General features: G+C 71.0%; 61 protein-coding genes (2 of these 61 cut by a window edge). 29 read left to right on the forward strand and 32 right to left on the reverse strand.

What is annotated here, in order from left to right; genetic code table 11:
* Positions 1-100 carry the start of an alpha/beta fold hydrolase gene (locus ABZ441_RS05215; protein WP_358968588.1) on the reverse strand. The gene continues 647 nt to the left of window position 1, outside the view, so the window shows 100 of its 747 coding nt (coding positions 1-100); the start codon lies at positions 98-100; its stop codon lies off the left edge, out of view.
* Positions 101-332: 232 nt separating this feature from the next.
* On the opposite strand from ABZ441_RS05215, the gene ABZ441_RS05220 reads away from it, so the two are divergent.
* Positions 333-1118 (forward strand): hypothetical protein, encoded by a 786-nt coding sequence (locus ABZ441_RS05220; RefSeq protein WP_358968591.1) that lies wholly within the window; start codon positions 333-335, stop codon positions 1116-1118.
* A gap of 63 nt (positions 1119-1181) precedes the next feature.
* On the opposite strand, the gene ABZ441_RS05225 is transcribed toward ABZ441_RS05220, so the two are convergent.
* Positions 1182-1544, reverse strand: a complete 363-nt coding sequence (locus ABZ441_RS05225; protein WP_358968594.1) for a helix-turn-helix transcriptional regulator — start codon at positions 1542-1544, stop codon at positions 1182-1184.
* A 141-nt stretch (positions 1545-1685) separates the two neighbouring features.
* Positions 1686-2594 carry an NAD(P)-binding domain-containing protein gene (locus tag ABZ441_RS05230; protein WP_358968597.1) on the reverse strand — a complete coding sequence of 303 codons (909 nt, stop codon included), beginning with the start codon at positions 2592-2594 and terminating at the stop codon, positions 1686-1688.
* 83 nt (positions 2595-2677) lie between these two features.
* Between ABZ441_RS05230 and ABZ441_RS05235 the strand changes: the two genes are divergently transcribed.
* Positions 2678-3061: a helix-turn-helix domain-containing protein gene (locus ABZ441_RS05235; RefSeq protein WP_358968600.1), complete on the forward strand. Its 384-nt coding sequence runs from the start codon at positions 2678-2680 to the stop codon at positions 3059-3061.
* 122 nt (positions 3062-3183) lie between these two features.
* Here the strand turns inward: ABZ441_RS05235 and ABZ441_RS05240 are convergent, their stop codons facing one another.
* The 7 genes from ABZ441_RS05240 to ABZ441_RS05270 form a co-directional block, all read right to left on the reverse strand.
* Positions 3184-3444: a type II toxin-antitoxin system RelE/ParE family toxin gene (locus ABZ441_RS05240; RefSeq protein ID WP_358968602.1), complete on the reverse strand. Its 261-nt coding sequence runs from the start codon at positions 3442-3444 to the stop codon at positions 3184-3186.
* Positions 3441-3701, reverse strand: coding sequence for a type II toxin-antitoxin system Phd/YefM family antitoxin (locus ABZ441_RS05245; protein ID WP_358968604.1), 261 nt, complete (start codon positions 3699-3701; stop codon positions 3441-3443). Before ABZ441_RS05245 ends, ABZ441_RS05240 begins: the two co-directional genes overlap by 4 nt.
* A 98-nt stretch (positions 3702-3799) precedes the next feature.
* Complete coding sequence (gene gdhA / locus ABZ441_RS05250; protein ID WP_358968606.1) at positions 3800-5179, reverse strand: NADP-specific glutamate dehydrogenase; 1380 nt, start codon at positions 5177-5179, stop codon at positions 3800-3802.
* A 295-nt stretch (positions 5180-5474) separates the two neighbouring features.
* On the reverse strand, positions 5475-6158 hold the full coding sequence (locus tag ABZ441_RS05255; RefSeq protein WP_358968608.1) for an ABC transporter ATP-binding protein: 684 nt from the start codon (positions 6156-6158) through the stop codon (positions 5475-5477).
* Between the two features lie 48 nt (positions 6159-6206).
* The gene (locus tag ABZ441_RS05260) at positions 6207-7673 is read right to left on the reverse strand and encodes an ABC transporter permease (RefSeq protein ID WP_358968610.1); all 1467 of its coding nucleotides are present in this window, start codon (positions 7671-7673) and stop codon (positions 6207-6209) included.
* Between the two features lie 149 nt (positions 7674-7822).
* Complete coding sequence (locus tag ABZ441_RS05265; protein ID WP_358968611.1) at positions 7823-9094, reverse strand: Ig-like domain-containing protein; 1272 nt, start codon at positions 9092-9094, stop codon at positions 7823-7825.
* Positions 9095-9275: 181 nt separating this feature from the next.
* Positions 9276-9677 carry a hypothetical protein gene (locus ABZ441_RS05270; RefSeq protein WP_205018522.1) on the reverse strand — a complete coding sequence of 134 codons (402 nt, stop codon included), beginning with the start codon at positions 9675-9677 and terminating at the stop codon, positions 9276-9278.
* 108 nt (positions 9678-9785) lie between these two features.
* Here ABZ441_RS05270 and ABZ441_RS05275 point away from each other — a divergent pair, with 108 nt between their 5' ends.
* Positions 9786-10106 (forward strand): hypothetical protein, encoded by a 321-nt coding sequence (locus ABZ441_RS05275; RefSeq protein ID WP_358968614.1) that lies wholly within the window; start codon positions 9786-9788, stop codon positions 10104-10106.
* A gap of 61 nt (positions 10107-10167) precedes the next feature.
* On the opposite strand, the gene hutH is transcribed toward ABZ441_RS05275, so the two are convergent.
* The 5 genes from hutH to ABZ441_RS05300 form a co-directional block, all read right to left on the reverse strand.
* Complete coding sequence (gene hutH / locus ABZ441_RS05280; RefSeq protein ID WP_358968616.1) at positions 10168-11718, reverse strand: histidine ammonia-lyase; 1551 nt, start codon at positions 11716-11718, stop codon at positions 10168-10170.
* Positions 11719-11773: 55 nt separating this feature from the next.
* Positions 11774-12940: a GGDEF domain-containing protein gene (locus ABZ441_RS05285; protein ID WP_358968618.1), complete on the reverse strand. Its 1167-nt coding sequence runs from the start codon at positions 12938-12940 to the stop codon at positions 11774-11776.
* 73 nt (positions 12941-13013) lie between these two features.
* A complete protein-coding gene (locus ABZ441_RS05290) occupies positions 13014-13826 on the reverse strand; it encodes an enoyl-CoA hydratase-related protein (RefSeq protein WP_205018518.1) in 813 nt (270 codons plus the stop codon).
* Positions 13827-13897: 71 nt separating this feature from the next.
* Positions 13898-15088 (reverse strand): adenylate/guanylate cyclase domain-containing protein, encoded by a 1191-nt coding sequence (locus ABZ441_RS05295; protein WP_358968621.1) that lies wholly within the window; start codon positions 15086-15088, stop codon positions 13898-13900.
* Positions 15089-15251: 163 nt separating this feature from the next.
* Complete coding sequence (locus tag ABZ441_RS05300) at positions 15252-16121, reverse strand: biotin--[acetyl-CoA-carboxylase] ligase (RefSeq protein ID WP_358968623.1); 870 nt, start codon at positions 16119-16121, stop codon at positions 15252-15254.
* A 174-nt stretch (positions 16122-16295) separates the two neighbouring features.
* On the opposite strand from ABZ441_RS05300, the gene ABZ441_RS05305 reads away from it, so the two are divergent.
* The 4 genes from ABZ441_RS05305 to ABZ441_RS05320 all read left to right on the forward strand — a co-directional run bounded on the left by ABZ441_RS05305 (position 16296) and on the right by ABZ441_RS05320 (position 18931).
* The gene (locus tag ABZ441_RS05305) at positions 16296-17876 is read left to right on the forward strand and encodes an acyl-CoA carboxylase subunit beta (RefSeq protein WP_358968625.1); all 1581 of its coding nucleotides are present in this window, start codon (positions 16296-16298) and stop codon (positions 17874-17876) included.
* Between the two features lie 15 nt (positions 17877-17891).
* Entirely contained in the window at positions 17892-18098 is a 207-nt protein-coding gene (locus ABZ441_RS05310; RefSeq protein ID WP_031092852.1) for an acyl-CoA carboxylase epsilon subunit, read from the forward strand.
* Positions 18099-18170: 72 nt separating this feature from the next.
* A complete protein-coding gene (locus ABZ441_RS05315; RefSeq protein ID WP_275588306.1) occupies positions 18171-18299 on the forward strand; it encodes a hypothetical protein in 129 nt (42 codons plus the stop codon).
* A 20-nt stretch (positions 18300-18319) separates the two neighbouring features.
* Entirely contained in the window at positions 18320-18931 is a 612-nt protein-coding gene (locus ABZ441_RS05320; protein ID WP_358968629.1) for a nucleoside triphosphate pyrophosphatase, read from the forward strand.
* Between the two features lie 25 nt (positions 18932-18956).
* Here the strand turns inward: ABZ441_RS05320 and ABZ441_RS05325 are convergent, their stop codons facing one another.
* Entirely contained in the window at positions 18957-19397 is a 441-nt protein-coding gene (locus ABZ441_RS05325; protein ID WP_358968631.1) for a hypothetical protein, read from the reverse strand.
* A 366-nt stretch (positions 19398-19763) separates the two neighbouring features.
* Between ABZ441_RS05325 and ABZ441_RS05330 the strand changes: the two genes are divergently transcribed.
* Positions 19764-21518: a biotin carboxylase N-terminal domain-containing protein gene (locus ABZ441_RS05330; RefSeq protein WP_358968633.1), complete on the forward strand. Its 1755-nt coding sequence runs from the start codon at positions 19764-19766 to the stop codon at positions 21516-21518.
* A 91-nt stretch (positions 21519-21609) separates the two neighbouring features.
* Complete coding sequence (locus tag ABZ441_RS05335) at positions 21610-22233, forward strand: helix-turn-helix domain-containing protein (RefSeq protein ID WP_358968635.1); 624 nt, start codon at positions 21610-21612, stop codon at positions 22231-22233.
* 231 nt (positions 22234-22464) lie between these two features.
* On the opposite strand, the gene ABZ441_RS05340 is transcribed toward ABZ441_RS05335, so the two are convergent.
* Both ABZ441_RS05340 and ABZ441_RS05345 read right to left on the reverse strand, forming a co-directional pair.
* Complete coding sequence (locus ABZ441_RS05340; RefSeq protein ID WP_358968637.1) at positions 22465-23433, reverse strand: DeoR/GlpR family DNA-binding transcription regulator; 969 nt, start codon at positions 23431-23433, stop codon at positions 22465-22467.
* Between the two features lie 121 nt (positions 23434-23554).
* Positions 23555-24994: an NAD(P)H-quinone dehydrogenase gene (locus ABZ441_RS05345; RefSeq protein ID WP_358968639.1), complete on the reverse strand. Its 1440-nt coding sequence runs from the start codon at positions 24992-24994 to the stop codon at positions 23555-23557.
* Between the two features lie 252 nt (positions 24995-25246).
* Between ABZ441_RS05345 and ABZ441_RS05350 the strand changes: the two genes are divergently transcribed.
* From ABZ441_RS05350 to ABZ441_RS05360, 3 genes are all read left to right on the forward strand, one after another.
* The gene (locus ABZ441_RS05350) at positions 25247-25684 is read left to right on the forward strand and encodes a gamma-glutamylcyclotransferase (protein WP_031096722.1); all 438 of its coding nucleotides are present in this window, start codon (positions 25247-25249) and stop codon (positions 25682-25684) included.
* A gap of 103 nt (positions 25685-25787) precedes the next feature.
* Positions 25788-26612 carry a purine-nucleoside phosphorylase gene (locus tag ABZ441_RS05355; RefSeq protein WP_358968641.1) on the forward strand — a complete coding sequence of 275 codons (825 nt, stop codon included), beginning with the start codon at positions 25788-25790 and terminating at the stop codon, positions 26610-26612.
* A gap of 158 nt (positions 26613-26770) precedes the next feature.
* Complete coding sequence (locus ABZ441_RS05360) at positions 26771-28414, forward strand: phospho-sugar mutase (protein WP_358968643.1); 1644 nt, start codon at positions 26771-26773, stop codon at positions 28412-28414.
* Positions 28415-28560: 146 nt separating this feature from the next.
* Here ABZ441_RS05360 and ABZ441_RS05365 read toward each other — a convergent pair whose 3' ends face one another.
* The 3 genes from ABZ441_RS05365 to ABZ441_RS05375 form a co-directional block, all read right to left on the reverse strand.
* The gene (locus tag ABZ441_RS05365) at positions 28561-29130 is read right to left on the reverse strand and encodes an SMI1/KNR4 family protein (RefSeq protein ID WP_358968645.1); all 570 of its coding nucleotides are present in this window, start codon (positions 29128-29130) and stop codon (positions 28561-28563) included.
* A gap of 234 nt (positions 29131-29364) precedes the next feature.
* Positions 29365-29691: a hypothetical protein gene (locus tag ABZ441_RS05370; RefSeq protein ID WP_358968647.1), complete on the reverse strand. Its 327-nt coding sequence runs from the start codon at positions 29689-29691 to the stop codon at positions 29365-29367.
* Positions 29691-30335 carry a PH domain-containing protein gene (locus ABZ441_RS05375; protein ID WP_358968648.1) on the reverse strand — a complete coding sequence of 215 codons (645 nt, stop codon included), beginning with the start codon at positions 30333-30335 and terminating at the stop codon, positions 29691-29693. Before ABZ441_RS05375 ends, ABZ441_RS05370 begins: the two co-directional genes overlap by 1 nt.
* Before the next feature lie 125 nt (positions 30336-30460).
* Between ABZ441_RS05375 and deoC the strand changes: the two genes are divergently transcribed.
* From deoC to ABZ441_RS05390, 3 genes are read left to right on the forward strand one after another with little or no spacing between them, the layout of a single operon-like run.
* On the forward strand, positions 30461-31447 hold the full coding sequence (gene deoC / locus ABZ441_RS05380; protein WP_358968651.1) for a deoxyribose-phosphate aldolase: 987 nt from the start codon (positions 30461-30463) through the stop codon (positions 31445-31447).
* Between the two features lie 6 nt (positions 31448-31453).
* Complete coding sequence (locus ABZ441_RS05385) at positions 31454-32890, forward strand: aldehyde dehydrogenase family protein (RefSeq protein WP_358968654.1); 1437 nt, start codon at positions 31454-31456, stop codon at positions 32888-32890.
* Entirely contained in the window at positions 32883-33779 is an 897-nt protein-coding gene (locus tag ABZ441_RS05390; RefSeq protein WP_358968657.1) for an aldehyde dehydrogenase family protein, read from the forward strand. The genes ABZ441_RS05385 and ABZ441_RS05390 overlap by 8 nt, the downstream gene beginning before the upstream one ends.
* Positions 33780-33845: 66 nt before the next feature.
* Here the strand turns inward: ABZ441_RS05390 and ABZ441_RS05395 are convergent, their stop codons facing one another.
* Positions 33846-34271, reverse strand: coding sequence for a hypothetical protein (locus tag ABZ441_RS05395; RefSeq protein WP_358968659.1), 426 nt, complete (start codon positions 34269-34271; stop codon positions 33846-33848).
* Positions 34272-34334: 63 nt separating this feature from the next.
* On the opposite strand from ABZ441_RS05395, the gene ABZ441_RS05400 reads away from it, so the two are divergent.
* Positions 34335-35039, forward strand: coding sequence for a uridine kinase (locus ABZ441_RS05400; protein WP_358968662.1), 705 nt, complete (start codon positions 34335-34337; stop codon positions 35037-35039).
* Here the strand turns inward: ABZ441_RS05400 and ABZ441_RS05405 are convergent.
* The gene (locus tag ABZ441_RS05405) at positions 35036-35884 is read right to left on the reverse strand and encodes a helix-turn-helix transcriptional regulator (protein ID WP_358968665.1); all 849 of its coding nucleotides are present in this window, start codon (positions 35882-35884) and stop codon (positions 35036-35038) included. The two genes, ABZ441_RS05400 and ABZ441_RS05405, sit on opposite strands and share 4 nt — an antisense overlap.
* A gap of 101 nt (positions 35885-35985) precedes the next feature.
* On the opposite strand from ABZ441_RS05405, the gene ABZ441_RS05410 reads away from it, so the two are divergent.
* Positions 35986-36750 carry an SDR family NAD(P)-dependent oxidoreductase gene (locus ABZ441_RS05410; protein WP_358968667.1) on the forward strand — a complete coding sequence of 255 codons (765 nt, stop codon included), beginning with the start codon at positions 35986-35988 and terminating at the stop codon, positions 36748-36750.
* A 157-nt stretch (positions 36751-36907) separates the two neighbouring features.
* Here the strand turns inward: ABZ441_RS05410 and ABZ441_RS05415 are convergent, their stop codons facing one another.
* The gene (locus tag ABZ441_RS05415) at positions 36908-37654 is read right to left on the reverse strand and encodes a SigE family RNA polymerase sigma factor (protein WP_358968670.1); all 747 of its coding nucleotides are present in this window, start codon (positions 37652-37654) and stop codon (positions 36908-36910) included.
* A 216-nt stretch (positions 37655-37870) separates the two neighbouring features.
* Between ABZ441_RS05415 and afsQ1 the strand changes: the two genes are divergently transcribed.
* The 5 genes from afsQ1 to ABZ441_RS05440 all read left to right on the forward strand — a co-directional run bounded on the left by afsQ1 (position 37871) and on the right by ABZ441_RS05440 (position 41662).
* Complete coding sequence (afsQ1, locus tag ABZ441_RS05420; RefSeq protein ID WP_205018753.1) at positions 37871-38548, forward strand: two-component system response regulator AfsQ1; 678 nt, start codon at positions 37871-37873, stop codon at positions 38546-38548.
* Complete coding sequence (locus ABZ441_RS05425) at positions 38545-40077, forward strand: HAMP domain-containing sensor histidine kinase (RefSeq protein WP_358968673.1); 1533 nt, start codon at positions 38545-38547, stop codon at positions 40075-40077. Before afsQ1 ends, ABZ441_RS05425 begins: the two co-directional genes overlap by 4 nt.
* Positions 40074-40721, forward strand: a complete 648-nt coding sequence (locus ABZ441_RS05430) for a hypothetical protein (RefSeq protein WP_358968676.1) — start codon at positions 40074-40076, stop codon at positions 40719-40721. Before ABZ441_RS05425 ends, ABZ441_RS05430 begins: the two co-directional genes overlap by 4 nt.
* A 70-nt stretch (positions 40722-40791) precedes the next feature.
* Positions 40792-41367 carry a VanZ family protein gene (locus ABZ441_RS05435; protein ID WP_358968679.1) on the forward strand — a complete coding sequence of 192 codons (576 nt, stop codon included), beginning with the start codon at positions 40792-40794 and terminating at the stop codon, positions 41365-41367.
* Positions 41368-41458: 91 nt separating this feature from the next.
* Complete coding sequence (locus ABZ441_RS05440; protein ID WP_358968682.1) at positions 41459-41662, forward strand: PspC domain-containing protein; 204 nt, start codon at positions 41459-41461, stop codon at positions 41660-41662.
* Between the two features lie 77 nt (positions 41663-41739).
* On the opposite strand, the gene ABZ441_RS05445 is transcribed toward ABZ441_RS05440, so the two are convergent.
* Complete coding sequence (locus ABZ441_RS05445; protein WP_358968684.1) at positions 41740-42048, reverse strand: hypothetical protein; 309 nt, start codon at positions 42046-42048, stop codon at positions 41740-41742.
* A 135-nt stretch (positions 42049-42183) separates the two neighbouring features.
* Positions 42184-43338, reverse strand: coding sequence for an adenosine deaminase (locus ABZ441_RS05450; RefSeq protein WP_358968686.1), 1155 nt, complete (start codon positions 43336-43338; stop codon positions 42184-42186).
* 103 nt (positions 43339-43441) lie between these two features.
* On the opposite strand from ABZ441_RS05450, the gene ABZ441_RS05455 reads away from it, so the two are divergent.
* A complete protein-coding gene (locus ABZ441_RS05455; RefSeq protein ID WP_358968689.1) occupies positions 43442-44200 on the forward strand; it encodes an alpha/beta hydrolase in 759 nt (252 codons plus the stop codon).
* A gap of 16 nt (positions 44201-44216) precedes the next feature.
* On the opposite strand, the gene ABZ441_RS05460 is transcribed toward ABZ441_RS05455, so the two are convergent.
* Complete coding sequence (locus tag ABZ441_RS05460; RefSeq protein WP_358968692.1) at positions 44217-45170, reverse strand: LysR family transcriptional regulator; 954 nt, start codon at positions 45168-45170, stop codon at positions 44217-44219.
* A gap of 62 nt (positions 45171-45232) precedes the next feature.
* On the opposite strand from ABZ441_RS05460, the gene ABZ441_RS05465 reads away from it, so the two are divergent.
* The 4 genes from ABZ441_RS05465 to ABZ441_RS05480 all read left to right on the forward strand — a co-directional run bounded on the left by ABZ441_RS05465 (position 45233) and on the right by ABZ441_RS05480 (position 48747).
* Complete coding sequence (locus tag ABZ441_RS05465) at positions 45233-46540, forward strand: MFS transporter (protein ID WP_358968695.1); 1308 nt, start codon at positions 45233-45235, stop codon at positions 46538-46540.
* Positions 46541-46629: 89 nt separating this feature from the next.
* Entirely contained in the window at positions 46630-47346 is a 717-nt protein-coding gene (locus ABZ441_RS05470; protein WP_358968698.1) for a L,D-transpeptidase, read from the forward strand.
* A gap of 97 nt (positions 47347-47443) precedes the next feature.
* Positions 47444-48433, forward strand: a complete 990-nt coding sequence (locus ABZ441_RS05475) for a sigma-70 family RNA polymerase sigma factor (RefSeq protein WP_358968700.1) — start codon at positions 47444-47446, stop codon at positions 48431-48433.
* Positions 48430-48747, forward strand: coding sequence for a hypothetical protein (locus tag ABZ441_RS05480; protein ID WP_358968702.1), 318 nt, complete (start codon positions 48430-48432; stop codon positions 48745-48747). The genes ABZ441_RS05475 and ABZ441_RS05480 overlap by 4 nt, the downstream gene beginning before the upstream one ends.
* A gap of 24 nt (positions 48748-48771) precedes the next feature.
* On the opposite strand, the gene ABZ441_RS05485 is transcribed toward ABZ441_RS05480, so the two are convergent.
* Positions 48772-49116, reverse strand: coding sequence for an STAS domain-containing protein (locus tag ABZ441_RS05485; protein ID WP_358968705.1), 345 nt, complete (start codon positions 49114-49116; stop codon positions 48772-48774).
* A gap of 61 nt (positions 49117-49177) precedes the next feature.
* On the opposite strand from ABZ441_RS05485, the gene ABZ441_RS05490 reads away from it, so the two are divergent.
* On the forward strand, positions 49178-49450 hold the full coding sequence (locus tag ABZ441_RS05490) for a hypothetical protein (RefSeq protein WP_358968708.1): 273 nt from the start codon (positions 49178-49180) through the stop codon (positions 49448-49450).
* Positions 49447-49839, forward strand: a complete 393-nt coding sequence (locus ABZ441_RS05495; protein WP_358968710.1) for a PIN domain-containing protein — start codon at positions 49447-49449, stop codon at positions 49837-49839. The genes ABZ441_RS05490 and ABZ441_RS05495 overlap by 4 nt, the downstream gene beginning before the upstream one ends.
* A gap of 31 nt (positions 49840-49870) precedes the next feature.
* Here ABZ441_RS05495 and ABZ441_RS05500 read toward each other — a convergent pair whose 3' ends face one another.
* The 4 genes from ABZ441_RS05500 to ABZ441_RS05515 all read right to left on the reverse strand — a co-directional run.
* Complete coding sequence (locus tag ABZ441_RS05500; protein ID WP_358968713.1) at positions 49871-51148, reverse strand: thymidine phosphorylase; 1278 nt, start codon at positions 51146-51148, stop codon at positions 49871-49873.
* A 138-nt stretch (positions 51149-51286) separates the two neighbouring features.
* Positions 51287-51688 carry a cytidine deaminase gene (locus ABZ441_RS05505; RefSeq protein WP_358968716.1) on the reverse strand — a complete coding sequence of 134 codons (402 nt, stop codon included), beginning with the start codon at positions 51686-51688 and terminating at the stop codon, positions 51287-51289.
* Positions 51685-52974 (reverse strand): ABC transporter permease, encoded by a 1290-nt coding sequence (locus ABZ441_RS05510; RefSeq protein WP_358968719.1) that lies wholly within the window; start codon positions 52972-52974, stop codon positions 51685-51687. Before ABZ441_RS05510 ends, ABZ441_RS05505 begins: the two co-directional genes overlap by 4 nt.
* Positions 52971-53400: the 3' portion of an ABC transporter permease gene (locus tag ABZ441_RS05515; protein WP_205018483.1), read on the reverse strand. The gene runs 686 nt beyond the window's last position; the window shows 430 of its 1116 coding nt (coding positions 687-1116); its start codon lies off the right edge, out of view; it ends in the stop codon at positions 52971-52973. The genes ABZ441_RS05510 and ABZ441_RS05515 overlap by 4 nt, the downstream gene beginning before the upstream one ends.

Consider the following 53400-nt stretch of genomic DNA (forward strand, 5'->3'; position numbering starts at 1 on the left):
CCGGGGCCGCGCCCGCCGTCGACGCCGGGGAGAACAGGGCGAACGCGACGGTGACGGCGGCGAGGGCGCCGAGAAGCCGGCGGGGTGAACGACGACGCATGGAGCGCTCCTGACGGGGATGCGGGGGTGCGGGTGCCTGACCCGACAAGGTTCGGGCCGTGGGGCGCGGGTGCCATCGGCGAATTCACCGGCGTTCGCGGGCCCTTCGAGTACGTCGGACGGTCGGCGCGGTTTCTTGAGGACGCACGGAGGGACGGGCGGAACCGGAGGTCTCCCTGATCGCTACTCTGTTCCCCCGCCCGGCTGCGGGCGGGGGAAACCAGGGGTGGGACATGCGCAGAGGAATCGCCGCTCTGGCGGTCGTGGGTGCCGTGGGCACCGCGGTCGTCGCGGCACCGGCCGCACACGCGGAGGGCCGGGGTGACATCCGGGTCGTGAAGACCGTCGTGAACGCGGGCGGCAGTGTGATCGTGGGCGTCAAGAACGTGAAGCGGTTCCCGATCGTCATGACGATCAAGGACAACTCGGGGGTGAAGGGCGTGGCGCACGTGTCCGCCTTCAACGCGACGAACGGCCACGGGCCGGTGTCGTACCTCGGCACGTCGTGCAGGAAGAGCAGCTCGACGACGTCCGTGTGCACGGCGACGATGGAGTTCGACCCGTCGTGGATCGACTCCTACGGCAGCGGCAACGAGGGCTGGGACGCCAATTCGGTGGCCGGGACCTGGCAGGTCAACGCCACGGTGCAGGCCAACGACGAGGACTACTGGATCTCCGACCGCATCGCCACGTTCAGGATGAAGCGCGCCGCGACGCTGACGACGGACGCGGCACCGGAGCCGGTGAAGAGGGGCGGCACACTCACCGTCACCGGCAAGCTGTCCCGGGCCAACTGGACAGATCTCAAGTACCACGCGTTCACCAAGCAGGTGGTGAAACTGCAGTACAAGAAGCCCGGCGGTTCGTACCACACGGTCAAGACGGCGACCACGGACAGCAAGGGCCATCTCCGGACGACCGTGAAGGCGTCCGCGTCGGGCAGCTGGCGCTGGGCGTTCCTGGGGACGGCGACGACCATGAAGGTCGTCTCGACCGGTGACGCGGTCACGGTGAAGTAGCCCGTCCGGAGCGGACGGCCGGTGGGCCGGGCTCCGGCCCGCCGGTCGCGCACGGACGTGGGATCAGGCGGCCAGCCGGACCGCTCCCCTCGGCATCCGGGCCGAGGACGTACGGGAGGGCCCGCTCCGCCGGGTGAGCTCGCCCTGGGCCAGGGAGAGCACGTCGGCCAGTCCCAGCCCGAGCGAACGGGCGGCCGCCGCCAGCACCTCGGACGACGCCTCCTTGCGCCCGCGTTCGATCTCGGAGAGATACGGGACGGAGATGCGCGCGGCTTCCGCCACGTCCTTGAGCGTCCGCCGCTGGCCGGCGCGTTCGCGGCGCAGGACGTCACCCACGACGTCCCGCCAGAGGGGCTCCCTGTCCGTCGCCGCGGGAACGGGGCGCAGGGGGATCACGCGGGCACGGTCCGGTGTGTCGCTGCTCATCGTCCGAGCCTAGGAGCGGTGCGCCCGGCGCGGGAGAGGTTCGCCCTCCGCGCCGGGCGTATCTGCTGTCGGCAGAACGGTCTTTCCCCCGCGGGACCCGAGGTCACGGGACCCGAGGTCACGGTCCCGTACCGCGTCCGGTCAGCACGGTGCCCGGATGCCGTCGATGATCCGCGTCCAGTTGTCGCCGCCGTGTCCGTCCTCGATCGCGCGCCGGTAGTGGGCCTGCACCGCCCGTGGGAGCGCGAGGTCCAGCCCGAGCGAGGTGCTGGCCTCGACGATGTGGTCGGACGTCGCCCCCATCATGGTGACCGTGCTGAGGTCGCCGGGATGTTCTCCGGCGTCCAGCGCGGCGCCGGGGCTCTCCTCGCCCGCCCGCAGGATGTCGCCGGTCGAATCGGCCATGGAGAGCAGTTCGGGGAGCGCCTCCTCGGCCTTCATCCCGGCGGCGCCCAGCATGGCGGTGGCGTGCATCAGGCCGGACAAGGTGGTCAGGAACACGGCGAGTTGGGCTTGGTACATCAGCTGGGCGAGGCCCGGGTCCTCGCCCAGGTATCTGGGTGTGCCGAGCAGCGCGAGGGTGTCCCTGCGGGCCCGCATCACCACTTCGGGGCCGCTGTAGTAGACGTGGGCGGCCTCGGTGCCGACCATGGGCGCGGGGACCATGACGCCTCCGGTGAGGAAGGCGGCGCCGTGGCCCGCCGCCCAGGCCGCCGCCTCGCGTGTGCGCTCGGGGGTGTCGGAGCTCAGGTTGACGAGGGTCCGCCCGGCGAGCGACGCGGTGGCGCCTTCGAGGACGTCGTACATCGCCGGGTAGTCGGTGAGGCTGAGGAGCACGAGGTCGCTCGCTCCCACCGCCTCCGCGGGTGTCGCCGCGAGTGCCGCCCCGTCTCCGACAACTCCGTCCGCCCGGCCGGCGGTGCGGTTCCAGACGGTGACCGGGTGGCCTGCGGTGAGGAGCGTGCGGGTCATCGCCCGGCCCATCGGGCCGAGTCCGATCACGGTGACGCCGCTGTTCTGTCCGGTGGTGAGGTTCTGTTGTCCGTTCACCCCTCCATGCTCGGCGTGCGTCACTATTCTCGGAAGTACCCACTATTTACTGCGGTACTTACCTTTGAGTAAGGGGACGACGGATGGCCAAGGCTCCGAGAAGCGGGCCCTACATCTGTGGCATCGACGCCGCGCTCGACGTGGTGAGCGGCAAGTGGAAGGGACTGATCCTCTGGGAACTCGACGCCCATGGGGTACGCCGCTTCGGTGAGCTGCGCCGCGGTCTTCCGGGAGTGAGCGAGAAGATGCTCACGCAGCACCTCCGTGAGATGGAGGAGGACGGCCTCGTGCACCGGAAGGTGTACGCCGAAGTGCCGCCGCGCGTGGAGTACTCCCTCACCGAGCACGGCCACACCCTCAACCAGGCCCTCGGGCCGCTCGGCGTCTGGGGGTCCGAGCGGACGCGTCGGGAGGGGCTGGAGGCCGTCGACACCGTACGGGCCGACAAGGCTCCGGCGTCCGCGTGACGTCCCTGAGCGGCGCGCCTGACGAGGCGCCGACGAGCGGGGAGGCCGGACGATGACGACCGGTGCCGTGGGGCTGTTCGCCGCTCCCCGTGCGAGGGCGCGCGGGAACCGCCCGCGAGCCGTCAGAGCCTGCGGTACACGTCGCTCCGTTGGACGACGAGGACGACCAGAACCTCGTCCCGCACCTCGTACACCACCCGGTAGTCTCCCGCACGCACCCGGTACAGACCGTCATGCACTGTCAGCCTCTTCACGTCCGCGTCCTCACGCCACGGGTCGTCTCCGAGGGGCGTGATGGCCGTCAGAATACGGAGGGCGTCCTGCCGGTCGATGGAACGGAGCTGGCGCTGTGCGTGAGCGGTGAAACGAAAGGCGTACTTCACGCGGCCGGGGCCCCGCCCTCGAACAGGTCCGCGAGAAGTTCAGCCATGCCGACGGTCGGTTCCTGTCGGTGCGCCTCGGCCTCACGTGCAGCCATCTCGTCCGCTGCGGCATCCAGCGCGTCGAGTACCTCTATGGGCACGAGTGCGGCCACCCGCCTGCCGTTGCGGGTCACGACCGTGGTCTGCCCGGCCTCGGCCCTGTCGATGACCTCGGCCAGGTGAGTGCGGACCTCGCGTACGGTCACGGTGTCAGCCATGAAAAAAGTGTACACAGCTTTGCGTACACATACCTCCCCCGGCGGGCCTCCGCGCGACCCCGGGGCCCGGTACCGTCCCGGGCCCCGTTGCGGCAGGGTCAGATCAGGCCCTGGGCCAGCATGGCCTCCGCGACGATCTCGAAGCCCGCGATGTTGGCGCCGACCACGTAGTTGCCCGGGCTGCCGTACTTCTCGGCCGTCGTGTGGCAGGAGTCGTGGATGTGGCGCATGATCTGCGCGAGGCGCTCCTCCGTGTGGGCGAAGGTCCACGAGTCGCGGGACGCGTTCTGCTGCATCTCCAGGGCGCTGGTGGCCACTCCGCCCGCGTTGGCCGCCTTGCCGGGGGCGAAGGCGACGCCCGCCTTCTGGAAGACGTGGACGGCCTCGGGGGTGGTGGGCATGTTGGCGCCCTCGGCGACAGCCTTGACCCCGTTGCGCACGAGGGCGAGCGCGTCGGCCTCGTGGAGTTCGTTCTGGGTGGCGCAGGGCAGGGCGACGTCCACGGGGACGCTCCAGACGCCGGTGCCCTCGACGTACTTCACGTGCTCGCCGCGCCGCTCGGCGTACTCGGAGATCCGGCCGCGGCCCGTCTCCTTGATCTCCTTGAGCAGGTCGAGGTCGATGCCCTTCTCGTCGACGACGTAGCCGCCCGAGTCGGAGCAGGTCACGACGGTCGCGCCGAGCTGCTGGGCCTTCTCGATGGCGTAGATGGCCACGTTGCCGGAACCGGACACCGAGATGCGCTGGCCGTCCAGGGACTCCCCGCGGACGCGCAGCATCTCGGCGGTGAACAGGACGCAGCCGTAGCCGGTCGCCTCGGTGCGGGCCTGTGCGCCTCCCCAGCCGAGGCCCTTTCCGGTGAGCACTCCGGACTCGTAGCGGTTGGTGATCCGCTTGTACTGGCCGAAGAGGTAGCCAATCTCCCGGCCGCCGACGCCGATGTCACCGGCGGGCACGTCGGTGTACTCGCCCAGGTGGCGGTGGAGTTCCGTCATGAACGACTGGCAGAACCGCATGACCTCGGCGTCGGACCGTCCCTTGGGGTCGAAGTCCGCGCCGCCCTTTCCGCCGCCGATCGGCATGCCGGTGAGGGCGTTCTTGAAGATCTGCTCGAAGCCGAGGAACTTCACGATGCCGAGGTTGACGGAGGGGTGGAAGCGCAGTCCGCCCTTGTACGGGCCGAGTGAGCTGGAGAACTCGACGCGGAAGCCGCGGTTGACGTGGATGTCGCCGGAGTCGTCCGCCCACGGCACCCGGAAGATGAGCTGACGCTCGGGCTCACAGACGCGCTCGATGATGCGGGCGTCGACGAACTCCGGGCGCTGTGCCAGCACGGGGCCCAGGGTTTCGAGGACCTCGCGCACCGCCTGGTGAAACTCGCCCTCGCCCTGGTTGCGCCGCAGGATCTCCGCGTAGAGCGGCTCGATGACGCGGTTCTCGGCGTTGTGCGGGGTGAGGGAGTCGGAACTGGCCGGCATCTGATCAAGACCTTCCGTGGGGTGGGCTCGTGTGCTCCGGCGCTCCCTGTCCCCGGAGCCGCCACCGGCCCGTGGGGGCCGTCGCACCCGGCAAGTCTCGCAGCGCGGCACGGCCCCACCCGGGCGACATCCACATAGTGGCCACGGTTGTTCACCCCCGGCACGGGTCCTTCAGGCCTGTACACCCGCTCCCGGGCAGGGCGGAGGGTCCGCGGGGCACAGGTGTCACGGAGCCGTACGCGTGGCGAACCTCACAGCCGGAGGAGGACGGCTGTGAGGTTCACGCGGCCCGGGTTCAGGCCGCCGCGTTCTCCGTCACGGTGACTTTGCCCTTGCGGATGGTCGCCACCCTGGGCGCCTTGCGGGCCAGGGAGCTGTCGTGGGTGACCATCACGAAGGTCAGCCCGTGCTCCTTCCACAGCCCGTCGAGCAGGTCCATGATCTCGTCGCGCATGGACTCGTCGAGGTTGCCGGTCGGTTCGTCGGCGAGCAGCACCTTCGGCCGCTTCACCAGCGCGCGGGCGATCGCGACGCGCTGCTGCTGGCCGCCGGACATCTCGCTCGGCAGGTGGGTGGGACGGTCGCCGAGGCCCACCGACTCCAGGGCTTCGGCGGCACGCTCGCGGCGGGTCCTCGCACCGAGGCCGAGGGGGACCAGCGCGGTCTCCACGTTCTCCTGGGCGGTGAGCGTCGGAATCAGGTTGAAGCTCTGGAAGACGAAGCCGATGGACTCGGCCCGGACCTTGGTGAGCCGGGACTCGGGAAGCCTGGCCAGGTCGACGCCGTCGAGCTCGATGGTGCCGGAGGTGGGCCGGTCGAGCCCGCCGAGCATCTGCAGCAGCGTGGACTTGCCCCCGCCGGTCGGTCCCTGGATGACGAGTCTGCCGCCGTCCTCGATGGTCAGATCGACGCCGGCGAGCGCGTCGACGGGATTCTTGCCGCGCATGTAGCGCTTGGTGACGCCCTTGAGCTGGTACACGTGTGGACTCCTGCTGCTACGTACGGGAAGGGGTGGGGCGGGGCGGTGTCACGCGACGCGGCGCAGCGCGTCGGCCGGCCGCAGCCGGGAGGCCCGCCAGCCGCCGAAGGCTCCCGCGACGAGGCCGCCGGCCACCGCGAGGGCGACGGCGACGAGGATCGTGGTGAGGGAGACCGGTGCGGTCAGCGCGATGCCGAGGGTCTTGGACGCGGTCTGCCGGCCGGAACCGCCGCCGCCCATCGGGCCGCCGCCCATGCCGCCGCCTCCGCCGCCCGTGGAGCCGAGCTGGGCGGTGAGGGTGGGGCTGACGGCGGTCACGCCGTAGGCACCGGCGAGCCCGACGGCGATACCGAGGACGCCGCCCATCAGGCCGTTGACGAGGGCTTCGCCGATGACCTGCCGGGTGACGCGTCCGCTCTTCCAGCCGAGGGCCTTGAGGGTGCCGAACTCCCGCACGCGACGGCTGACCGCGGAGGAGGTCAGCAGGCCCGCGACGAGGAACGCGGCGACGAGGACGGCGATCGAGAGCCACTTGCCGACGCTGGAGGCCAGGTCGGAGGCGGTGGAGAGGGAACCGGACACCGTGTCGGCGAGGTCGGCGGAGGTGGTGACCGTCGTACCGGAGACGTTCTTCTGGATGGCGGCCTTGACGGTGTCGATCTGCTGGGAGTCGGCGGCCTGGACGTAGACCGTGGTGACCGTGTCCTCGGCGTCGGCGACGGTCTGCGCCTGCTTCAGCGGGATGTAGACGTTGGCGGCCGCGTCACCGCTGTCCGCCGTGGAGACGCCCACGATCTTGTACCCGGTGCCGGAGACGGTGACGGTCTCGCCGACCGCGAGCTCCTTCTCCTTGGCGTAGGCGGAGTCCACCACCGCGACCTCGGCATCGGTCTCCGTGGACTTGAAGGTACGGCCCTTGGTGATCTTGGAAGAGGTCAGCGGGCCGAGGCCCTGCCGGGTGACGTCGGTGCCGTACACGGTGAAGGAGTTGACATCGAAGGAGGCGCCACCACCCTCGACCCGGCCCTGCGGCTGGCCTCCGCCGCCCTGGCCGCCGCCGGGGCCGCCCTGGCTCTGTCCCGGGCTCTCGTCCTGCTTGAACTCGCCGCGCTTGAACTGGCCGTCGACCTTCATGACCGTCAGGCTCAGCCCGCCGACGGCGTCCGCGACACCGTCCTGCTCGCCCACCTCGTCGACGGTGGCCGCCGCCAGTGTCTGGAAGCCCTGGACCATGACCCGGTCCGTGCTCTGGGTCGCGTCGTCGTCCTCGGCGTCGAACTCGAACCGGGGACGCTCGGTGCCTCCGGAGCCCTGGGCGGCCGCGGCCTTGGTCACCGTCATGTCCGTGCCCAGGCCGTACAGCGATTCCAGGACCTCGTCCTGGGCCTTGCTCATGCCGGCGGAGACGGAGCTGACGATGATGACCAGCGCGATGCCGAGGGCGAGCCCCGAGGCGACGACGAGCGCCGCCTTTCTGCGGCGGCGCAGCTCGCGCCGGAGGTAGGTGAAGAACATGGCGCGAAGATATGGAGCGGGCGTGATGAGGAGTTAAGTCTCCGATGAGAGCGGGATGAGAACCCTGGCGGCGCGCCTACGCCGAAGGCGGCGGCACCCGGAGGAATCCGGGTGCCGCCGCCTTCGGAGGGGAAAGGGCGCGGTCGGGATCAGGCGGCGGTGTCCGCCGTCCACTCCGACCAGCTCATGTTCCAGCCGTTGAGGCCGTTGTCGGGGGCGATGGTCTTGTCCGGGGAGTTCTTGACGACGACCACGTCGCCGAGCAAGGAGTTGTTGTACAGCCAGGCGGCCGGCGTGTTGGCGTCGTCCGCGCCCTTCGTGTCGGACAGGCCGACACAGCCGTGGCTGGTGTTCGCGCTGCCGAAGATCGACTTGGCGCCCCAGTAGTTGCCGTGGATGAAGGTGCCCGACGTGGACAGCCGCATGGCGTGCGGCACGTCCTTGATGTCGTACTCGCCCTTGCCGTCGTCGTCCGTGAAGCCGACCGTCGAGCCGTCCATGCGGGTCTCCTTGAACTTCTCGGAGATCACCATCTGGCCGTTGTACGTCGGGTTCTCGGAGGAACCGGCGGAGATCGGGATGGTCTTGACCGTCTTGCCGTCACGGGTGACGGTCATCGTGTGCGCCTTGGCGTCCACGGTCGAGACCTGGTTGCGGCCGACCTTGAAGGTGACCGTCTTCTGCTGCACGCCGACGACGCCGTCGGCGCCCTCGACACCGTCCAGGGCCAGCTTCAGCGTGACGGTGGAGCCGCCCTGCCAGTAGTCCTCGGGGCGCAGGTCGAGGCGCTGGTTGTTGAACCAGTGGCCGACGACTTCCTGGCCGCTGCTCGACGTCACCTTGATGCCGTCCTGGACGGCCTTCTTGTTGCTGATCGCCTTGTTGAAGTTGATCGAGACCGGCATGCCGACGCCGACGGTGGAACCGTCCTCGGGCGTGAAGTTGCCGATGAAGCTGTTCTCGGGCGAGACCGTGGTGAAGGAGCTGTTGGCGTGCGCCTCGCGGTCCTTGGAGTCGGACGCCGTGGCGCTGATCTTGTACGTCGTCGAGCGCTCGAGCTGGCCGCCGGGCTTCCAGCTGGAGCCGTCGGCCGCGAGGGTGCCCTCGACGGCGTCGCCTTCCGCCGTGGTCATGGTGACCTCGGTCAGCTTGCCCTTGGCGACGGTGACCATCGCGGCGTTGTTGATGCTCGCGTTGGTCGCCCCGTTCTTCGGCGCGATCGTTATCTGAGCCTCGGAGGTGTCCTTCGCGGCCGCCTCGTCCACCTGCGACTGTGACGTCTTCGAGCTGTCGGCGCTCGCACCTGGTGCGCTGCCGCCGTCGTCGCTGCACGCCGAAAGCACCATTACGCCGCCGAGCAGTGCGGACGCGGCCATGAGGCCCTTGCGCCGCTTGCTGTCCGTCATCACACGCTTCTCCATCGTTGCCGATTCCCCAAGATCCCCGGACAGGGTCGCCCGACGGCGGTTCCCCGTCAATGTTCCAAGAACACCGCGACCGGGTCTTCCGTTCCACATCTGCCGGAGATGTGGGGAACACCACTCATCGACGCACCCGGGACCGCGGCGGTTCCCACCGTCTTCGAGACGTGACCCGCGGGCGTCAGCGTTGCGTGTTCCCGCCGCCTTCTTCGTCGTCCGTCTCATTGTCCTCGATCCCGTAGTAGGCCTCGTCCCCGTCGTCTCCGGCGGCCCAGTCCTCGGCGTCGGGGTCGTAGTCGACCGTCTCGCTGCTCCATGAGGCCTGGGCGAGCTCGACCCCGGGCACCTGGCTGACCAGATCGAACGGGTCGATCAGTGAGGCGAGGGCTTCCGCTCCGTCTTCCCTGACGGCCTCCTCGGCATGCGTGCGTTCCTCGGCGGACTCGTCGGCGGAGGAGCCGGATGTGGTGAAGTCGGCGGCGATGCTCTCCAGCGCCGTTCCGGTCAGGGCGTCCGCGTCGGTGATCTGCAGCACCATCTCCACGCGAAGCCGAACAAATGAGGGTGTCTCCGAAGTGCTCATACGCCGGAGCGTAAGGCCCCCTGGACCTGTGGCTTTCCTCCGACCCGCTCCCATGCTTAGCATCGGCCCACAGAGCTGAACGATGGTTGTCGCAAGGGGATCGATTCTGTGTCCATGGCTCGTCGCACGCTGCTGACCACGACAGCGGCAGGCACTCTGCTCTGCGCCCTCTGGTTCGTCCCGTCCGCCAACGCGAACGACGAAACAGGAGCGCCGGGGGGATCCACCGAATCGTCCGCCGCTTCCTCCGCCGAGGCCGGAGGGGCCTTTGGCACGGGGGAGTCCGCCTCCGAGGAGAGGCTCGCCGACACCGGGGCGGGCGTCGACACGACTCCCTACCTCGTCGGCGGCACGGCCTCCCTGTTCGTCGGCGCGGGCTTCGTCGCGTACTCCGTGCGCCGGGGCGGCACGCGGGTCAGCGGGATCTGAGGTACGCCGGGAGCCGCCGCAGCCCTCACCGGTGCGGCGGCTCCGCGGACGCGTAACGCGCTCAGGCCAGCGGGCCGGTGACCGGCTCCACCGCCTCGACCAGCTTCCCCTCCCGTACGAAGGTGTCGGTGGCGGCCAGGTCCGGGGCGAGGAAGCGGTCGGGGCCCGGCCCCTGGACCCCGGCGGCCCGCAGGGCGCGGATGACGGCCTGCGCGGCGGGCCCGGGGGTCAGCCCCTCGGCCTCGCGCAGTTCGACGGCCCGCGTGGCGGCGTACAGCTCGACGGCCACGATCCGCGCGAGTCCGGAGACGGCGGTGCGGAGTTTCCGCGCGGCCGACCAGCCCATGGAGACGTGGTCCTCCTGCATGCCGGAGGAGGGGATCGAGTCGACGGACGCCGGGACCGCGAGCCGCTTCAGCTCGCTGACCAGGGCGGCCTGCGTGTACTGGGCGATCATGAGTCCGGAGTCGACGCCGGCGTCGTCGGCGAGGAACGGCGGCAGGCCGTGCGAGCGGTTCTTGTCCAACAGCCGGTCCGTGCGGCGCTCGGTGATCGACCCGAGGTCGGCGGCGGCGATCGCCAGGAAGTCGAGGACGTAGGCGACGGGCGCGCCGTGGAAGTTGCCGTTGGACTCCACGCGGCCGTCGGACAGCACGACCGGGTTGTCGACGGCGGAGGCCAGCTCACGGTCGGCGACGAGCCGGCCGTGCGCGAGGGTGTCGCGTCCGGCGCCGTTGACCTGGGGGGCGCAGCGCACGGAGTAGGCGTCCTGGACCCGGGGGGCGGCGTCCTGATGGTGGCCGGTGAGGCCGGACCCGGCGAGGACCCGCAGCATGTTGTCGGCGGAGACGCCCTGGCCGGGGTGCGGGCGGATGGCGTGCAGTTCCGGGGCGAGGACACGGTCCGTGCCCAGGAGCGCCTCCAGGGACAGCGCGGCGGTGACGTCCGCCGCGGTGTAGAGGTTCCCCAGGTCCGCGAGGGCCATCACGAGCATGCCCAGCATCCCGTCGGTGCCGTTGAGGAGGGCGAGGCCCTCCTTCTCGCGCAGTTCGACGGGGGTGATGCCGTGCGCCGCGAGGAGTTCGCCGGCCGGCCGTACGGTGCCGTCGGGGCCCTCCGCCGTGCCCTCGCCCATCAGGGTCAGGGCGCAGTGCGAGAGCGGGGCGAGGTCGCCGGAGCAGCCGAGCGAACCGTATTCGTGCACGACGGGGGTGATGCCCGCGTTGAGTACGTCGGCCATGGTCTGCGCGACCTCGGGGCGTACGCCGGTGTGGCCGGAGGCGAGCGTCTTCAGCCGCAGGAACATCAGCGCGCGGACGACCTCACGCTCGACGTGCGGGCCCATGCCGGCCGCGTGCGAGCGGACGATGTTGCGCTGCAGCTGCGCCCGGAGGTCCGGGCTGATGTGACGGCCGGCCAGGGCGCCGAAGCCGGTGGAGACGCCGTAGACCGGCTCGGGCTTGGCCGCGAGAGCGTCGACGACCTCGCGTGCGGCGGAGAGCGCCTCGACCGCTGCCGCGGAGAGCTCGACCCGGGCGCCCCGACGGGCCACGGCGATGACGTCCTCGGCGGTCGTACCCGACGTCCCCACCACGACTGTATGCATATCCATATTCAGAAGCCTACGGACTGAAAGCCGCCATGTCACCAGTCGCGCGGCCGCCCCCTCACCGATCGCCACCGGGGTGATTGCCCCGCAGCCTGCGGCGGTCGTGCGGGGACCTGGGCGGGGAGTCGGCCAGCCGGATCACGTCCCCGTCGCGCCCCGCGACCACCGGCCTGCGGGAGTGCGCGGCCTTCGCCTGGTACTGGGCGGCGTCCGCCAGCCGGAAGATCCGGCGTGCGGACCGGACCGGGCCGATGTCGTCACCCGTGGACGCGACCCCGCAGGCGACCCCGTCGCCGAACTCCAGGGCGACGGCCCGTACGCAGAGCTCCTCCGACACCCGCACCACGTCGTCCGCCTCCGGGCCGACGGCCAGCAGGCAGAACTCGTCCCCGCCCAGGCGGGCGCACAGCGCGCCGGGGAGCATCGCACCGCAGAGGGAGAGCACGGAGCCGAAACGTTCCAGCAGCCGGTCGCCGACCGCGTGGCCGTGCGTGTCGTTGACCGCTTTGAGGCCGTTCAGATCGCAGACGACCAGGCTGACCACCGCACCCTCGGCGCGATGCCGCTCCAAGGCGCCGTCGAGGTGGAGGTCGACGGCCCTGCGGTTGGCGAGTCCGGTCAGCGGGTCGGTGAAGGCCAGCTTGCGGACCTCCTCGAGCCGTTCGGTCTGCGCGATGCCCGCCGCGACGACGGCGGCCAGCACGGTCGCGAAGTCCGCGTCGTCCCGGTCGAAGACCGGCACCCCCGCCGGTCGGGCCACGTACAGCTCCCCCCAGGCCCGCCCGTGCAGGACGATCGGAGCCACCACGCAGCAGCCACGTCCGCGCCGGCGCAGCGCCGCCACCCGCTGGTGGCAGTAGGGCCGGGCGCCCCGGGCCGGCGCACCGGCGCCCGGAGCGCCGTCGGCGGTCTCCACCCAGGCGTCCGGCTCACCGCCGCCCGCCCAGCGCTCGTGCAGGAACTCGGTGATCTCCGGGAACTGGTGCACCGGGTAGGCCTCGCTCTCGGGGTACTCGTCCTCCCCCTCGGCCCTCTCCCCCGCGTTCACCAGCACCCGCAGCCTGCCCTGCTCCCGCTCCCACACGGAGAGGGCGGCGAAGCTGCCGCCCAGCGCCTCGCACGCCCCCGCCGCGGCGGCATGCCAGGACTCGCGCGGGGTGTAGGCCGCCGCCATCGTCTGCGCCAGCGCGACCACGGCGCGCAGCCGCGCATCATCACAGCCCATCGCCCCACCTTAAGGACTTTTGGGTTGATTTGATCAGTTGACGGCGCTGATGATCTTCAGATCGCCCCCCGGCTCACTCGCCGGGCCAGTCGGGCTTCCGCTTCTCGTTGAACGCGGCGACACCCTCGGCGCGGTCCCCGGAGAAGGCCACGGACCGCCAGGCGGCGTCCTCCACCTCGAGCCCCGCCCGCAGATCCAGCCCCTGCCCCAGCCGCAGGGCCCGCTTGGCGGCCCGGAGACCCACCGGGGAGTTCGCCGCGATCCTGCCGGCGAGGGCCAGCGCCTCCTCCCGGTCCCGGCCCGCCTCGACCAGTTCGTCGACCAGGCCCAGCTCGCGCGCCTCGGCCGCCTCCAGCCGCCGTGCGGTGAAGACCAGCTCGGCGGCGCGCGCCGCGCCGACCCGGCGGGGCAGAAGCTGCGTACCGCCGCCGCCCGGGATGACCCCGACGGACACCTCGGGCAGGCCCACCACGGCCGTACGGTCGGCCACGATCACGTCGCAGGCCAGCGCGAGCTCGAAGCCGCCGCCGAGGGCGAAGCCGTGCACGGCTGCGATCACCGGCATCGGCAGCTCCAGGACGCCGGTGTACGCGGCCCGTGCGGTGGGCCGCTGCCGCACGAGCTCGGCGTCGGTGAAGGAGTTCCGCTCCTTGAGGTCCGCCCCCACGCAGAAAGCCCGCTCATGGCTGGAGGTGAGCACGGTGGCGCGCACCCCCTGGTCGGCGGCGAGCGCGGCACAGGCGTCCGCGACGGCGCGCGCCATCGCGGTGCTCACCGCGTTCATGGCCTTCGGCCGGTCGAGCACCAGCTCGGCGACGTGGTCCTGCCCCTCGTGCCGCCGTACGACGACGAACTCCCCGAACCTCTGCTCGGACGTGACACCCATGACTGCACCCCTCCGGTTAACGAGCGTTACCGGGATCCTAGGGGTGTCCGCCCGGCCCGTCCCGCGTCCGCTCAGGAGGCCGGCTTGCCCCGCCGGGCCAGCAGCCACGGTTCGACGACGCCCAGCCCCCGCACCGGCCGCTGCCACATCGGCTGCAGTCCGAAGCGGTACGTCGGCAGCGGTGGCTCCTCGTCGGGGCGGCGGCCCGCCTTCTCCGCCAGCCGGGCCCGCTCGGCGACAGCCGCGGTCTCCTCGGCCTCGGATGCGGGAGCGTCGCCGTTCCTGATCAGCTCGGCGGCGAACGCGCCGTCCACCAGTACGGCGTCCTTCGGCGCTATCGACGTGAGGCGGCTGGCCAGATTGACCGTCGTGCCGAACACGTCGCCCATGCGCGTGGTGACCGTGCCGAAGGCCATGCCCACGCGCAGGGCGGGCATCGTCGTGTCCTGGGCCATCGCCTCGACCAGCCGGAGCGCGATCTCACCGGCCGTCCCCGCGTCGTCCGCGGCGAAGAGGACCTCGTCGCCCAGCGTCTTGATGAGGCGCCCGCCGTGCGCGGCGACCAGGTCCGCCGACGTCGTCTCGAAGGCCTCGACGAGCTCGCCGAGCTCCTCCTCCTCCAGCCGCCGGGTCAGCCGGGTGAAGCCGACGAGGTCCGCGAAGCCCACGGCGAGCCGCCGGTCGACCATCTCCTCGTCGTCCGCCGCCTGCACGACACGGCCGGTGGCGGCCGCGAGCTGGCGCCGCCACACGTAGACCAGGAATTCCTGCAACTCGGGCAGGAGCAGCTCGACCAGCGGATACGTGACCTCGGTGCGGGTCATGCCAGGCTCGGGGGGCTCCGTCAGCCCCTCCAGGAAGGAGTCGATCTGCCACTCGGCGAGTCGTGCGGTGGTCTGTCCGGTCGACCGGGCCACCTGGATCGCCATCGGCTCGCTGAGCAGCCCTGCCTCCACGAGACCCGCGAGTCGGCGCAGTGCCAGGACGTCGGCCTCGGTGAGCGCCTTGGCCTGGCCGATGTCGGCGAAGCCCATGGCCCGCCAGAACCGGGACGCCAGGTCCATGGAGACCCCGGCGGTCCTGGCCGCCTGGAACGGCGTGTAGCGGCGGTCGGCCCCCAGGATCAGGGCTTCCAGCCGGATGGCGAGGGGATCGTCCGTCGGTTCGGCCGTGTGGTCGACCTCGTGATGCGGTGTCGAGTGGACGGACGGTCCCGACGAGGGCTCCGCGCCGTCGTCGGAGTTCGTGTCGTCGACGGTCACCGGCCGCCTCCTGCCCGTTCCCTGCGCACTGCCCTGCCGATCTGTCGCTGGATCGCCTCAACGATACGGCAGGTGTGCCCTGGCTCACGTCCCCGGTGGCGCGGTTCTCGCCGATCCGGCGCCCTCCACCCGCGTGACATCACCCGTATGCCGGGACGCGTCATCAGGTGAGCCCTCCCTCCTCCCCGCGCAGGTGAACGATGTCGCCGGCCGACACGGGCTCCTGGAGCCCGTCGCCCGTGGACAGCACCAGCCGTCCGTCGCCGTCGATCGCGACGGCCTCGCCGACGAGGGACCGGTCGCCGGGGAGTTCGGCCCGCACCGTCCGGTCGAGCGTGGCGCAGCCCGCCGCGTAGGCCGCCTGGAGCCCGCTCGCGGCGGCGTCGCCGTTCGCCTCGCGCCACCGCCCGTACCACTGCTCCAGTGAACGCAGGACGGCCCTGAGCAAGGTCTCACGGTCGGTGGAGGCGGCTCCGGCGAGCGCCAGCGAGCCCGCGTGCGGGGCGGGCAGCTCGGCCGTGCGCAGCGACACGTTGAGGCCGATGCCGATGACGACGCCCTCCCCGGCGCGCTCGGCGAGGATGCCGCCGGTCTTGCGTTCCGTCCCGCCGATCGTCACGAGCAGGTCGTTGGGCCATTTCAGTGCCATGTCGACGCCGGCCGACTGTGCGAGGCCGGTGGCGGCCGCCACACCGGTCAGCAGCGGCAGCCATCCCCAACGCTCGGCGGGTACGCCGCCGGGGGTCAGGTAGACGGAGAGGAAGATGCCCGAGCGGGGCGGAGCCGTCCAGCTCCGGTCGAGCCGTCCGCGGCCCGCGGTCTGCTCCTCGGCGACCAGCACCGTGCCCTCCGCCAGGCCGCCGCCGGCGGCCCGTGCCGCGAGGTCGGAGTTGGTGGAACCGGTCGCGTCCACGACGTCGAGCGAGGTCCACAGACCGTCGGGCCTCAGCAGCCCGCGGCGCAGCGCGGCGACGTTCAGGGGCGGCCTGTCGAGGTCCGACCAACGGTTGTGCGGCGCATCGGGAGGTGTCATGCAACCCACATTAGGTGTGGCCAACGACGCACTGCCGAACCGTATCCGCGCCGATACGCTACGGGTCAGTAGCCAACACAAGCCGGCGAGCAGGTAGCCGTCGAGCACACATGGGTCCAGCACCTCACTGGATGTACCAGCCGTCCCCGTGACCAGGCAGGGAGCCGCCACCCGATGTCCGAGCCGCAGAGCGACATCCACACCACCGCGGGCAAGATCGCGGACCTGCAGCGCCGTATCGAAGAGGCCACACACGCAGGTTCCGCCCGTGCCGTCGAAAAGCAGCACGCGAAGGGCAAGTTGACCGCCCGTGAGCGGGTCGAGCTCCTGCTCGACGAAGGGTCGTTCGTAGAGCTCGACGAGTTCGCACGGCACCGGTCCACCAATTTCGGCATCGAGAAGAACCGCCCCTACGGGGACGGCGTCGTCACCGGTTACGGCACGGTCGACGGCCGTCCCGTCTGCGTCTACTCGCAGGACTTCACGATCTTCGGAGGCTCGCTCGGCGAGGTCTACGGCGAGAAGATCGTCAAGGTCATGGACTTCGCGATGAAGACCGGCTGCCCGGTCATCGGCATCAACGACGGGGGCGGCGCGCGCATCCAGGAGGGTGTGGCCGCACTCGGGCTGTTCGCCGAGATCTTCCGCCGCAACGTGCACGCGTCGGGTGTCGTCCCGCAGATCTCCCTGATCGTCGGGCCGTGCGCCGGCGGCGCGGTCTACTCCCCCGCGATCACCGACTTCACGGTCATGGTGGACCAGACCTCGCACATGTTCATCACCGGGCCGGACGTCATCAAGACGGTCACCGGTGAGGACGTCGGCTTCGAGGACCTGGGCGGCGCCCGCACGCACAACACCACGTCAGGCGTGGCGCACCACATGGCGGGTGACGAGAAGGACGCCATCGAGTACGTCAAGTCGCTGCTGTCCTACCTCCCGTCGAACAACCTCTCCGAGGCGCCGGCCTTCCCGGAGGAGGCCGACCTGGAGACCACGGACCAGGACCGCGAACTCGACACCCTCATCCCGGACTCGGCGAACCAGCCGTACGACATGCACACCGCGATCGAGCACGTGCTCGACGACGACGAGTTCCTGGAGACGCAGGCACTGTTCGCGCCGAACATCATCACCGGTTTCGGGCGCGTGGAGGGCTTTCCGGTCGGCATCGTCGCCAACCAGCCGATGCAGTTCGCCGGGTGTCTGGACATCGACGCGAGCGAGAAGGCGGCACGCTTCGTCCGCACGTGCGACGCGTTCAACGTGCCGGTCCTCACCTTCGTCGACGTGCCCGGCTTCCTGCCCGGTGTCGACCAGGAGTACGGCGGCATCATCCGCCGCGGCGCCAAGCTGATCTACGCGTACGCGGAGGCGACCGTCCCGCTGATCACCGTGATCACGCGCAAGGCGTTCGGCGGCGCGTACGACGTCATGGGGTCCAAGCACCTGGGCGCCGACCTGAACCTGGCCTGGCCGACCGCGCAGATCGCGGTGATGGGCGCGCAGGGCGCGGTGAACATCCTGCACCGGCGCACGATCGCCGCGGCCGAGGACCAGGACGCCACCCGCGCCGGGCTGATGGCCGACTACGAGGACGCCCTGCTGAACCCGTACGTCGCGGCCGAGCGCGGTTACGTCGACGCGGTGATCATGCCCTCCGACACCCGGGCGCACCTCGTGAAGGGCCTGCGCCAGCTGCGGACGAAGCGCGAGTCGCTGCCGCCGAAGAAGCACGGCAACATCCCCCTCTAACCACCGGGAGCCACCATGATCAAGGTCGTACGGGGCAATCCGACCCCAGAGGAGCTCGCCGCGGCCCTCGCCGTGGTCCGGGCGCGCGCGGCGGCGGTGGCCGCGGAGCCGTCAGGTGCTCCGCTGCCGCCCGAGCAGTGGTCGGACCCGGGCCGGATCGCCCGCCGGGGCGCTCTGCGGCCAGGTCCCCGCTCGTGGGCGCGGACGTACTGGCCGTCCTGAGGGAGGCCCCCGTGCGGCGCTTGAGTACGCGTACTCAGGCGCCGCAGCCGTCTCCGGAGCACCATCGGAACCATGCTGTGGTCCGATCCTGAGAACAAGCCGCCGAAGGAACTGCGCGACGCCCAGGACATGCTCCGCCGCGCGGGGCTGGTGCTGGCACTGGCCATGGTCGTGGCGATGTTCGTCCTGGGCACCCGTTGAGGTCACCGGCCGCGCCTACGATGGCGGGTATGACTGATCAGCGCCGTCTCGTGCTCGCCTCCGCGTCCCCCGCCCGTCTCGGTCTCCTGCGCCAGGCCGGTTTCGCCCCCGAGGTGATCGTGAGCGGTGTGGACGAGCACGCGCTCACCGCTCCGACCCCGGGGGAGCTGGCGCTCGTCCTGGCCGAGGCGAAGGCCGCCGCGGTGGCGGCCCGCCCCGAGGCCGCGGGCGCACTGGTCATCGGCTGCGACTCCGTGCTGGAGCTGGACGGCGAGGCGCTCGGCAAGCCCGCCGACAGCGAGGAGGCCATCGCCCGCTGGAAGTCCATGCGCGGCCGGCCGGGCATCCTGCAGACGGGGCACAGCGTCATCGACACCGCCACGGGCCGTACGGCGTCGGCGACCGAGTCCACCGTCGTCAGGTTCGGCGAGCCGACGGACGCCGAGGTGGCGGCCTACGTCGCTTCGGGTGAGCCGCTCCACGTCGCCGGAGCGTTCACCCTGGACGGCCGCTCGGCCCCCTTCGTCGAGGCGATCGAGGGCAGCCACGGCAACGTGATCGGGCTCTCGCTGCCGCTGCTGCGCCGGCTGCTGGGCGAACTGGGCTTCTCCGTGACCGACTTGTGGGTCTGACCGGATCCGGCGGCCGCCCCCGGCGTCACACCGGCGCCGGAGCTCCTTCGGTACCGGCCTTCCCTGCCACCGGACCGGGCCGCTCGTACGCCACCAGGGTCAGCACGATCAGCGCCAGGACGACCATCAGGAACGCGAAGGCCGCCCAGCCGATCAGACCCACCGCCAGGGCGCCCAGCACCCCGTGGACGACCGCGCACGCGATGAGGGTGATCCGGCCGAAGCGGCCCGGTGACCGGTCGCGTATCCCGGCCAGCAGCGGTATCAGCCCGCAGAGCACGAGCAGGACCCCGGAGACACCGCCCATCACCCACGTACCGGTGACCATGGCGTCCGGGTCCATTCCGGCCAGGGACATGCTCTGGTTGTCCGCGACCGTCGCGAGGACGCCGTTGACGAGCACGATGCCCACGGCTTCCGCGAACAGAACGATCGCGGTCACGAAGGCCACTGGTCTGCGCACCACTGCGCCACCCCCTGTTACCTGTAGTACGTCCGGTACAGCGCGGACCCTACTAATCGGTAATGCTTCGGACAAGAGGAGGCGCACCGTGTGCGCCGCCCCGTGGCCGAGGCAAAGATTCCCTCGGCCGTTCGTAGGGAGTCCACAAAGAAACGCCGCGCGCCGTTGACCGTCCGGACAGAGACTTGGGCCACACTTCGTGGCTACTGTGCGGTTCAGGAACCCGGCGTACCGTGGTGCGACAAGGGATTTCGCGACTCGAGCAAGCCTCGGATCACACTCCGTGTGGGCAAGTTCACTATTGGGGACGGGTCGTACGGCCGTGTCGGTAGTCCCTAAACTCAGCTTGTTCTCAAGGAGGGAGTCATCGTGCGCAAGGTGCTCATCGCCAATCGTGGCGAAATCGCTGTCCGCGTTGCTCGGGCTTGCCGGGATGCCGGAATCGGGAGCGTAGCCGTCTACGCCGATCCGGACCGGGATGCTCTGCATGTGCGCGCGGCCGACGAGGCGTTCGCTCTGGGCGGTGACACCCCGGCCGCCAGTTATCTGGACATGGCCAAGGTGCTCCAGGCCGCGAAGGATTCGGGGGCCGACGCGATCCACCCCGGTTACGGCTTCCTGTCGGAGAACGCGGAGTTCGCCCAGGCGGTGCTGGACGCGGGTCTGACATGGATCGGGCCGCCGCCGCAGGCGATCCGGGACCTGGGCGACAAGGTCGCGGCCCGCCACATCGCGCAGCGCGCGGGGGCCCCGCTGGTGGCCGGCACGCCGGACCCGGTGAGCGGTTCCTCCGAGGTCGTGGAGTTCGCGGAGAAGAACGGTCTGCCGGTCGCGATCAAGGCGGCGTTCGGCGGTGGCGGGCGCGGGCTGAAGGTGGCCCGCACGCTGGAGGAGATCCCGGAGCTGTACGACTCCGCGGTCCGCGAGGCCGTCGCGGCCTTCGGCCGGGGCGAGTGCTTCGTCGAGCGCTACCTCGACAAGCCGCGGCACGTGGAGACGCAGTGCCTGGCCGACACGCACGGCAACGTCGTCGTGGTGTCCACCCGTGACTGCTCGCTGCAGCGCCGCCACCAGAAACTGGTCGAGGAGGCGCCCGCGCCCTTCCTGTCCGAGGCGCAGAACGCGGAGCTGTACGCGGCCTCGAAGGCGATCCTGAAGGAAGCTGGCTACGTCGGTGCCGGCACCGTCGAGTTCCTGGTGGGCGTGGACGGCACGATCTCCTTCCTGGAGGTCAACACCCGTCTCCAGGTCGAGCACCCGGTCACCGAGGAGGTCACCGGCCTCGACCTCGTGCGCGAGATGTTCCGTATCGCCGACGGTGAGGAGCTCGGCTACGGCGACCCCGCCGTACGCGGGCACTCCTTCGAGTTCCGGATCAACGGCGAGGACCCGGGCCGCGGCTTCCTCCCGGCTCCCGGCACCGTCACCCTGTTCGCCCCGCCCACCGGTCCGGGTGTCCGCCTGGATGCCGGTGTGGAGAGCGGCAGCGTGATCGGCCCGGCGTGGGACTCGCTGCTGGCCAAGCTGATCGTGACCGGCGCGACCCGTGAGCAGGCGCTGCAGCGTGCCGGGCGTGCGCTGGCCGAGTTCACCGTCGAGGGCATGGCCACCGCCATCCCCTTCCACCGTGCGGTGGTGGCCGACCCGGCGTTCACCTCGGACCCCTTCCAGGTCCACACCCGGTGGATCGAGACGGAGTTCGTCAACGAGATCGCGCCGTTCACGGTCCCCGCGGACCAGGACGCCGACGAGGACTCCGGGCGCGAGACCGTCGTCGTCGAGGTCGGCGGCAAGCGCCTCGAGGTCTCCCTGCCCTCCTCGCTCGGCATGAGCCTGGCGCGCACCGGTCTCGCGGCCGGCGCGAAGCCCAAGCGGCGCGCGGCCAAGAAGGCCGGCTCCGCCGCCTCCGGCGACACCCTCGCGTCCCCGATGCAGGGCACGATCGTGAAGATCGCCGTCGAAGAGGGCCAGGAGGTCAAGGAGGGCGACCTGATCGTCGTCCTCGAGGCCATGAAGATGGAGCAGCCCCTCAACGCCCACCGCGCGGGCACGGTGAAGGGGCTCGCGGCGGAGGTCGGCACGTCGGTGTCGTCCGGCGCCACGATCTGCGAGATCAAGGACTGAGCACCCGCTCTTCCCGCACTGGGGGCCCGGCAGCTGCCGGGCCCCCAGTGGCATCCTTGGGACGCGGAGCGGACACCAGGAGGACAGGGCGATGGCGATCAGCACGGCACCGACACCGGCCAGGCCGATGCGCGCCGACGCGCGCCGCAACCACGACCGGCTGCTGAGCGAGGCGCGTACGTCCTTCGCCGCCCAGGGCACGGACGCCTCGCTGGAGGACATCGCCCGGAAGGCGGGCGTCGGCATCGGCACGCTCTACCGGCACTTCCCGAACCGTCAGGCCCTCATGAACGCGGTGTTCCAGGAGGCGCTGAGCGCTCTGCTCGACCGTTCCCGTGAACTGGCGCACGCCGGCCGGCCGTGCACCGCACTGGTGGAGTGGCTGGGCGCGATCATCACCCACGCGGGTGAATACCGGGGTCTGGCCCAGGCGCTCATGTCGGCCTCCGGGGACGAGACATCGGCCCTGACGTCCTGCCACGTGCCGCTGCGTCAGGCGGGCGCGCAACTGCTCGCGCGGGCCCAGTCGAGCGGCTCGGTGCGGGCCGACGTGTCGATCGACGACCTGCTGCAACTGACGAACGCGATCGCGCTCGCCGCGGAGCAGACACCGGCGGATCCGGCTCTGGCCGACCGTCTGCTGCGGCTGACACTCCGCGGGCTGAAGGCCGACCCCGCCGACGGCCCGCAGTTGTCGCCCCCGCCCGGCGGCTGAGGACGGCTTCGGCCGAGCGCCCCTCACGCCTGAAGGCGTCCAGGCTGCTGCGGATCTCACACCTGACGGAGTCCCGCCCGCCGGGACCGTCCCACGGCCTTGAGCATCCCGCGGCTCAGGGCACACCCCGGCCGGGGCATCCCCGCGGCCGGGGACGGCATGCGGCTGAGGGCTCCGTGTGGCTGAGGGCTCCCTACAGCTGCGGGCGCCGTGCGGCGCCCCGCGCTCGGCCTACCGGCGCCGCATGTCAGCGACCCGGCCCACCGGTCCCTCCGCCAGCGCGGCCGCGCTCCGGAGCTGTGGCCCGAGCCCTCCCGGAGCACCGTGGCCGCCCTGGGTGCGCCGCTGGCCCGGCAACGGCATGTCCTGTCGCGGCCGGCGCCCCGGCGGCGTGGGGTCACCGGCAGCGGACTCCGTGTCGGGCCCCGCCACCGTGATCTCCACGCCCTGGTCGGCCAGAGCCTGCAACTCCGTGGCCGCACGCTCGTCGTGGACCGGTGGCTCGTCCGTCACCAGGCGGGTGATCAGCTCCGTGGGCACCGTCTGGAACATGGTGTCGGAACCGAGCTTGGTGTGGTCGGCCAGGACCACCACCTCGGCCGCGGCCTGCACCAGGGCCCGGTCCACGCTCGCCGAGAGCATGTTGGACGTGGACAGCCCGCGCTCCGCGGTCAGACCGCTCCCGGAGATGAAGGCCCGGCTCACCCGCAGCCCGTGGAGGGACTGTTCGGCACCGCTGCCGACGAGCGCGTAGTTGCTCCCGCGCAGGGTGCCGCCCGTCATCACCACTTCCACCCGGTTGGCATGGGCCAGCGCCTGGGCGACCAGCAGGGAGTTGGTGACCACGGTCAGACCGGGCACCCGCGCGAGCCGGCGGGCCAGCTCCTGCGTGGTCGTACCGGCGCCGACCACGATGGCCTCGCCCTCGCCGACCAGTCCGGCCGCCAGGTCGGCGATGGCCGTCTTCTCCGCGGTGGAGAGATGGGATTTCTGCGGAAAGCCGGACTCCCGCGTAAAACCGCCCGGCAAGACCGCACCGCCGTGCCGGCGGTCGAGGAGTCCTTCTGCCTCCAGTGCCCGCACGTCCCGCCGTACGGTCACTTCGGAGGTCTGGACGACGCGGGCGAGCTCACGGAGCGATACCGCCCCGTTGGCGCGCACCATTTCGAGGATCAATTGACGACGTTCTGCAGCGAACACGAAACTGACAGTAACGTGGCCGCGGGTTGCTTTTCAGCAGTTTGCGCCGAATAAGAGAAGTTGTACTCAGGCGGGACCCCCCGGTGGTATAGGGGCCCGCCGTCGCCAGGAGCAGGTCGTGCTACGCCTCGCCCGTGCTCTTACGGGTGTGCAACTGCCGGGCCACCTCGGCGATCGAGCCGGACAGGGACGGATACACGGTGAACGCGTTCGCGATCTGCTCCACCGTCAGGTTGTTGTCGACGGCGAGAGAGATCGGGTGGATCAGCTCACTGGCCCTCGGCGCGACGACGCACCCGCCGACCACGATGCCGGTGCCGGGCCGGCAGAAGATCTTGACGAAGCCGTCCCTGATGCCCTGCATCTTGGCGCGCGGGTTGCGCAGCAGCGGCAGCTTCACGACACGGGCGTCGATCTTGCCGGAGTCGACATCGGCCTTGCTGTAACCGACGGTGGCGATCTCCGGGTCGGTGAAGACGTTCGCGGAAACCGTCTTGAGGTTCAGCGGTGTCACCGCGTCGCCGAGGAAGTGGTACATCGCGATCCGGCCCTGCATCGCCGCGACCGAGGCCAGGGCGAAGATCCCGGTGACGTCACCGGCCGCGTAGACGCCGGGGGCGCTGGTGCGGGAGACCCGGTCGGTCCGGATGTGCCCGGACTCCTTGAGCAGCACCCCGGACTCCTCCAGCCCCATGCCCGCGGTGTTGGGGATCGCGCCGACCGCCATCAGGCAGTGGGTGCCGGAGATGACCCGGCCGTCGGCCAGCGTGACCTCGACGCGGTCGCCGACGCGCTTGGCGGACTGGGCGCGGGAGCGGGCCATGACGTTCATGCCGCGGCGCCGGAAGACGTCCTCCAGGACGGCGGCCGCGTCCGGGTCCTCGCCCGGGAGCACCCGGTCACGGGAGGAGACGAGCGTCACACGCGAGCCGAGCGCCTGGTAGGCACCGGCGAACTCGGCTCCGGTGACACCCGAGCCGACCACGATGAGCTCCTCCGGGAGCTCGTCGAGGTCGTACACCTGGGTCCAGTTCAGGATGCGCTCACCGTCGGGCAGGGCGTCCGGGATCTCCCGGGGGTGGCCGCCGGTCGCGATCAGCACCGCGTCGGCGGTGAGCCGCTCCTCGGTCCCGTCGGCGGCGGTCACCACGACCTGGCGGGAGCCGTCGGCGGCCTGGAGGCCGTCCAGCCGGCCGCGACCGCGCATGACCCGGGCGCCCGCGCGGGTGACGGACGCGGTGATGTCGTGGGACTGGGCGAGCGCGAGGCGCTTGACCCGTCGGTTGACCTTGCCGAGGTCGACGCCGACCACCCGGGCGGCCTGTTCCATGTGCGGGGTGTCGTCGGCGACGATGATGCCGAGCTCCTCGTAGGAGGAGTCGAAGGTGGTCATCACCTCGGCCGTCGCGATCAGGGTCTTGGAGGGCACGCAGTCGGTGAGGACGGACGCGCCGCCGAGACCGTCGCAGTCGACGACGGTCACCTCCGCGCCGAGCTGGGCGCCGACCAGTGCCGCCTCGTAGCCGCCGGGGCCGCCGCCGATGATCACGATCCGGGTCACGAAATGTCCGCCTCGCGTGGTGTCATCCCACGGCCGTCTGCCGCCCCGGCCGGGGGTCCGGGGGATCGCCCCGGCGTATGCAGTACGTAATTCATTCTCCCGCACGCGCCAAGCTGCTTCGCCCCGGGGCCCTCCATACGGGAACGGGGACGGCCCGGGCACGGCCTCCGGCTCCCCGCGGACCCCCCACGACCGGGGGTCGTCGCCGCCGGATCCGGCACACCCGCCGCCACCTCCCGTACCCTCGACCCCATGTCGCTCTACGCCGCGTACGCCGGCAACCTCGACGCGCGGCTGATGACGCGCCGCGCACCGCACTCCCCGCTGCGCAGCACGGGCTGGCTCAACGGCTGGCGGCTGACGTTCGGCGGGGAGCAGATGGGCTGGGAGGGCGCGCTCGCCACCGTGGTGGAGGCCCCGCGTTCGCAGGTCTTCGTGGCGCTGTACGACCTGGCCCCCATGGACGAGGACTCCATGGACCGCTGGGAGGGCGTCGGCCTCGACATCTACCGGCGGATGCGGGTGCGCGTGCACACCCTGGACGGCGAGGAGCCGGCCTGGATGTACGTCCTCAACGGCTACGAGGGCGGTCTGCCCTCGGCACGCTATCTGGGCGAGGTGGCGGACGCCGCCGAGTCCGCGGGCGCACCGCACGACTACGTGATGAACCTCCGCAAGCACCCCTGCTGACCCCGCCCCCGACCCGCTTCTGTACGAACGTACGAAGACGATCGGCCACACTCTGCGCAGACACATCTACGCGCGTAGGGAATCAGCGGTTACCCTCATCCGCGTGAACGCATCTGTTATTCCGGACCACATCCAGGGCGACCCTCTCGCCGCCGCCGCCGACGCCGCTGCCCGCCTGCGCGAGCTGACCGGCGTCGAGACCCACGACGTCGCCCTCGTGATGGGCTCCGGGTGGGCCCCCGCCGGCGATGCGCTCGGCATCCCGGAGGCCGAGTTCCCGGTCACCGCGCTGCCCGGGTTCCCGGCCCCCGCGGTGGAGGGTCACGGCGGCACGATCCGCTCGTACAGCATCGGCGGGAAGCGCGTCCTGGTCTTCCTGGGCCGCACGCACTACTACGAGGGCCGCGGCGTCGCCGCCGTCGCCCACGGTGTGCGCACGGCCGTCGCGGCGGGCTGCGGGACCGTCGTCCTGACCAACGGCTGCGGTGGGCTGCGCACGGGCATGCGCCCCGGCCAGCCGGTCCTCATCAGCGACCACATCAACCTCACGGCGGCGTCGCCGATCATCGGCGCCAACTTCGTCGACCTGACCGACCTGTACTCGCCGCGACTGCGCGCGCTGTGCAGGGAGATCGACGAGACGCTCGAAGAGGGCGTCTACGTGCAGTTCCCCGGCCCGCACTACGAGACTCCGGCCGAGATCAACATGGTCCGTGTCATGGGCGGTGATCTGGTCGGCATGTCCACGGTCCTGGAGGCCATCGCGGCGCGCGAGGCGGGCGCGGAGGTGCTGGGTATCTCCCTGGTCACGAACCTCGCCGCCGGCCTGAGCGGCGAACCGCTCAACCACGAGGAGGTCCTGCAGGCGGGCCGCGACTCCGCCACCCGCATGGGCGCGCTGCTGGCACGGGTGCTGGACCGGATCTGAGCAGGCTGACCCACCCCCGCCGGCGTCCCGGCCCCCGGTTTCGGGAAGGGGCGGGTAGGGGAAGGCCCCGCGCAGCGGCCGCGCCGGGCTCCACCTCGCCCAGCCCCGCCCCGCCCAGCCCCGCCCCCAGACAACCGCACCGCAGAAAGGCGGACACCGTGCAGCAGGACGACCTCATCACGCAGGCCAGGACCTGGCTCGCCGAGGACCCGGACCCCGAGACCCGCGCGGAGCTCGCCGGACTCATCGACGCCGGGGACCTCGCCGCGCTGGAGGACCGTTTCGCCGGCACGCTCCAGTTCGGCACGGCGGGACTGCGCGGCGAGATCGGCGCCGGCCCGATGCGCATGAACCGCTCCGTCGTCATCCGCGCCGCCGCCGGGCTGGCCGCGTACCTGAAGGCACGGGGCAGCGCGGACGGACTCGTCGTCATCGGCTACGACGCCCGCTACAAATCGGCCGACTTCGCCCGCGACACCGCCGCGGTGATGACCGGAGCCGGCCTGCGCGCGGCCGTACTCCCCCGCCCGCTGCCCACACCGGTCCTCGCGTACGCCGTACGACACCTCGGGGCGGTCGCCGGCGTGGAGGTCACGGCCAGCCACAACCCGCCGCGCGACAACGGCTACAAGGTCTATCTCGGCGACGGCTCGCAGATCGTCTCCCCGGCCGACGCGGAGATCGCCGCAGGGATCGCGGCGGTCGGGCCGCTCGACGGCGTACCCCGCCCCGAGTCGGGCTGGGAGGTCCTCGGCGACGAGGTCCTGAACGCCTACCTCGCCCGCACGGACGCCGTCCTCAGCCCCGGCTCACCCCGTACCGCGCGCACCGTCCACACCGCCATGCACGGTGTCGGCACGTCCGTACTGACGGCCGCCTTCGCCCGGGCGGGTTTTCCCGACCCCGTACTCGTGGCCGAACAGGCGGAGCCCGACCCGGCGTTCCCCACCGTCGCCTTCCCCAACCCGGAGGAGCCCGGGGCCATGGACCTCGCGTTCGCGACCGCGCGCCGGGCCGCCCCGGACCTCGTCATCGCGAACGACCCGGACGCCGACCGCTGCGCCGTCGCCGTGTCCGACCCCTCCGCCGGGGGCGGCTGGCGGATGCTGAGCGGCGACGAGGTCGGTGCACTTCTCGCCGCCCATCTGGTGGACCGGGGCGTGACGGGAGTGTTCGCCGAGTCGATCGTGTCCTCGTCGCTGCTGGGCCGCATCGCCGAGAAGGCGGGCCTCGGCTACGAGGAGACACTGACGGGCTTCAAGTGGATCGCCCGCGTCGACGGCCTGCGGTACGGCTACGAGGAGGCGCTGGGCTACTGCGTGGACCCCGAAGGCGTCCGCGACAAGGACGGCATCACGGCCGCCCTGCTGATCGCCGAACTCGCCTCCGTGCTGAAGGAGAAAGGCCGCACCCTCCTCGACCTGCTCGACGACCTCGCGCTGGACCACGGCCTGCACGCCACGGCTCAGCTGTCGGTCCGGGTGGAGGACCTGACGGTCATCGCGAACGCCATGCGGCGCCTGCGCGAGACTCCCCCGACGACCCTGGCGGGCCTCCCGGTCACCTCGGCCGAGGACCTGTCGCGGGGCACGGACTCCCTGCCGCCCACCGACGGCCTGCGCTATCACCTGACGGGCGCCCGGGTCATCGTCCGCCCGAGCGGCACCGAGCCGAAGCTCAAGTGCTACCTGGAGGTCGTGGTCCCGGTCGGTTCGGCGGACGAACTGCCCGAGGCCCGGGGCAAGGGCGCGGAACTGCTGGCGGGCATCAAGCGCGACCTGGCGGCGGCAGCGGGAATCTGACGCCGCGACCGACAGGGCTCCGGTGCCGTCGGGCTGAGACGTCGAACGCCTCCCTCGACGGCGCCCCCGCCCTGTCCGGCCCCTGCACACCCGCCGCGCACGCTCACTGACGCGTGCCCACCGGAACGACCGAGGAGCACGTCGCCTCACGACCAGACGAGTCGCCCTTCGGCGACCTCGCAGACCGGATGGTTTCCATCGGCGATCTTCGTGAGCATCTCCGCCACGGAGTCGAAGTACTGAGCCAGCGACTCGTACTCGCCGGTGATCGTATTCTCGCCCACGAACCACCTGCCGATACGCCCGTCCCGCGCGTCGATGAACTTCCCCGTCCAGCCGTCCTGGTCCGACAGGAACGGGATCCACTCATTACGCCAGAACGGATGGTCCGGCTGGTCCGGAGGGTCGAATCCACCGGGCCTGGAGCGGTTGGCGTAGAGCTTCTCCATCTCACGTACGCCCAGGAAGAAGCTGCCCTCGTCCGGGAAACCGGCGAAGCCGCAACATGCCACCTCGTCGTCCACATCTTCCTCAGGAAGATCCAGACTGTTCTGCAGCAGCCACGCCCGCAGATCCTGAGGGAGGTGGACACCCATCCGTTCCTCGGCGGCCGCGAGCATCTGTTCCGTGGCGGGCCCGGGCAGATCCGCGTGCTCGGCCGGGGCGTGCTGCCGAAGAAGAGTCATCACGCGGGACCAGCTCTCCACCACACTCATTCTCCTCTGCCCTCTCCGGACGGATGGCCCGTACGACTGCACCAGTGCGGGAGCCGGAGCGCCGACCGGAAAACCTCGCAGAGATGCTACTCCGAGCAGGCCTCCTGGCCCCGCGACCACCTGGCACCCCACGGCCCGAAGTTCAGGACCGGCCGCTCGGCAGGGTGACCGTCCGGCGGCGGTTGTGGTCCCGGCGGACCGATGTCCGGGAGGGGACGCAGCGGTGCGTTCCGCTCAGTCCAACAGCACCCGGCGGACCACGGCCACCAGTGCCATGAAGGCCGGTGGGACGAACCACCAGGGCGCCATCACGCGACGTACCGAGGACGCGGTGGTGATCAGCAGGGCGGCGGCGCTGAGCACGATGGTCAGCAGGCAGGCCAGTTCGATGCCCATAAGGGCGTCTTCGTCCCAGGGGCCCGAAGGACGGATCATCAAAGCCCCGTAGCAGCAGTATCCCGCCAGCAGGTGCAGGATCACCAGTGGTACGCCCAGAACCAGGCGCAGGCAGCCCCGGTCGTCCTCCGCGGCTTCTGCCGTCCCTCCGCCCGGCCGGTCCATCAGCGGATCGCGAGCAGCACCACGAGCAGCACCGCGCCGGCGGCGGCCGGGGCGATCAGTTCGTAGGCCCAGCGCACCGACGCGGTGGTCGTGCCAGTGGCCTTCCCGGGGTCGGCGGCTGCGTGCTCCGCGAGTTGACGGAGGTCACCCACCGTCTGGTCCGCCGAGGCCATGCGGGCCTGGGAGTCGCTGACGTCGGCATGCACGGACGTCCCGCCGCGCCGGTCGCCGTGGGCCCGACGGCCTGCCGTCCTGGCCGCGCGCTTGCGCTCGCGCAGCGAGACGGGCACCGCCCACAGCTGGTACTTGGTGCCGCTGTGGGTGTGGATCTCGGTCGAGTACTTGGCGCGCACGGCCGAGACGTCCGACCAGGGCAGCACGATCGTCCGGAGCGGGTTGCGGATCCGGATCCGCTCCTCGTTGGCGTACACGGCGGGCCGGAGCGTGAACGCCACGATCAGCGGGATCGCCGTCAGCATCACGGCGAGAGCCAGCCACGGCGTCCACCCCGAGCCCCGGACCACCGCGTCGACGCCGAGCCAGACCAGCAGCAGAAGCAGCAGTGCGCCGCTGACCAGCCCGGCGCCCGACCGGTAGGTCCGGTCGGCGTAGGCGGGCTCGGAGGGAGGTGTGGGGCTCGTCATGGTCCTGATTCTGCCTGAAGCGGCATCGGGGCTGCGGGCCCGGCCTCACCGGGGTGCGGAAGGCCCGGAAAGAGGGAGGGCCCTGTACAGGTCGCTACGCGCGTAGATATGCTCAGGTGGTGACCATGCCCACCACCGCACCCTCCCCCAAGCGCTCAGCCGCGTTCGAGCAGGGCGGGCCCCCCTTCGCCGACGCGACGGCGTCCGACAGTGCGCTGCGCCGCTTCCTCCACGGGCTGCCCGGCGTCGACACCGTCGGCCTCGAAGCGCGCGCCGCCTCCCTCGGCACCCGATCGATCAAGACGACTGCCAAGGCGTACGCAATCGATCTCGCCATCTCGATGATCGACCTGACGACGCTGGAAGGCGCGGACACCCCGGGCAAGGTCCGGGCTCTGGCCGCCAAGGCCGTCAACCCCGACCCGACCGACCGCACCAGCCCGCGCACCGCCGCGGTCTGCGTCTACCCCGACATGGCGGCGACCGCTGCCGCCGCGCTGGCGGGTTCCGGGGTGAAGGTGGCGTCCGTCGCGACGGCCTTCCCCGCCGGACGCGCCGCGCTGGACGTCAAGCTCGCGGACGTCCGCGACGCCGTGGCGGCCGGGGCCGACGAGATCGACATGGTGATCGACCGCGGGGCCTTCCTCTCCGGCCGCTACCTCAAGGTGTACGAGGAGATCCTCGCCGTGAAGGCCGAGTGCGGCTCCGCTCGGCTCAAGGTGATCTTCGAGACGGGCGAGCTGTCCACGTACGACAACATCCGGCGGGCCTCCTGGCTCGGGATGCTGGCCGGCGCGGACTTCATCAAGACCTCGACCGGCAAGGTCGGCACGAACGCGACGCCGGCGAACACCCTGCTGATGCTGGAGGCCGTACGCGACTTCCGGGAGCAGACCGGCGTACAGATCGGCGTGAAGCCCGCCGGCGGCATCCGCACCTCCAAGGACGCCATCAAGTTCCTCGTCCTGGTGAACGAGACCGCGGGTGAGGACTGGCTGGACAACCACTGGTTCCGGTTCGGCGCCTCCAGCCTGTTGAACGACCTGCTGATGCAGCGCCAGAAGCTCAGCACCGGCCGTTACTCCGGCCCTGATTACGTGACGGTGGACTGATACGCCATGGCATCTGCATTCGACTACGCACCGGCTCCGGAGTCCCGCTCCGTCGTCGACATCACACCCTCGTACGGCCTGTTCATCGACGGCGAGTTCACCGAGGCCGCCGACGGCAAGGTGTTCAAGACGGTCAGCCCCTCGACCGAGGAGGTTCTCTCGGAGGTCGCGCGCGCGGGCACCGAGGACGTGGACCGGGCGGTGAAGGCGGCTCGTAAGGCGTTCGAGAAGTGGTCGGCGCTGCCAGGCTCCGAGCGCGCCAAGTACCTCTTCCGCATCGCCAGGATCATCCAGGAGCGCTCGCGCGAGCTGGCCGTCCTGGAGACCCTGGACAACGGCAAACCGATCCGGGAGACCCGCGACGCGGACCTCCCGCTGGTCGCCGCGCACTTCTTCTACTACGCGGGCTGGGCCGACAAGCTGGACCACGCCGGGTACGGCGCGAACCCGCGTCCCCTGGGCGTGGCCGGCCAGATCATCCCGTGGAACTTCCCGCTGCTCATGCTGGCCTGGAAGATCGCCCCGGCGCTCGCCACCGGTAACACCGTGGTGCTGAAGCCGGCGGAGACGACTCCGCTGTCCGCGCTGTTCTTCGCCGACATCTGCCGCCAGGCCGGGCTGCCCAGGGGTGTCGTCAACATCCTGACCGGGTACGGCGACGCAGGCGAGGCGCTCGTCTCGCACCCCGACGTGAACAAGGTCGCCTTCACCGGCTCCACCGCCGTCGGCAAGGCCATCGCCCGGCAGATCGCCGGTACGGACAAGAAGGCCACGCTCGAACTCGGCGGCAAGGGTGCCAACATCGTCTTCGACGACGCGCCGGTCGACCAGGCCGTCGAGGGCATCGTCACCGGCATCTTCTTCAACCAGGGCCAGGTCTGCTGCGCGGGCTCCCGGCTCCTCGTGCAGGAGTCCGTCCACGACGAGGTGCTGCACGCGCTCAAGCGCAGGCTGTCCACGCTGCGGCTCGGTGATCCGCTGGACAAGAACACGGACATCGGCGCGATCAACTCCGCGGAGCAGCTCGCCAGGATCAGCGCGCTCGTCGAGACCGGTGAGTCGGAGGGCGCCGAGCGGTGGTCCGCACCGTGTGAACTGCCGTCCTCCGGATACTGGTTCGCACCGACCCTCTTCACCGGTGTCACGCAGGCGCACACCGTCGCCCGCGACGAGATCTTCGGCCCCGTGCTGTCGGTGCTGACCTTCCGTACGCCGGACGAGGCCGTCGCCAAGGCCAACAACACCCAGTACGGCCTCTCGGCCGGCATCTGGACGGAGAAGGGCTCCCGCATCCTCGCGGTGGCGAACAGGCTCCGCGCCGGCGTGGTGTGGGCCAACACGTTCAACAAGTTCGACCCGACCTCGCCGTTCGGCGGATACAAGGAGTCGGGCTTCGGCCGCGAGGGCGGCCGTCACGGTCTGGAGGCCTACCTCGATGTCTGACGGGCGACTCAGCGTCTTCAAGACCTACAAGCTGTACGTCGGGGGCAAGTTCCCCCGCTCCGAGAGCGGCCGGGTGTACGAGGTGACCGACTCCAAGGGCAAGTGGCTGGCGAACGCGCCGCAGTCCTCCCGGAAGGACGCGCGTGACGCGGTCGTCGCCGCGCGCAAGGCGTTCGGCGGCTGGTCGGGAGCGACCGCGTACAACCGCGGCCAGATCCTGTACCGCGTCGCCGAGATGCTGGAGGGCCGCCGGGAGCAGTTCGTGCGCGAGGTGGCGGACGCCGAGGGGCTGTCGAAGTCCAAGGCGGCGGCGGTCGTCGACGCGGCGGTCGACCGCTGGGTCTGGTACGCGGGCTGGACGGACAAGATCGGCCAGGTCGTGGGCGGGGCGAACCCGGTCGCGGGGCCCTTCTTCAACCTGTCCACCCCGGAGCCGACGGGTGTCGTCGCCGTCCTGGCCCCGCAGGAGTCGTCGTTCCTGGGCCTGGTGTCCGTGATCGCCCCGGTGATCGCCACGGGCAACACCGCGGTCGTCATCGCCTCGGCCGACGCGCCGCTGCCCGCGCTCTCGCTGGGCGAGGTGCTGGCCACGTCGGACCTGCCGGGCGGCGTGGTGAACATCCTGTCGGGGAGGACGGCCGAGCTGGCCGCGCCCCTGGCGTCGCACCAGGACGTCAACGCGATCGACCTCACGGGGGCCGACGCCGGCCTCGCGAAGGACCTGGAGGTCGCGGCGGCGGACAACCTGAAGCGCACCCTCCGTCCACAGGCTGTGGACACGGGTGACTGGTCCGCCGATCCCGGCACCCGGCGCCTGACGGCGTTCCTGGAGACCAAGACGGTCTGGCACCCGACGGGCGCCCTGGGAGCCTCCGGCTCCTCGTACTGACGACTGGCCGCCGACACGCCGTGGGGCCGCCTTCCGGGCGGCCCCACACGCGTGCGCGGGGCGGGATCAGCCGGTGATCAGACCGGTCGCCTCTCCCACGACGGGCAGATCACCGAGCGCGGCACCGCTGGTCAGCGGGTCGGTGACCACGGCCGTGGTCACGGGCTTGAAGTCGGCGACCTGCGTGCCCACCGCGTTGTCCAGGGGGTCCACGCCCGTCCCGGCCAGCGGGTCGAGCTGGAGGTCGGTGACGGGCTTGACGGCCCCGGCGAGCCCGTAGCCGAGCGCGCTGGTCAGCGCGGGTGCCGCCGCTTCGCCGACCGCCCCCAGGGTGCTGTCCGCGGTGTCCGAGCCCGTCGCGGGCGGAGCCGGCAGCGGCGCGGCCTGGGCCGCCGTACCTCCCGCACCGAGGGCCGCGCCCAGCGCGGTGAGGGTCAGACCGGCGCGCAGCAGAGCGCTCTTCCGGGGCTTGGACAGTGCATGACGTGCCATGTTTTCCCACCTGATCGGGACGTGTCGGGTAATCATCCGTGCGCGCAGAGTAGTTGAGGTGTGATGCTCGATACCAACAGGACCTCCCGGGGGTCCCCTACGCGGGTCAATGCCTCACACTTCTGTTCTGTGAGTTCCCAACCGATCCCCACGCGCGTCGTGCTGCTCGCCGGTCCGTCCGGCTCCGGCAAGTCCTCCCTCGCGGCACGCAGCGGTCTCCCGGTGCTGCGCCTGGACGACTTCTACAAGGAGAGAAACGATCCGACACTGCCTCTGGTCACCGGCAGCGCGGACATCGACTGGGACTCCGCCCTGTCCTGGGACGCGGACGGGGCTGTCACGGCCATAGCGGAGCTGTGCCGGACGGGCCGTACGTCCGTCCCCCTGTACGACATCGCCACGAGCTCCCGGACCGGCCGCGAGTCACTCGACATCGAACGCACGCCCCTCTTCATCGCCGAGGGCATCTTCGCTGCGGACATCGTGGAGCGCTGCCAGGAGCTGGGCCTGCTCGCGGACGCGCTGTGCCTGCGCGGCCGGCCGTCCACGACGTTCCGGCGGCGGCTGGTGCGGGACCTGCGGGAAGGCCGGAAGTCGGTGCCGTTCCTGCTCCGGCGCGGATGGCGGCTGATGCGGGCCGAGCGGGGCATCGTGGCCCGCCACGCGGCCCTGGGCGCGTATCCCTGCGGCAAGCAGGAGGCGCTGGGCCGGCTGGCGGCCGCTGCGGCGGGACGCTGCCGTACACCCCGGAAGAAGGTTCCCAACTAGCGTTCCGCCCCCGTGAAGCGGGTCGGCCCGAGCACGGCGAGCAGCTGCAGTTTCTCGTGGGCCTCCGTCCGCGGCGGAGCGGTGAGTACGAGCAGGGTCTGGGACTGGTCCTCGGTGAACAGCGCCTGGCAGTCCAGCTCGATCGGGCCGAGTTCGCGGTGGATGAGCGTCTTGTGGTCCTCGAAGCGTTGCGCGACCTCGTGCCGGGCCCACAGCGCGGCGAACTCCTCGTTCGCCTTCTGCAGGGTGCGTACGAGCTCACCCGCCCGCGACCGCGGGCCTCGCAGCCCATGGGCGGCGCGAAGGCTCGCGACCTGGGCGCGGCTCTGCCGGTCGCGGTCGGACTCGGGATAGACCGACCGCTCCTCGGGATCGGTGAACCAGCGGTAGATCGCGCTGCGGGCGAGGCCCGTGTGTCTCGACGCGTCCCCGAAGAGGGCGGTGGCCATCGCGTTCTGCACCAGCGTCTCGCCCAGTTCGGTCAGGATGAGCGCCGGGGTGTCACCGAGGCGGTCCAGCACCCGCAGCAGTGCGGGGGCGACGTGCGGCGGGGCCGAGGGCGACGCCGGCGCGTTGTGGCCGGCGATCCGGTACAGGTAGTCGCGCTCGTCGCCCGTCAGCCGTAGCGCCCGGGCCAGCGAGGCCAGCATGTGCCCGCTGGGCTGCGGACCGCGTCGCTGCTCCAGCCGCGTGTAGTAGTCGGTCGACATGACGGCGAGGGACGCGACCTCCTCCCGCCGCAGACCACGGGTCCGCCGTCGTGCGCCCGGGGGAAGCGCGACGTCCTCCGGCTGAAGCGCCTCGCGACGGCGGCGCAGGAAGTCGGCCAGTGCTGCTCGGTCCATGGGATCGATTATCGTCCGGTGCCGGCGGGCGAGCCAGGGATCGCCGATCCCCCGATAACCGGTCTCTGCACCCGTGGCGGCGGACCGGCGACGATCGGAACATGAACATCTCCGGAAACACCGTCTTCATCCCCGGCTCCACCAGCGGCATCGGTCTCGCCCTCGCCCTGGAGCTGAAGGCCAGGGGGAACACCGTCATCGTCGGCGGCCGCCGTACCGAGCTGCTGGCGCGGATCGCGGCCGAGCACCCCGGCATCGACACGGTGCGGATCGACACCGCGGACGCCGCGAGCATCGCCTCCGCCGCGAAGCAGGTACTGGCCGACCATCCGGATCTCAACGTCCTCGTCACCATGGCCGGTGTGATGCACGCCGAGGACTGGCGAAGTCCCACCTCGTTCCTCGCCTCGGCAGAGTCCACGGTGACGACGAACGTGCTCGGCCCGATCCGGCTCATCGCGGCGTTCATCGAACATCTGCAGGCGCAGCCGGACGCCACCGTGATGACCGTCTCCTCCGGCCTGGCGTTCGCACCGCTCAGGATCACGCCGAGCTACAACGCGTCGAAAGCCGCCATCCACATGCTCAGCGAGTCCGTCCGGCTGCAGTTGGCCGACACCTCGGTGCGGATCGTGGAACTCGAACCGCCGGCCGTCCGCACCGCACTACTGCCGGGGCAGGAGGAGAGCGAGCACGCCATGCCGCTCGACGAGTTCGTCGCGGAGGTCGTCGGCCTGATCGAGGCGCAGCCCGACGCCAGGGAGATCCAGGTCGAGCGCGTGAAGTTCCTGCGCTACGGCGAGGCCCGCGGCGACTACGACCAGGTCGTCGAGACGCTCAACGGCTCCGCGACGAACGGGAGGTAGCCGGGCACCGCGGGTTCCCGGGGCCGCTGCCGCCCCTGGCGAGGGCAACGCGACGGGGGCGGACAGGACCCCCCGGCCTGTCCGCCCCCGCTGCGTACCACCCCCGTGCCGCCGCCTCCCCCGAAGCCGCGGCCCTTCCCCCGTTCCCCCGTAGACCTCAGGCCACCAGCTCGCCGAAGGACTCCTCCTCGTCACGGCCGAAGCTGAGGACCTCGTCCTCACGCAGCCGGCGGAGCGACCGCCAGATGCTCGACTTCACCGTGCCGACACTGATGTCGAGGATGGACGCGATCTCCGGGTCCGTGCGGCCCTCGTAGTAGCGGAGCACCAGCATCGTGCGCTGGAGTTCCGGCAGCCGCGCGAGCGCCTGCCAGAGGACCGCGCGCAGTTCGGTGCCCCGCATCGCGTCCGTGTCGCCCACCGTCTCCGGCAGCTCCTCGGTCGGGTATTCGTTGAGCTTGCGCCTGCGCCACGCGCTGATGTGCAGGTTGGTCATGGTGCGGCGGAGGTATCCGCCGACAGCGGCCTTGTCGCTGATCCTGTCCCACGCCCGGTACGTCGAGAACAGCGCGCTCTGCAGCAGGTCCTCGGCCTCGAACCGGTCGCCGGTCAGGTGGTAGGCGGTCGCGTACAGGGAGGCGCGGCGCTCCTGGACGTAGGCCGTGAACGCCGTTTCGGCGTCCTCGGCCTGCGCCGGGACCGTGTGCGCCCCCGTGGCCTCCCTGTACGCGTCTCCCCCGTTGCCCCCCGTGGTCGCGTCAACCATCGTCAGGTGCGACGAGTGCTGACGCCCGGCGCCGCGAACACACCCCCGCGCTCCGGCGCCGGACTTCTCCGTGCTCCGCCCGATGTCGTGGAGGCGCGTGACAACTGCGCTTGAGGTGGTGCTGTGCAGTGCGTTCATGTGGCGCCCCCCATCGGTGGAGTCCGTTCGTTCCGTGTGCCATTGAGCTTGCCGGGGCAGTTTCATGACCCTGTCCCCCGACTGTCACAGAGCTGTCACAGGGCATGTCGGCGGACCGGCCGGGCGGATCGGGCCAGGGGGGTCGCGGACCGGCCGGGCGGATCAAGTCGGGGGGATTGTCGAAACGTGGCACCACCATGGGCCAGAATGACCCCCGTGCCTTTCCTGTTGCTGATCGAGGACGATGACGCCATCCGCACGGCCCTCGAACTCTCACTGTCACGCCAGGGCCACCGTGTGGCCACCGCGGCGACGGGAGAGGACGGTCTGGAGCTGCTCAGGGAGCAGCGGCCGGACCTGGTTGTGCTGGATGTGATGCTGCCCGGGATCGACGGTTTCGAGGTGTGCCGGCGTATCCGGCGTACCGACCAGCTGCCGATCATTCTGCTGACCGCGCGCAGCGACGACATCGACGTCGTGGTGGGACTGGAGTCCGGCGCGGACGACTATGTGGTGAAACCCGTGCAGGGCCGGGTGCTCGATGCCCGCATCCGCGCGGTCCTGCGCCGCGGGGAGAGGGAGTCCACCGACTCGGCCACGTTCGGGACCGTCGTCATCGACCGTTCGGCGATGACCGTCACGAAGAACGGAGAGGACCTGCAGCTCACGCCGACCGAGCTGCGGCTCCTGCTCGAACTGAGCCGGCGGCCCGGACAGGCCCTGTCCCGGCAGCAGTTGCTGCGCCTCGTGTGGGAACACGACTACCTGGGTGACTCACGGCTGGTGGACGCCTGTGTGCAGCGGCTGCGGGCGAAGGTGGAGGACGTGCCGTCCTCGCCGACCCTGATCCGTACCGTGCGCGGTGTGGGCTACCGGCTGGACTCGCCTCAGTGAGCGATTCCGCGAAGCGTTCCATAGTCGCGGGTCTTCGCTGGACCAGCCTGCGGCTGCGGCTGCTGATCGTGTTCGCGCTGGTGGCGCTGACGGCCGCGGTGTCCGCGTCGGGCATCGCCTACTGGCTCAACCGTGAGGCCGTCCTGACGCGTACGCAGGACACGGCGCTCGGCGACTTCCGCCGTCAGATGCAGAACCGGGCGGCCTCGCTGCCGCTGCACCCGACGGCGGTCGACCTGCGGGACGCCGCCGAGCAGATGGCCAGCAGCGGCCCGGGCTATCACGTGCTGCTGATCGGCACCCACGAGGGCAAACCCGTCACGGGCTCTTCGGATCTCGACTCCTTCACCAAGGCCGACGTGCCCGCCTCGCTGCAGAAGCAGGTGAACAAGAAGCAGCCGCTGACGTCGGCCAACACCTTCGAGTACCACCTCTTCTGGCAGCGTACGACGCTGGGCAACACCCCGTACCTGGTGGCCGGTACGAAGATCATCGGCGGTGGTCCGGCCGGATACATGCTGCAGTCGCTCGACCAGGAGCGCGAGGACCTCAGTTCGCTGGCGTGGTCCCTGGGCATCGCCACCGCACTGGCCCTCGTCGGCTCGGCGCTCCTCGCCCAGGCCTCGGCGACGACCGTGCTGCGCCCTGTGCAGCGCCTCGGCGACGCGGCCCGGAAGCTCGGCGAGGGCAAGCTCGACACCCGTCTCGTGGTGTCCGGAACCGATGAACTCGCCGACCTTTCCCACACGTTCAACAAGGCCGCGAGCTCCCTGGAGAAGAAGGTCGCGGACATGAGCGCGCGGGAGGAGTCGAGCCGACGGTTCGTCGCCGACATGTCGCACGAACTGCGCACCCCGCTGACCGCGATCACGGCGGTCGCCGAGATCCTGGAGGACGAGGCGGACAGCCTCGATCCGATGATCGCTCCGGCCGTGCACCTGGTGGTGAGCGAGACCCGGCGGCTGAACGACCTGGTCGAGAACCTCATGGAGGTCACCCGCTTCGACGCCGGTACGGCCCGCCTCGTCCTGGACACGGTCGACGTCGCCGACCAGGTGACCGCCTGCATCGACGCCCGTGCCTGGCTGGACGCGGTCGATCTGGACGCGGAGCGCGGCATCATGGTGCGGCTGGATCCGCGTCGGCTCGACGTGATCCTGGCGAATCTGATCGGCAACGCCCTCAAGCACGGTGGATCACCGGTGCGGGTGTCCGTACGGACCGACGAGGACGAGCTGGTCATCGAGGTGCGCGACCACGGCCCGGGCATCCCCGAAGAGGTCCTGCCGCACGTGTTCGACCGCTTCTACAAGGCGAGTGCCTCCCGCCCGCGTTCCGAGGGCAGCGGTCTCGGGCTGTCCATCGCGGTGGAGAACGCCCACATCCACGGCGGTGACATCACGGCCTCGAATCTTCCGGACGGCGAAGGCGCGGTGTTCGTGCTGCGGCTCCCCCGGGACGCGGAGAAGCTGACCGGCGAGCCGGACGGCGACGATCCCGACCGGAACGAGGAGGGCGACGAGAAGTGACGCGCAGCGACCGGGTGTACGGCACCCCGCGCAAGGGACGGAGGCGAACCGGCAGGACCGCCGCCGCGCTGGCCGCCGTCGCGGCCTGTGCGGCGCTGGCCGCCGGCTGCGGCATCCGCAGCACCTCGGTGCCGGTCGACGCGGGTGCGGCGCCGTCGCGGATGCCGTGCCGGACGACGTCGGCACAGGCGACCGCGCAGCCGCCGGAGAGCGCCTCCGTGCGGATCTACCTGGTCTGCGCCTCACAGCTGGCGACGGTGGAGCGCACGGTCGGGGTCGACGAGTGGGGGTCCGATCCCCTCCTGATCGCTCAGGCGCTCCTGAGCGAGCTGCAACGCGCCCCGGGCGCCGACGAGCGGCGGGCCGGTTTCTCCACCGACGTGCCGGCGGGGCTGCGGGTCGCCGAAGCCCGCGAAGGGGACCCGGAGGGCACCCTTCGCCTCAGTGAGCAGCCGGACGACCTCCCGGCGGAGGCGCTCGCGCAGGTGGTGTGCTCGTACGCGGAGAGCGAGTCGCTCGGTTCCGGGGGGTCGGTGCTGCTCGGCGGGCCGGGGAACTACACCCCGCGGGGCTACCTCTGCACGACGGAGACGAAGACCCGGCTCGGCGAGGTGCCCACGCTGGGTGCCGTCAAGCTGTCCTGAGGTCCGTGCTGCTCGTCACAGAGCCTCTCAGGAACCGGACGGAACCGATCCTGCCGGTCGTGGCGTCTTGGTGGACGTGCGTCACAGTTCGGACGGTCCGGCCGTCATCCGCTTCCGCGCGGCGGGGGTATTCCTCCTCCTCGCGCATCTGCTGTTCGTCAGCTGGCTGACACTGCGCCCGCTGGACGTGCCCTGGGTGACGGCCGCGAACCTTCAGCCTTTCGCCGGGATCAGGGCGGACCTGGCCCTCGGCCCGGCCGAGGCGGTGCGCCGCATCGGTGAGGGCCTGCTCCTGCTGGCGCCGCTCGGCGTACTGCTGCCGATGGCGGGCGGCAGGCTGCTGGTCTCCCCATGGGCCTCGCTGGCCCGCACGGTCGCGGCCGGAGCGCTGATCTCGATGGCCATCGAACTGGCGCAGACGGGGGTGCCCGGCCAGGTCGTCGACGTCGACTCGCTGCTCCTGAACACCGCGGGCGTCGCGCTGGCCCATCTGCTGGTCGTCCCGCTGTCGCGGTCACGGCTGCGCCGGGGCAACCGGGCGGGGGCCGGTGACCTGTCGCGGATCGGAAGCGGGGCCCGCTCGTACAGGGGTGAGGTCTCTCAGGGGGCGACCCCGACGATTACCAGGGTCGGTATCGCACCGTAGAGCGATGCTTTGTACCCCTCGCGGATCCACTATGGAAGGACAGGGAGCACGACGGAGCTGCTCCACGGAACCGTTCGCGAAGGAGCCCACCATGGCCGCACTTGTCCGCCCCAGCGAGGGACGCATGATCGGTGGGGTGTGCGCAGCGCTGGCACGGCGCTTCGGCACCTCCGCAGGGACGATGCGCGTCATCTTCCTGGTGTCGTGTCTGCTCCCCGGCCCGCAGTTCCTGCTCTACCTGGCGCTGTGGGTGCTGTTGCCGTCGGAGAAGAGCCCGACCGCGACGGCCTGGTGACCGTCGGGACCACACGGGGGGAAAGCTGTGGGGCGCGTACCCGGTCCGGGTACGCGCCCCACATGCGTGCGCGGTGATCAGCCGCCGAGCGGCAGGACGCCGGTCAGGCCGCCGGCGGGCAGGCCGCCGAGCAGGTTGGAGCCGGGCGCCGAGAGGGCACTGCTGCCGCGCTGCTGGTGCTGCTGCTGGTCGAGAAGTCCACCTGCCGCCTTCTGCACGGCGGGCAGGGCGTCGGCGGTGACGGAGTCGAGCGCGATACCGGCGGGCAGGGCACCGGCCACGGCGTCGACGGGCACGGCGACTGCGGAGGCACTGCCCGCGCCGGCGGCGGCGAAAGCGGCGCCGAGAGCGGCGACACCGAGGGTCCTGACAGCAGACTGCTTCATGTGAAATTCATCCTTGGGGAGAGGGATGTGAGCGGCTCTGCAACGTAGTCAGCCGCGCACCACTCCCGCAAACATGCCGGGACACGGAAAACGGCCGGGATCCCGCTCCTCCCGGCCGTTTCCCTTTCCGTCCGATCAGCCCGCGACGGACGAAGAGCCGCTGGTCACAGCCATCTGATCAAAGAGCCACTCGGATTTCAGCTCCGCGTACCCGGGCTTGACGACGTCGTTGATCATCGCCAGACGTTCATCGAAAGGAATGAACGCTGATTTCATCGCATTGACTGTGAACCACTGCATGTCATCGAGCGTGTATCCGAATGTCTCGATCAGCCGCTCGAATTCCCGGCTCATGCTCGTACCGCTCATCAGCCGGTTGTCCGTGTTCACGGTGGCGCGGAAATGCAGCTTCCGCAGCAGCCCGATGGGGTGCTCGGCGTAGGAGGCCGCCGCCCCGGTCTGGAGGTTGGAGGTCGGGCAGAGTTCCAGCGGGATCCGCTTGTCGCGCACGTAGGAGGCGAGACGCCCCAGCGTCACGCCGCCGTCCTCGGCGACCTCGATGTCGTCGATGATGCGGACGCCGTGGCCGAGCCGGTCCGCACCGCACCACTGCAGGGCCTGCCAGATCGACGGCAGGCCGAAGGCCTCACCGGCGTGGATGGTGAAGTGGTTGTTCTCGCGCTTGAGGTACTCGAAGGCGTCCAGGTGACGGGTGGGGGGGTAGCCCGCCTCGGCGCCCGCGATGTCGAAGCCGACCACACCCAGGTCGCGGTAGCGGTTGGCGAGTTCGGCGATCTCCAGGGCGCGGGCGGCGTGCCGCATCGCGGTGAGGAGGGCGCCGACGCGGATGCGGTGGCCGTTCGCACGGGCCCTGCGCTCACCCTCACGGAAACCGTCGTTGACCGCCTCGACGACCTCTTCGAGTGAAAGACCCGCCGTCAGGTGCTGCTCGGGCGCGTAGCGCACCTCGGCGTAGACGACACCGTCCTCGGCGAGGTCCTCCGCGCACTCCGCCGCCACCCGGAACAGCGCGTCCCGGGTCTGCATGACCGCGCAGGTGTGGGCGAAGGTCTCCAGGTAGCGCTCCAGCGAACCGGAATCGGCCGCCTCGCGGAACCAGTTGCCGAGCCTGTCCGGCTCGGTCTCGGGGAGCGCGTCGTAGCCCTGGGCCCGGGCCAGTTCGACGATCGTGCCGGGGCGCAGGCCGCCGTCGAGATGGTCGTGCAGCAGCACCTTGGGCGCGCGGCGGATCTGGTCGGGACCGGGGACATTCGGGGTCTGGCTCGTCATTCGGGCACTCTAGCGCCTACGCGCGTAGATTGCCGAGTGCCGATACGTAACAGTGACCGCGAAGCCAGATGGAATACACGTGCCCTTCTGACACTGTTCTGTCATGGCACAGCGCGCACTTCCCCTGCCTGAAGCCAGGCTGGGACGGGCCGTCCTCACGGCCGGAGCAGCACCCGAGGTCAGCGGCGTCGTCCTGCTGCTCCCGGACGGCGAGACCGACTCCCGGCGCCGTCCCTCCACCCTCTCCTACGCGGCACAGCTGCCGTTCGCACGGGCTCTGGCCCGCGCCGGCCGGGAGGACGGGCTCGCGGTGCACGTGGTGCGCTACCGCACCCGGGGCTGGAACGCCGACGCGGACCCGGCGGCCGACGCCCACTGGGCGGCCGACGAGGTCCAGCGCCGGTACGGCGACATCCCCGTGTGCCTCGTCGGGCACGGCATGGGAGGCCGGGCCGCCCTGCGCGGAGCCGGGCACGAGGCCGTCAACTCCGCACTGGCGATGGCCCCCTGGCTTCCGGAGGGCGCGCGGCCGGACCCCGAACCGGTGAGGCACCTGGCGGGACGCCGGATCCTGATCGTGCACGGCACGAACGACGCCCGGACGCATCCGGAGCTCTCCTACCGGCTGGCCGAACGCGCCAAGAAGGCCAACCGGCACACCTGCCGCTTCGAGGTCCACTCGGACGGGAACGCGCTGCGCCAGCACCGGTCCGAAGTGGTGGCACTCGCCTCCGACTTCATCCGGGGCTCGCTGTTCGCACGGCCCTACGCCCGCCCGGTCGCCGACGCGTTCGCCGCTCCCCCGCCGCTTGGGCTGCGGATGCCGCTGGCGGCGGGGTTCGGGCGGTCGCTGAGGCACTGAGGCGGCGATTGCCTGATCAGTCCGGCAGCAGGCTCCCCCGGCGCGACAGCAGGAAGCGCTTGAAGGCGGCCACCGGTGGTGTGTCGGGGTGGCCGTCCAGCCAGGCGACCCCGATCTCGCGCGCCGCGCGCGGCGCCGTCACCGTCAGCTCGACCACGCCGGGGCGTGCGACGGCGGGCGGCGGCAGGAGCGCCACCCCGAGCCCGGCCGCGACCAGACCGCGCAGGGTCTCCGCCTCCTCGCCCTCGAACGCGATCCGTGGGGTGAAGCCGGCCTCGGCGCAGAGGTCGTCGGTGATCCGCCGCAGCCCGTAACCGGGTTCGAGGGTGACGAACGTTTCGTCGGCGGCCTCGGCGAGGCGGATCCGGCGGCGGCCCGCCAGCCGGTGGTCGTCGGGGACCACCAGGCGCAGCCGCTGCTCGTCCAGGCGCATGGCGACGAGGTCCGGGGCGTCGGGGACGGGCGAGGTGAGGCAGAGGTCGAGGCCGCCCGCCCGCAGGCGTTCGATCATCGCCTCGCCGTAGTTCTGGACGAGCTGGAAGCGGACCCGGGGGTGGTCGGCGCGGAAGGCGCGGATCAGGGCGGGCACGGTCTCGGAGCCCATGGTGTGCAGGAAGCCGAAGGCGACCTTGCCCGCCGTGGGGTCGGCGTCGGCGCGGACCGAGTCGGCCGCCTTCTCCACCTCCGCCAGCGCGCGTTCGACGGAGCCGAGGAAGGTGCGGCCGGCGGGGGTGAGCGAGACGGTGCGGCCCCGGCGCGCGAACAGTGCGACGCCGAGGTCCTGTTCGAGCCTCACCATGGCCCGCGACAGCGTCGACTGGGGGACACCCAGCTCGTGGGCGGCGCGGGTGACGTGCTCGTGGCGGGCCACCGCCTCGAAGTACGCGAGACGTGGCGCGAGTACGGCCCGGATGTCTTCTTCGTAACTGCTCGGTGACAGCCGAGGCTGTGAGCTGTATTGATGCGCCATGGGAACGATTATGAGGGTTTCATGCATTGGACGCATGAAACCGTGCGGTCTACGTTCGACGTATGCCTCCTGCCAGTACCGGGGCGTCCACCGTCGTGCTGGACGCCGCCGTTCCGTCCTCTCCCGCCGCCGTCTCCCCCGCAGCCCCCGAACGCCTCACACCGGGCGGTCCCGGTTACCGCCGGATGAGCTTCGCGCTCTTCGCCGCGGGGATCGCGACCTTCGCCCTCCTCTATTCCACCCAGGCCCTGCTGCCCGCCGTCTCCGCGTCCTTCGGCGCGACGGCTGGCCAGGCGAGCTGGACGGTCTCGGCGGCGACCGGTGCGCTGGCCCTGTGCGTCCTGCCGCTGAGCGCGCTCTCCGAGCGCTTCGGGCGGCGCCAGATGATGACGGCCTCCCTGGCGGTCGCCGTGGTGATCGGGCTGCTCGTCCCCTTCGCCCCGTCGCTCGGCTGGCTGATCGCGCTGCGCGCGGTCCAGGGCGCGGCGCTCGCCGGACTGCCGGCCTCCGCGATGGCCTACCTGGCCGAGGAGGTGCGGCCCAAGGCGCTGGTGGCCGCGATCGGGCTGTTCGTGGCGGGCAACAGCATCGGGGGTATGAGCGGCCGCATCCTCGCCGGCTGGGTCGCCCAGCTGTGGGGCTGGCGGATGGCGCTCGGCGCGATCGGGCTGCTCGCCGTGGCCTGCGCGGTCGTCTTCCACTTCATGATCCCCAAGGCCCGGCACTTCAGCCCCGCCTCGCTCAACCCGAAGGCCCTCGCGAAGACGGTCACGGGACACCTCTCCAACCCGCTGCTGCGCCGTCTGTACGCGATCGGCGCCCTGTTCATGACGGTGTTCGGCGCGGTCTACACCGTGATCGGCTACCGGCTCGTCGAGGAGCCCTTCAGCCTCCCGCAGGGCATCGTCGGCTCGGTCTTCCTGGTCTATCTCGTCGGCACGCTCTCGTCCGCCGCCGCGGGCCGGCTGGTCGCCCGGCTGGGGCGCCGCGGAGCGCTCTACCTCGCCGTCTCCACCACCGCGGCGGGCCTGCTGCTCTCCCTGGCCGACCAGCTCGCCGCCGTCCTGGCCGGCCTCGTCCTGATCACGGCGGGCTTCTTCGCCGGGCACGCGGTCGCCTCGTCGTCGGTGAGCCGCACGGCGACGTCGGGACGGGCCCAGGCGTCGGCGCTGTACCAGTCCGCGTACTACCTGGGCTCCAGCGCGGGCGGCACGCTCGGGGCGGTCGCCTTCCACGCGGGCGGCTGGGCCGGCACGGTCGTGCTGGGTGTCCTGGCGGTCCTCGGTGTCCTGTCGATCACTCTCTTCGGGACCCGGGCCGCGCGGACCGAGCGGCTCCGCGCCGGGTCCCCGGCACCGGTGCACAACTGAGACCTTCCCGGCACAACCGCAGCTCCCCCACGCGCGTCCAACAAGCGGAGTCACACACCGCGGGCGAACGCGAAGGGGAGCAGGCGTACATGGAGATCATGGGGAAGATGAGCGGCGTACGGGTGCGGCGCGGCGCCGTCCTGTCCGTCGTAGGGCTGGTGGCCGCTCCGGCCCTGGTCCTGAGCACGGGGACAGCTGCCCAGGCGGCGTCCTGCACGGCGTCCAAGGGCCCGTACCAGAAGCAGGTCGAGAAGTGGCTGGGGCGGACGGCCGACGGTCGTCAGTCGTCGGCCGACTGCAAGGCGATCCGGTCGTTCCAGACCGACAGGGGCATCACACCCGACATCGGGTACGCGGGGCCGGTCACCTGGCGCACGATGAAGACGATCACCGCGCAGAAGGCGGCGGGCAAGACGCCCAACGCGGCGAAGAAGTGCCCCACGAACAAGGGGCGCATCGCCTGTGTGGACCTGACGAGGCAGCTGAGCTGGATCCAGGACGGGTCCAAGCTGAAGTTCGGCCCGGTGCCGGTGCGCACGGGACGCAACGGCGACGAGACGCGGACCGGCGCCAGGAAGATCTACTGGCGCAACATCGACCACTGGTCGACGCTCTACGACGTCAGCATGCCGTACGCCCAGTTCTTCGACGGCGGGCAGGCGTTCCACTCGGTCACCAAGTCCATGTACAACAACCCGGGATCCGCGGGCTGCGTCAACATGCGCCCCTCGGACGCGAAGTCGTACTGGAACCTCTTGAAGAACGGCGACGACGTCTTCGTCTACGGACGCAAGCCCGGTACCTGAGCAGCGGTTTCCGCGCTTCCCGCCCCCGTTGTCGGTGGCCTGCTGTAGCTTCCACAGTGCTGAGTGAGCGGTGTCACAGCGCAACAGGGGTGGAGCGATGAGTGATCAGACAGCGACGACGGACGTCGACAGCCGTCTGGAGGGACACCGGGTCGAGCTGACCGGGTACTGCTACCGGATGCTCGGCTCGGCCTTCGAGGCGGAGGACGCGGTCCAGGACACGCTGGTGCGTGCCTGGCGCAACTTCGACAAGTTCGAGGGCCGTTCCTCCCTGCGCTCCTGGCTGTACCGCATCGCGACGAACGTCTGCCTGGACATGCTGAACGCGAGCAAGAAGCGCGCCAGGCCGGTCGACCTGAGCGGACCGACACCGCTGGCCCAGGCGGCGCTCAACCCTCTTCCGGAGAACACCTGGCTGGAGCCGATGCCGGACGGCCGCATCCTGCCGTCGGTGGCGGACCCGGCCGAGGCCGCCGTGGCCAGGGAGTCGGTGCGGCTCGCGTTCGTGGCCGCCCTCCAGCATCTGCCGCCCAAGCAGCGTGCGGTGCTGATCCTCCGCGAGGTCCTGGCATGGAAGGCGAGCGAGGTCGCCGAGCTGCTCGACACCTCGGTCGCGTCGGTCAACAGCGCGCTGCAGCGTGCGCGTGCGACGCTGTCGGACACGGACAACTCGGCACCCGACACCGCGAATCCACTGGACGACGAGCAGCGCAAGCTGCTGGACCGCTATGTGGCGGCGTTCGAGGGGTACGACATGGCGGCGCTGACGGCTCTGCTCCATGAGGACGCCGTGATGACCATGCCGCCGTTCGATCTCTGGCTGCAGGGGCACGACGACATCACGGGCTTCATGCTCAGCATCGGGGCGAGCTGTGCCGGTTCCCGGCTGGTGGCGACCGAGTCCAACGGGACCCCGGCCTTCGCGCACTACAAGCCGAATCCGGACGGGCCGGGCTACGTGCCGTGGGCGATCCAGGTCATCGACATCTCGGACGGTGCCATCACCGGGATGCACTGCTTCCTGGACACCCCGCGCTGGTTCCCGCTGTTCGGGCTTCCGGACCACCTGGAGGCCGACACCGTATGAGGATCGGGCGGCCCGTGGTGACGGGCTGGGTCTTGCTGGCGGTGGGTGGCTGGGCGGCGACGCTGTGGCTGGGCGAGCCGTCCGCCACGGCGGGCCCGGACCCGGCCCCCGCCGCCGGGGTCGGGGAGGACAACCCCGAGCCGGGGCCGCAGCCGGAGGGCGGCTCCTGCTCGACCCCGACGGCTTCCCCGGCGCTCTCGGCGACCGCCGACCCGTTGCTGCTCGCGAAGGTTCCGGAGGAATACAGGGCCGGATACGTGCAGGGGGTCTTCTGCGTCCGCACCACGGCACGCGACAGTGCCAGGGCCGACTGAGCAACGGTCCCGGCTGAGCACCGGTCACGCCTGGGCCGGCCGGATGTTCGGCACCACATCGGTCAGCCCCACCAGATCCAGCAGCGCCCCGAGTTCGGCCGGGACGTTGAGCAGCCGCAGTTCTACGCTCCCGGCCCGGCGGGCGACGAGTCCCAGCCGCGCCATCGCCTCGACGAGGGCCAGATCGGGGCGTACGACACCGCCCACGTCGCAGTCCACGACGGCGGCCCCGGGGGCGCCGGTCAGCAGCGCCTCCAGCCGGGCACAGAGGTCCGGCACATCGGCGCGGGTGACGCGGCCGGTGAGGACGAGGGCGTTCGGTGTCGGGGCATCCACACCACATTGACCGCCGGCGCGCCGAAAACTCATCGCCGCGGGTGTCCGGCATCACCGACTCGCCGAATAACAAGTGTTTTGTTAATCTGGCGCCATGGTCATCTCCCCCGGTCCCGGCGAAGGACCCGTCCGGCCGGTATCCGTCTCACTCCACGAAGGCACCATCGCAGCCCTCAAGGCGCAGACGGGCAAGCGCGGCATGTCCGCGTACGTCGAAGCGCTGATTCAACGGCAGTTGGAGCGAGACCGGTTGCGAGAGCTCATCGAGGACGCGGAATCCAACCATGGACCGGTGGACCGAGCCGCGGTCGACGCCAAGCGAGCGGTCCTGCGCGGGAACAGCGCCGACTCGGCCGACGCCGCGTGAGTGGCACACTCGTCCTGGACTGCGAAGGTCTGTCCAAGCTCGTGCGGCGAACGCCCGAACTCACCGAGTGGCTGGCGGCAGCCGAAACCGAAGACATCCGGGTCGTCACCAGCTCCGTCACGCTTGTCGAAGCACGCGATCCCAGGACCAGCCAGGCGCGATTCGACTACGCCGTCTCACGCGTCAACGTCGTCCCGCCCGTCGAAGCGATCGCCCGCCACGCCAGCAGGCTGCTCGCTGCGGCGGGGCTGCACGGCCACAAATACGCCCTGGACGCACTCGTGGTCGCCACCGCACTGGCCTCACCCGCACCGGTAACCGTTCTGACTTCGGACCCCGAGGACCTACGGATGCTGTGCAACCCGAGCATCCGCGTCGTCCAGATCTGATCCTCGGATCGCGGAACCCGGCTTCCGGCGCTTACGCGATACGTTCCCGCACCACCGGCGTGGCGGTGAAGGAGGTGCCCGACGGGGCGATCTCGTACGAGCCGGGGAGCGCCTTGAGGGCGTACTCGAACTTCTCGGGGGTGTCCGTGTGCAGGGTCATCAGCGGCTGCCCCTCGGCCACCGTGTCGCCCGGCTTGGCGTGCAGTTCGACGCCCGCGCCCGCCTGCACCGGGTCCTCCTTGCGCGCGCGGCCCGCGCCGAGGCGCCAGGCGGCGACGCCGACGTCGTACGCGTCGAGGCGGGTCAGGACGCCCGAGGACGGGGCGCTGATCACGTGCTGCTCGCGGGCGACGGGGAGTTCGGCGTCCGGGTCGCCTCCCTGCGCGGAGATCATGCGGCGCCAGACGTCCATGGCGGAGCCGTCGGCCAGGGCCTTCTCCGGGTCGGCGTCCTTGAGCCCGGCCGCGTCGAGCATCTCGCGGGCCAGCGCGAGCGTCAGGTCGATGACGTCCTTGGGGCCGCCGCCGGCGAGGACCTCGACCGATTCGCGGACCTCCAGGGCGTTGCCCGCGGTCAGGCCGAGCGGGGTCGCCATGTCGGTGAGCAGGGCGACCGTGCGGACGCCGCTGTCCGTGCCCAGCGCGACCATGGTGGAGGCCAGTTCGCGGGCGTCCTCGATGGTCTTCATGAAGGCGCCGGAGCCGACCTTGACGTCCAGGACGAGCGCGCCGGTGCCCTCGGCGATCTTCTTGGACATGATCGAGCTGGCGATGAGCGGGATCGCCTCGACGGTGCCGGTGACGTCGCGCAGCGCGTACAGCTTCTTGTCGGCGGGGGCGAGACCGTCGCCCGCCGCGCAGATCACGGCGCCGGTGGTGTCGAGGACGTCGAGCATCTCGGCGTTGGAGATGTGGGCTCGCCAGCCGGGGATGGACTCCAGCTTGTCGAGCGTGCCGCCGGTGTGGCCGAGGCCCCGGCCGCTCAGCTGCGGCACCGCGGCACCGCAGGCGGCGACCAGCGGGGCGAGCGGCAGGGTGATCTTGTCGCCGACGCCACCGGTGGAGTGCTTGTCGGTAGTGGGGCGGGAGAGCGCGCCGAAGTCCATCCGCTCGCCGGACGCGATCATCGCGGCGGTCCAGCGGGCGATCTCGGTGCGGTTCATGCCGTTGAGCAGGATCGCCATGGCCAGCGCGGACATCTGCTCGTCGGCGACCTCGCCGCGCGTGTACGCGTCGATCACCCAGTCGATCTGCTCGGGGCTGAGCTCGCCCCGGTCCCGCTTGGTGCGGATGACGGAGATGGCGTCCATGGGAGGGGAGTCCTTCCGGCCGGAGGGGTAGGCGAGAGTCCCGTTGACTCTACGCGCATAGAGAGAAAACGTTCCGCCACCCCGTTCTCCGGGCGGGCCGGGTGGGCCGGGCCCGGGAACGGGGTGGCGGTGGGGGAACTACCCGAGGTTCTGCGGCCCGAAGGCCTGCGGCAGCATCTCGTCGAGCGTGCGGAGACCCTGCGGGGTCTCCAGCACGAGCTCGGGACCACCGAACTCGTACAGCAGCTGACGGCACCGTCCGCACGGCACGAGCACCGCGCCGGCGCCGTCCACGCAGGTGAAGTGGGTGAGCCGCCCCCCGCCCGTGGCGGCGAGCTGCGAGACCAGCCCGCACTCGGCGCACAGGCCGATGCCGTACGAGGCGTTCTCGACGTTGCATCCGGTGATCGTGCGGCCGTCGTCGACGAGGGCCGCGACGCCGACCGGGTAGCCGGAGTACGGGGCGTACGCCCGGGACATCGCGTCCCGGGCGGCCTCGCGCAGCTTCTCCCAGTCGACGGGTGCCGCGTCGGCCGTCACTTGCCCTGCCCCTTCCGGTAGCGCATGCCGTCCGCCTTCGGCATGCGCAGGCGCTGCGCGGAGAGGGACAGCACGAGGAGGGTGACGACGTAGGGGGTGGCGCTGACGAACTCGGTGGGCACCGTGTCGGTGGACAGGTACCAGACCAGCACCGCGGCCGCGATGACCGCGCTGATGACACCGGGGACGAAGCGCTTGCGGTAGAGCTTCCAGCCCGCGAGGACGGCCAGCATCACCACGAGCAGCAGGAGCAGCGCGTGGACGGACTCACCGCCGTTGCGCAGCTGGAGGGCGTCGGCGAAGCCGAACAGCCCGGCGCCCATGGCGAGTCCGCCGGGCCGCCAGTTACCGAAGATCATCGCGGCGAGACCGATGTAGCCGCGACCGCCGGTCTGTCCCTCGTTGTAGATGTGCGAGGTGACCAGGGAGAGGAAGGCGCCACCGAGACCGGCCAGGCCTCCGGAGATGATCACGGCGATGTACTTGTATCGGTAGACGTTCACGCCGAGGGACTCCGCCGCGACCGGGTTCTCGCCGCAGGAGCGCAGGCGCAGGCCGAAGGCGGTCCGCCACAGGACGAAGAAGGTGCCGACGAAGAGCCCCGCGGCCACCAGGGTCAGCAGCGAGACGTGGGTGACGAGTCCGCCGAGGATGCCCGCGAGGTCGGAGACGAAGAACCAGTGGTGCACTTCGACCGAGTGCAGCCAGTCCGAGAGGCCGGGCACCGTGAACTGGGTGATGCTGTCGGCGGGCGGGGACTGCTTGGGGCTGCCGCCCTTCTCCGCCGCGTCACCGGTGTTGAACCAGAGCTTGGCGAAGTAGGTCGTGAAGCCCAGCGCCAGGATGTTGATGGCGATGCCGGAGATGATGTGGTCCACGCCGAACGTGACGGTCGCGAACGCGTGCAGCAGGCCTCCGAGCATGCCGCCCACGACACCCGCCAGCACACCGATCCAGGGATCGGTCTGCCAGCCGGCCCAGGCACCGAAGAAGGTGCCGAGGATCATCATGCCCTCGAGGCCGATGTTGACCACACCGGCCCGCTCGGACCAGAGGCCGCCGAGACCGGCGAGACCGATCGGCACGGCCATCGCGAGGGCCGCGCTGATCTGGCCGGCCGAGGTGACGTCCTGGGCCCCGGTGACGGACCGCACGGCGGACAGCGCGAGCAGGGCACCCGCGATGATCAGCAGGACGACGGGGAAACTGAAGCGGGTGCGGCCGCCCTTGCCGCCGGAGACCTTGGGGGCCGCGGGCGGCGGGGTGGAAGTCGCCGTGGCGCTCACGCCGACACCTCCTGCTGGTCGGAGTTACGAGCGGCCTTGGCGGCGAGTTCCGCGCCGACCCTGCTCTGCTGACGCTTGAGGCCGTACCGGCGGACGACTTCGTAGGCGATGACGACGCAGAGGACGATGACGCCCTGGATGACGCCGACGATCTCCTTGTCGTAGCCCTCGAATTCGAGCTTGCCGGTTCCGCGCTCCAGGAAGCCCCAGAGCAGCGCGCCGAGTGCGATGCCGACGGGGTGGTTACGGCCGAGGAGCGCGATGGCGATCCCGGTGAAGCCGATGCCGACCGGGAAGTCGCCGCTGTACTCGTAGCTGTCGTTGAGCAGCGTCGGCATGCCGATCAGGCCGGCCATACCTCCGGAGATCAGCATGGAGGTGACGACCATCTTCTTGACGTCGACACCGCTGGCCTCGGCGGCCGAA

Origin of the sequence: Streptomyces sp. NPDC005752 (assembly GCF_040630715.1) — a bacterium.
Classification (GTDB): Bacteria; Actinomycetota; Actinomycetes; order Streptomycetales; family Streptomycetaceae; genus Streptomyces.

What these genes read in the sequence shown, in the direction of transcription:
- gdhA (WP_358968606.1), bottom strand. Translation starts at nt 5,179, where the DNA reads ATGCCGGCCAGTTCCGACTCCCTCACCCCGCACAACGCCGAGAACCGC.
- ABZ441_RS05265 (WP_358968611.1), bottom strand. Translation starts at nt 9,094, where the DNA reads ATGGAGAAGCGTGTGATGACGGACAGCAAGCGGCGCAAGGGCCTCATG.
- ABZ441_RS05235 (WP_358968600.1), top strand. Translation starts at nt 2,678, where the DNA reads ATGGCCAAGGCTCCGAGAAGCGGGCCCTACATCTGTGGCATCGACGCC.
- ABZ441_RS05500 (WP_358968713.1), bottom strand. Translation starts at nt 51,148, where the DNA reads ATGGACGCCATCTCCGTCATCCGCACCAAGCGGGACCGGGGCGAGCTC.
- ABZ441_RS05365 (WP_358968645.1), bottom strand. Translation starts at nt 29,130, where the DNA reads ATGAGTGTGGTGGAGAGCTGGTCCCGCGTGATGACTCTTCTTCGGCAG.
- ABZ441_RS05385 (WP_358968654.1), top strand. Translation starts at nt 31,454, where the DNA reads ATGGCATCTGCATTCGACTACGCACCGGCTCCGGAGTCCCGCTCCGTC.
- hutH (WP_358968616.1), bottom strand. Translation starts at nt 11,718, where the DNA reads ATGGATATGCATACAGTCGTGGTGGGGACGTCGGGTACGACCGCCGAG.
- ABZ441_RS05305 (WP_358968625.1), top strand. Translation starts at nt 16,296, where the DNA reads ATGTCCGAGCCGCAGAGCGACATCCACACCACCGCGGGCAAGATCGCG.
- ABZ441_RS05410 (WP_358968667.1), top strand. Translation starts at nt 35,986, where the DNA reads ATGAACATCTCCGGAAACACCGTCTTCATCCCCGGCTCCACCAGCGGC.
- ABZ441_RS05285 (WP_358968618.1), bottom strand. Translation starts at nt 12,940, where the DNA reads ATGGGCTGTGATGATGCGCGGCTGCGCGCCGTGGTCGCGCTGGCGCAG.
- ABZ441_RS05225 (WP_358968594.1), bottom strand. Translation starts at nt 1,544, where the DNA reads ATGAGCAGCGACACACCGGACCGTGCCCGCGTGATCCCCCTGCGCCCC.
- ABZ441_RS05395 (WP_358968659.1), bottom strand. Translation starts at nt 34,271, where the DNA reads ATGGCACGTCATGCACTGTCCAAGCCCCGGAAGAGCGCTCTGCTGCGC.
- ABZ441_RS05400 (WP_358968662.1), top strand. Translation starts at nt 34,335, where the DNA reads ATGCTCGATACCAACAGGACCTCCCGGGGGTCCCCTACGCGGGTCAAT.
- ABZ441_RS05405 (WP_358968665.1), bottom strand. Translation starts at nt 35,884, where the DNA reads ATGGACCGAGCAGCACTGGCCGACTTCCTGCGCCGCCGTCGCGAGGCG.
- ABZ441_RS05270 (WP_205018522.1), bottom strand. Translation starts at nt 9,677, where the DNA reads ATGAGCACTTCGGAGACACCCTCATTTGTTCGGCTTCGCGTGGAGATG.
- ABZ441_RS05465 (WP_358968695.1), top strand. Translation starts at nt 45,233, where the DNA reads ATGCCTCCTGCCAGTACCGGGGCGTCCACCGTCGTGCTGGACGCCGCC.
- ABZ441_RS05300 (WP_358968623.1), bottom strand. Translation starts at nt 16,121, where the DNA reads ATGACACCTCCCGATGCGCCGCACAACCGTTGGTCGGACCTCGACAGG.
- ABZ441_RS05480 (WP_358968702.1), top strand. Translation starts at nt 48,430, where the DNA reads ATGAGGATCGGGCGGCCCGTGGTGACGGGCTGGGTCTTGCTGGCGGTG.
- ABZ441_RS05350 (WP_031096722.1), top strand. Translation starts at nt 25,247, where the DNA reads ATGTCGCTCTACGCCGCGTACGCCGGCAACCTCGACGCGCGGCTGATG.
- ABZ441_RS05335 (WP_358968635.1), top strand. Translation starts at nt 21,610, where the DNA reads ATGGCGATCAGCACGGCACCGACACCGGCCAGGCCGATGCGCGCCGAC.
- ABZ441_RS05375 (WP_358968648.1), bottom strand. Translation starts at nt 30,335, where the DNA reads ATGACGAGCCCCACACCTCCCTCCGAGCCCGCCTACGCCGACCGGACC.
- ABZ441_RS05310 (WP_031092852.1), top strand. Translation starts at nt 17,892, where the DNA reads ATGATCAAGGTCGTACGGGGCAATCCGACCCCAGAGGAGCTCGCCGCG.
- ABZ441_RS05460 (WP_358968692.1), bottom strand. Translation starts at nt 45,170, where the DNA reads ATGGCGCATCAATACAGCTCACAGCCTCGGCTGTCACCGAGCAGTTAC.
- ABZ441_RS05320 (WP_358968629.1), top strand. Translation starts at nt 18,320, where the DNA reads ATGGCGGGTATGACTGATCAGCGCCGTCTCGTGCTCGCCTCCGCGTCC.
- ABZ441_RS05475 (WP_358968700.1), top strand. Translation starts at nt 47,444, where the DNA reads ATGAGTGATCAGACAGCGACGACGGACGTCGACAGCCGTCTGGAGGGA.
- ABZ441_RS05390 (WP_358968657.1), top strand. Translation starts at nt 32,883, where the DNA reads ATGTCTGACGGGCGACTCAGCGTCTTCAAGACCTACAAGCTGTACGTC.
- ABZ441_RS05315 (WP_275588306.1), top strand. Translation starts at nt 18,171, where the DNA reads ATGCTGTGGTCCGATCCTGAGAACAAGCCGCCGAAGGAACTGCGCGAC.
- ABZ441_RS05470 (WP_358968698.1), top strand. Translation starts at nt 46,630, where the DNA reads ATGGAGATCATGGGGAAGATGAGCGGCGTACGGGTGCGGCGCGGCGCC.
- ABZ441_RS05415 (WP_358968670.1), bottom strand. Translation starts at nt 37,654, where the DNA reads ATGAACGCACTGCACAGCACCACCTCAAGCGCAGTTGTCACGCGCCTC.
- ABZ441_RS05455 (WP_358968689.1), top strand. Translation starts at nt 43,442, where the DNA reads ATGGCACAGCGCGCACTTCCCCTGCCTGAAGCCAGGCTGGGACGGGCC.
- ABZ441_RS05440 (WP_358968682.1), top strand. Translation starts at nt 41,459, where the DNA reads ATGGCCGCACTTGTCCGCCCCAGCGAGGGACGCATGATCGGTGGGGTG.
- deoC (WP_358968651.1), top strand. Translation starts at nt 30,461, where the DNA reads ATGCCCACCACCGCACCCTCCCCCAAGCGCTCAGCCGCGTTCGAGCAG.
- ABZ441_RS05260 (WP_358968610.1), bottom strand. Translation starts at nt 7,673, where the DNA reads ATGTTCTTCACCTACCTCCGGCGCGAGCTGCGCCGCCGCAGAAAGGCG.
- ABZ441_RS05245 (WP_358968604.1), bottom strand. Translation starts at nt 3,701, where the DNA reads ATGGCTGACACCGTGACCGTACGCGAGGTCCGCACTCACCTGGCCGAG.
- ABZ441_RS05485 (WP_358968705.1), bottom strand. Translation starts at nt 49,116, where the DNA reads ATGAGTTTTCGGCGCGCCGGCGGTCAATGTGGTGTGGATGCCCCGACA.
- ABZ441_RS05450 (WP_358968686.1), bottom strand. Translation starts at nt 43,338, where the DNA reads ATGACGAGCCAGACCCCGAATGTCCCCGGTCCCGACCAGATCCGCCGC.
- ABZ441_RS05290 (WP_205018518.1), bottom strand. Translation starts at nt 13,826, where the DNA reads ATGGGTGTCACGTCCGAGCAGAGGTTCGGGGAGTTCGTCGTCGTACGG.
- ABZ441_RS05490 (WP_358968708.1), top strand. Translation starts at nt 49,178, where the DNA reads ATGGTCATCTCCCCCGGTCCCGGCGAAGGACCCGTCCGGCCGGTATCC.
- ABZ441_RS05445 (WP_358968684.1), bottom strand. Translation starts at nt 42,048, where the DNA reads ATGAAGCAGTCTGCTGTCAGGACCCTCGGTGTCGCCGCTCTCGGCGCC.
- ABZ441_RS05370 (WP_358968647.1), bottom strand. Translation starts at nt 29,691, where the DNA reads ATGGACCGGCCGGGCGGAGGGACGGCAGAAGCCGCGGAGGACGACCGG.
- ABZ441_RS05220 (WP_358968591.1), top strand. Translation starts at nt 333, where the DNA reads ATGCGCAGAGGAATCGCCGCTCTGGCGGTCGTGGGTGCCGTGGGCACC.